This is a genomic window from Intrasporangium mesophilum (genome assembly GCF_054783095.1).
On record NZ_BAAGRF010000058.1, the window covers coordinates 337,548 to 394,104 of the forward strand.

Genomic DNA, 56,557 nt, shown 5'->3' on the forward strand with positions numbered 1-56,557 from the left:
TGCATGGACGGCCGTCCGACGGCCCAGCCCGCGGTGGCCGGGTCGAGTCGCAGGTCGACGCGGTCGAGGAACTTCGAGTTCGCCAGGAAGTCCGGAGGCGCCTGCTCGGTGGAGAGGCACTGGTCAGGAGGCGGCAGCTCGGGCGGGGCCGCCTGGCGCTGCAGCTCCAGGTCGGTGAGGTTGCCGAACGAGCCGATGGCGCGCATGCGCTCGACGCGCTCGCCGTCGGCGCCGGTCTGGTGGACCGTCATCTGCCCGGTCGAGAGCCTGCGGCCGCATCGCATCACCTCGGTCGTGACGGTGAAGGGGCCCGGCAGTGAGGCCGTCATGAAGTAGGCGCTCAGCACGACGGGGTCGTGGTGCTCGGTGGTCTCGGTCGGGTCGGCAGCGAGGTGCTGTCCCAGCGCGGTCAGGGCGGTGGCCATGACGAGCCCGCCGTTGACGGCGTTCCCGATCATCCACTCGTCGTGGAACGTGCCGCGCCGTGTCGCGGGGTCGTCGCCGGCCTCGAGCCGGATCGCGTCGTCGTACTCGCTCACGAGTCGTGTCTAACAGACCGCGGCGGCGAAGACGCATGGCGGTCACGAAGGTCACGTCTGGTCGCGAGGCAACCTTTTCCGGCGCTGGACGCGTCAGTGCAGGTGAGCCCGGTCGGGGGGCCGGGCTCACCAAGGACAGGGGGCCGACATGGGCCGAGCACTCATCAGGTCGGGCCGGATCGCCGTCGCGGTCGCCGTCGTGGCGATCGCGCCCGCAGGGGCACACGTGACGGGGCCGGGACCGTTGCAGCGGTCCGCGACGGAGATCGCGCTGGTGGCGTCGGTCGACCCGATCGCCGCAGTCATCAGGCCGGTGAGCCTCGCCGACGTCCGGTACACGTGGCGCCCCGGGTGCCCGGTCGGACCTGCGGGCCTGCGGAAGGTGGAGATGACCTACCGGACCTACGACGGCCGCCTCCGGCGCGGTGTGCTCATCGTCCGGTCGACCCAGGCCACCGCGGTCGCGGCGGTCTTCCGTGCGGCGTTCCGCAACGGCTTCCGGATCAACCGGATGGACAACCCGAACGTCTGGCGCGGCGACGACGAGGCGATGATGGCCGCCGACAACACATCAGCCTTCAACTGCCGGCGCGTGACCGGCAACCCGTCGAGGCTGTCGCCCCACTCGTACGGCACGGCCATCGATGTCAACCCGCGGCGCAACCCCTACCGCGCCGCGAACGGCCGGTGGTACCCACCCAACGGCATACGGTGGGTCAACCGGTCGCTGCGCGACCGGGGCATGCTGTTCGCCTGGTCCACGCTCACGCGCCAGATCGTGAGCCGGGGTGGCATCTGGGGCGGCTACTGGCCCAACCCCGACTACCAGCATTACGAGCTTCGCTGAAACTCCGGCGTATGCCGTGTCGGCGCGGGCCCCTGTCGGCGCCGTCTGCGACGGTTGCGCCATGGACACAACCTCGCTGCTCGTCGGGCTCGTCGCGGGTCTCGCAGTCGGAGCCCTCCTGGCCTGGCTGGGAGCCCGCTCGACGCTGCTCGCGAGGGCGTCGGCAGCGGAGGCCGAGCGCAACGTGCTGCGCGAGCGGGTCGTCGACCTCGAGTCGTCCCGCGACGACGAGGACGCGACGGTCGCGCTGCTGTCCCCGCTGCGCGACACCATCGGCCGGGTCGAGCGCCAGGTCGGAGCGCTCGAGCGCGACCGGGCCCAGCAGTTCGGCCAGCTCGGTGAGCGGCTGAGCGAGGTGAGCCGCTCGACGGAGTCGCTTCGCTCCGAGACGGCCACGCTCGCGACCGCGCTCAACGCGTCGACGGTCCGCGGTGCGTGGGGCGAGGTGCAGCTGCGTCGGGTCCTGGAGCTGTCCGGCCTCATCGCGCGCTGCGACTTCGACGAGCAGGTGACCCGGATCAGCCGGCACGGAGCGACCGTGCGACCCGATGCCGTGATCAACCTGCCGGGGTCGCGGCACGTCGTGGTCGACAGCAAGGCACCGATGGCGCACTTCCTGCAGGCCCATGGCGAGACGGTGTCCGACACGGAGCGCACCGAGCTGCTGGCCGCACATGCCACCGCCCTGCGGCGACACGTCGAGTCGCTCGCCGGCAAGGCCTACTGGTCCGCGTTCAGCCGCTCCCCCGAGGTGGTCGTGTGCTTCGTGCCGGGCGAGGCGATCCTGGCCGCGGCCCTTGCCGACGACCCAGGTCTCTACGAGCACGCGCTGTCGCGCAAGGTCGTGCTCGCATCTCCGGGCACCCTCTTCGCGGTGCTGCGCACCATCGGTGCGATCTGGCAGCAGGACTCCCTGGAGCAGAACGCACGAGAGCTGCTCGCACTCGGGCAGGACCTCTACGCCCGGCTGGCAACCCTCGGCGGGCACGTCACGACAATGGGCCAGTCGCTCGCCAGGTCCGTCGAGCAGTACAACCGCTTCGTCGGGACGCTCGAGTCCAGGGTGCTCGTCACCGCCAGGCGCATGCACGAGCTGCACCTGACGTCCGAGCGTCCTGCCACACTCGAGCCGGTCGAGGCCTCGCCGCGGACCCTCAGCGCGAGCGAGCTCACCGACGACCTGGGCCGCGAGGCCCGTGAGGCCCGTGATGACGCGTACCTGCGGGACGAGCTCGGCCGGAGTCAGGTTCGTCACGAGGGCACCGCCTGAGGGCGTGTCGAGTTGCGCCGCAGACGTCCGATATGGGAGAGAAGTGGACACCTGACGGCCGGCCACGGAGAATACCCGCCGTGAGAGTGAACAGAGCGTGACCGGTTCAGGGGGGCCAGGTCCAGAACAGCACAGCGCCACGCCGACGCGCCGAGTCGGTCCGTACGAGCAGAGCCTGCTCGACTCCCGGGACCGGATCGAGACCGAGGCGCGTCAGCGCACGAGGCGACGCCGTCGCAACCGCGCGATCGCGTCCGTAGCGGCCCTCGCGATCGTCGGTGGCGCGGCATACGGCACGTGGACCCTGCTCACCAAGCGCGAGATCGCCACCACCGTGCCCGAAACCGCCGCCCGGCCCACGTCCTGCCCCGACCCGGCGACGGTGCGCGTCGCCGTCGCACCGGTGATCGCTCCGGCGGTCGCCGCAGCGGCCCAGTCCCTGAGCACCCACTCCGACGGCCCGTGCGCGGCATACTCCATCGAGCCTGCCGAGTCCTTCGCCGTCGCCGGCTCCCTCGTCTCCGGACGCCCGGACGCCTGGATCACCGACTCGACCTACTGGCTGGGACGGGCCGCCGCCGTGTCCGGCAGCACGGTCCAGACCGACCCGGCGTTCGCGTCCAGCCCCCTCGTCGTGGCGATGCCCACCGAGACGGCCGCTGCGCTCGGGGAGAAGCGCGGGTGGGCCGACCTGTTGACCGGCAGCACGCCGCTGCGGATCCCCGACCCCAACCGCTCGATCACCGGGCGGGTGGCCATCGGGGCCGCGGCCGCCACCATGGCGGAGCCGCAGCTGCGGACGGTCCTGGCCGCGGCCGCCCCGCGAAGCGCCACGACGATCACCCTGGACGGACTCGCCCAGAGCAAGCCGGCGACCGGGGCCGTGGTGGCCGAGGCCCAGCTCATCGCCTTCAATGCCGCCCACCCCGACGAGCAGCTCGCCGCCGTGGCCCCCTCCGAGGGGTCCGCCGCCCTCGACTACTCCCTGGCCACCTTGAGCAAGGACAACGCCGTTGTTCCGCTCGTCACGGCCCTCAGCGACTACCTCAAGTCCGACGAGGCTCGAAAGGTGCTGCAGGACAATGGTTTCCGCACGCCAGGTGGCGCTGACCCGAAGCCACCGTCGCCGATGTACGGCGAGATCAAGGTGACCGACAGGCCCAAGGACGCCGTGGTCAACCACGCGGCCGGGCTGTGGAACGCCGCCGCGCCCAAGGTGCAGGCGCTGCTTGCGGTCGACGTGTCCGGCTCGATGCTCGAGCGCGGTGAGAACGGCACCCGCCTGTCGATCGTCCAGCGCTCGACCGTCCGGGCGACCGCCGCCGTCTCGCCCACGACCATCGCGGCGATGTGGATCTACTCGCTGCACGTGGGCGCCAGGGCCGACGACTACAAGCAGCTCGTCGACTACGGCGGGCTCGGCACGAGCAAGCATCTCGGCGACCTCGACCGGGCCGTCTCCGGCCTCGACAAGGCGGTCGGCGGCGGCAGCGGGCTTTACGACACGATCGCGGCGGCATACAACCGCGCGAACTCCGCCTGGAAGCCCGGCTACACGAACACCGTCATCGTCGTCGCGGACGGTCCCAACGAGGATGACTACGGCCTGTCGCTCGACCTGCTCAAGAAGCAGCTGGCACAGGCGAAGAACTCCGGGAAGCCCGTCCGGCTCGTCGTCCTCGGCATCGGCGACCGGGCCGACGCCGCCGCGATGGGGCAGATCGTCGCCATCACCGGTGGCGAGTACGTCCCGACCCGGAGCGTCGACGACCTCGGCCCAGCGCTCATCAAGGCACTGGGCGGCTGACCGCCCCGACCTCGTGGCAGCGTCCGCTGCCCTCTCCTCCTCAGTCGAGTGAGCGGCCCGTCACATGCGCCGTCGTGCGGCGGGTGGGTGTGACGGGTGGGACGAGGCGCTCAGTCGACCAGAAAAGGAGTGGGTCGGCTCAGTGCAGCGAGCCGGACTCCTCGAATGCGGCGTCGTGGCGCACCGAGCCGACCTCGGTCCCAGAGAGCCTCTTGATGTCGCGCCGCAGCTCGTTGGGCAGGGCGAACAACAGCGACTCCTCGGCTGCGATGACCGGCTCGACCGTGTCGTAGCCCCGATCTCCGAGCCACGACAGCACGTCGCGCACCAGCACCTCCGGCACGCTCGCCCCCGACGTGACCCCGACTGTCGTCACACCGTCGAGCCACGCCTCGTCGATCTCGTCGGCGTAGTCGACCAGATGCCCCGCCCCGGCGCCGTGCTCGAGCGCGACCTCGACGAGCCGGACGGAGTTCGACGAGTTGCGCGAGCCGACGACGATCATGAGGTCGGTGTCCTTGGCCATCTGCTTCACCGCGAGCTGACGGTTCTGGGTCGCGTAGCAGATGTCGTCGGACGGAGGGCTCTGCAGGGCCGGGAACTTCTCCTTGAGCCGGGCCACCGTCTCCATCGTCTCGTCGACCGACAGCGTCGTCTGCGACAGCCACACGACCTTCTCGGGGTCGCGGACGGTGACGTTCCCGACGTCGTCGGGGCCGTCGACGAGCGTGATGTGTTCCGGAGCCTCGCCCGAGGTGCCGACAACCTCCTCGTGGCCCTCGTGGCCGATGAGCAGGATGTCGAAGTCGTCGTTCGCGAACCGCACCGCCTCGCGGTGGACCTTGGTCACGAGCGGGCACGTCGCGTCGATGGTCTTGAGGCTGCGCGCCGCCGCCTCCTCGTGAACGACGGGCGCGACGCCGTGAGCCGAGAAGATGACCGTGGCGCCCTCGGGCACCTCATCGGTCTCGTCGACGAAGATCGCGCCCCGCTTCTCGAGGGTGGTCACGACATGCTTGTTGTGCACGATCTGCTTGCGCACATAGACAGGCGGCCCGTAGAGCTCGAGAGCCTTCTCGACCGTCACGACGGCGCGGTCGACGCCTGCGCAGTAGCCCCGCGGAGCTGCGAGCAGGACCCTCTTGGGCGTGGTGGACTCGGGCGTCTCGGTGGTGGCGCTCATGGGGCCATCGTACGTTCCGGATCGCCCCGACCCGCGCCGGGAAGGCCGCTCGCTCCGTCGAGCACTCGGGGCACCCCGGCGAACGGCCCGGTGAGTGGGCACTCGCTCCTGGACCCGGCCGGACGGCATACGCCTCGGCCGTGTGGCCGCCTGGCGGAACGGCTGACGGCCTATCGTTGCGCGCGTGAGCATGCCCAGCCCGCTGCCCGACAAGGCGGCCGACACGACTGCCGAGCGGCCGTGGCCGGTGCGCGTGCTCAGTCTCAAGATCAGCGACTACGTCGACCGGATGAGCCAGCTGTGGGTCGAGGGCCAGGTCGTGCAGTTCACGCCGCGCGGCGGCACGGCGTTCCTCACGCTGCGCGACCCGGACGTCGACATGTCGCTGTCGGTGTCGGTGCCGATGAACGCGGTCAACGCGATGACTGTGCCGCTCACGCAGGGCGCGCGGGTCGTGCTCCAGGCCAAGCCCACCTTCTGGACCAAGCGCGGCACGCTTCAGCTCGAGGCACGACAGATCCGGCCTGTCGGCATCGGCGACCTGCTCGCACGGATCGAGATCCTCAAGCGGACGCTCGCGTCGGAGGGTGTCTTCGATGCCGAGCGAAAGCGGCGGATCCCGTTCCTGCCGAACCGCGTCGGCCTGATCACCGGACGCAGCTCCGCAGCAGAGAAGGACGTCGTCGAGAACGCCCGGCGTCGTTGGCCCGCAGTGCGTTTCGAGATCCGCGAGGTTGCGGTCCAAGGCGCGACAGCGGTGACTGAGGTCGTCGAGGCGCTCCGTGAGCTCGATGCCGACGCAACGGTCGACGTCATCGTCATCGCGCGCGGAGGTGGCGCGCTCGAGGAGCTGCTCCCCTTCAGCAACGAGGCCATGATCCGCGCAGTGGCCGAAGCGCGCACCCCGGTGATCAGCGCGATCGGGCACGATGTCGACCAGCCGCTGCTCGACCTCGTCGCCGACTGGCGAGCCTCGACACCCACGGACGCCGGCAAGAAGGTCGTGCCTGATGCCGAGCGCGAGCGGGGGCTCGTCGACGGCGGACGCGACCGGCTCCGGCGCGCTCTCGGGCGACGGCTCGAGGCGGAGCGGTCAGGTCTGCGGTCCCTCGTGACCCGGCCCGTCCTGGCCGACCCGGTCTCGCTCGTGCGGGCGAGGCGTCAGGAGGTGTCGGCCTTGCGTTCGCGGGTGTCGTCGCGCATCGAGGCACGGCTGCACCGGGCGGCCGACGAGGCAGAGCACCTGCGCCGCCAGGTCGTGGCCCTGTCGCCGCAGTCGACCCTGGAACGCGGGTATGCCGTCGTGCAGCATCGCGACGGCCGCGTGGTCATGGACCGTGACGACGTCGGGGTCGGGGAGCTGCTGCGGGTCCGTGTGGCGCGGGGCGACTTCGGTGTGCGGCCGGTCAGCGACGGCGCGGCGGACCGGACCACTCCGACGGCGAAGCGTCCGGCCAGTGGCGCCGGTGGCGCGGTCCGTCGCCCAGCGAGTCGCGCGAAGAAGAGCGACGGTGGCACCGCCTAGGGTGTTGGCCATGGCTGACCCGACGACGCCCGACAGCGCCTCCTTCCCGGACATCGCCGAGATGGGATACGAGGACGCCCGTGAGGAGCTCATCGCGATCGTCGCCAAGCTCGAGGCCGGTCAGGCGCCGCTCGAGGACTCGATGCGCCTGTGGAGGCGTGGCGAGGCTCTCGCGGCGCACTGCGCCCGGTGGCTCGACGGCGCGCAGGCCGAGATCGAGCGAGCCACTCAGCCACAGGCTGCTGCTCCCGTCAGAGGCGGGGCTCCGGCCGCTGCCCCGCTGCACGCCGACGACGAGATCTTCGACGACGAGACCTGACCGCGCGGCAGGTCGCGAGCAGACGGCCGGCGGTCGGGGTCAGCGAGTCGGGCTGACGCGGCGGAGAGCGGCGACGAAGGCCTTGAGCTCGGCCTCGGGCGCGGTCGTGGTCGCCACGATGGTGAGATCGTCGGCGCCAGTGCCACGCACGACGTAGCTGACCTGCCCCGCGCTGTCCGAGAGGTACCGGTCGACGGTCCGGCCGGCCACGTTAGCGCTGCCGCTCGGGACGCCGTCGTTGACCGAGCGCTTGAGCCACCCGTCGGTGACCTTGACGGCCTGCTTCAGGGCGATGTCGCCGCCGCTCGGGGTGGTCCAGACGGTGGTGAACGTGGGCACCTTCTCGGTGCCGGCGGCATACGTGGCGACGGTCGGGACCCAGCCGTCGCCGAGGCCCTGGGGCAGCTCGACGGGCCACGACGTCTGCGCAGCGACCTGGCCGGCCTTGGCTGAGGCGTCGACGGCCGTGCGCTGGACCGAGCTGATCCGCGGGACGATGGCCACGAGAGCGAGGACGAGCGCCCCGATGACCAGCAGCGACCGCAGCATGTTGGGCAGCGTGCCCATCGAGTAGCGGCTGCGCGGCGGCGCCTGCTCGCCCGAGCCGTCCGCGGGCTGCTCGCCCGAGCCGTCCGCGGGCTGTTCGCCCGAGCCGTCTGCCGTGGGGACGCTCCGGCCGGCCGAACCGGACGTCGGGGACACCAGCGAGCCGGCCTCCGGGAGATCCGAGGGGCCGGGGTGGGCAGGCGATGTCGACGGCGTCGACGGGGTGGTCATAGCCCCATCGTCCCCGACTCCCGGACACGCTCCAAACCGGGGGCCGGGCCACCGATAGGCTGGCGCCGACTCGTTCAGCGCCGACGGAGGACCGCCCATGAAGCACAGCACGCCGGACCGCAACCTCGCACTCGAGCTGGTGCGGGTCACGGAGGCGGCCGCGATGGCCGGTGGCCGCTGGGTGGGCCGTGGCGACAAGAACCGCGCTGACGGCGCCGCCGTCGAGGCGATGCGCGCGATGATCTCGACGGTCAGCATGCGCGGAGTGGTCGTCATCGGCGAGGGCGAGAAGGACAACGCCCCGATGCTCTTCAACGGCGAGCTCGTCGGAGACGGCACGGGCCCCGAGGTCGACGTCGCCGTCGACCCGATCGACGGCACGACCCTCACCGCGAAGGGTATGCCGAACGCCGTGTCCGTCATGGCCGTGGCCAACCGGGGCGCCATGTACGACCCGTCCGCCGTCTTCTACATGGACAAGCTCGCGACCGGCCCCGACGCCGCCGATGTCGTCGACATCCGCCTGCCCGTGGCCGAGAACATCCGCCGGATCGCCCGGGCCAAGGGCGAGACGCCTGCCGACGTCACGGTGGTCATGCTCGACCGTCCGCGCCACAGCGACCTGGCCGACGAGGTCCGTCGCACCGGTGCCCGGATCCGCTACATCGTCGACGGCGACGTCGCCGGCGCCGTCATGGCGGCACGGCCCGACACCGGTGTCGACCTGCTCCTCGGCGTCGGCGGGACGCCCGAGGGGATCATCGCCGCCTGCGCGATCAAGTGCATCGGCGGCGTCATCCAGGGCAAGCTGTGGCCCAAGGACGACGACGAGCGGCAGAAGGCGCTCGACGCGGGGCACAACCTCGACCGGGTCCTGTCGACGGACGACCTCGTCGTGGGCGAGTGCTTCTTCGTTGCCACCGGGATCACCGACGGCGAGCTGCTCCGGGGTGTGCGCTACGGCGCCCGTTCGGCTCGCACCAACTCCCTCGTCATGCGCTCGCGCAGCGGCACCATCCGGACCATCGAGAGCCAGCACCGGTTCGACCGGCCCGGCTGGTTCGGCAGCGTCGACATGATCGACGAGTGAGCGGACGATGACGAGCACTCCCTCGGCCGCTCCCCCGGCCCGCACGCTTGTCGTGGGCGAGGCCCTCATCGACGCTGTCACCACGCCCGGCGGCGCCACCGACGAGCACGTCGGCGGGAGCCCCGCCAACGTCGCCTTCGGCCTCGCCGCGCTCGACCACCCCGTCGACCTCGCGACGTGGATCGCCACCGACGCCCGCGGCGCCCGCATCGAACAGGTATGCCGTGACCACGGGGTCGCGCTGACCGCCGGCTCGCTGGGCGCCCCCTTCACGTCGGTCGCCCACGCGACGATCGACGCCGCCGGGGCGGCGACCTACGTCTTCGACCTCGAGTGGCAGGTGGCCGCGGTTCCCGGCCTCACGGCATACGACCACGTCCACACCGGCAGCATCGCTGCGGTGCTGGAGCCGGGCGGCGGCCAGGTGCGCGAGACGCTCGTGCAGGCACGCAGCCTCGGGGCGACCGTGTCCTACGACCCGAACGCCCGCCCGTCGCTCATGGGCCGGGCCGAGGAGGCGCGGCGCGTCATCGAGAGCTCGATCGCGCTGTCGGACGTCGTCAAGGTCAGTGACGAGGACATCGCATGGCTGTGCCCGGGCGAGCTCGTCGACGACGTCCTCGCGGCGTGGGGACGGCTCGGCCCGGCGCTCGTGGTCATGACCCGGGGCGGCGCCGGCGCGGTCGTGCGGCTCAGCCGGACGGGCGAGCAGCTCACCCTCCCGGCACCCGCTGTCATCGTCGTCGACACCGTCGGGGCGGGCGACTCCTTCATGGCCGGACTCGTGTCCGGCCTGCTCGACGCGGGCCTGCTCGGCGGCCCGGAGGCACGGCAGGCGCTGCACTCCGCATCGCTCCAGGACGTGCTCCCGGCCGTCGAACGGGCCTTGTGCACAGCGGCGCTCACGGTTGGGCGCGCGGGTGCACACGCGCCCGTGCGCGCCGACCTGGCCTGAGCGCAAATCGGACATTCGACAAAGAACGGTGGGGTCAGGCACCATTCTGCGCGGATCGCCGGGTAGTTTTGGCCGGTGGTTCACCCTGACGCCCCGGTACCGGGGCGTCCTCATTGTGAGGAAACCCCGTGTCCAACCCCTCCCCTCCACAACGCCCTCCAGGCCCGTATGAGCAGAGCCTGATCGAGAGCCGGGCCTCCCGCAAGGCTCTCGAAGCCAAGATCGCCCGAGCACGACGCAACCGGATCCTCGCGGCCGTGCTCGGTGTCGTGCTGCTCGTCGGGGCCGGCGTCGGCGGGTTCAAGTGGTGGCAGGGACGCGCCGAGACACCGGTCGCCGCCGCAGCCATCCCGACCGGCAAGTCGTGCCCCGAGCGCACGCAGGTCTCGGTGTGGGTCTCCGAGGCCGCCCAGCCCGCGGTGCTCGCCCTCGCCAAGGAGTACCAGGCGGACCCGGCCTCACCATGCGTGGACTACGTCGTCAAGGGCAAGTCGCCCATCGAGTCCATGATCGGCCTCGGCCAGGGCCAGCCCGACCGACCCGACGCGTGGATCCCCGACTCCCCGCGATGGGTGGAGCGAGTCAACGAGACCGCACACCTCAACGCGAAGCCGGCCAAGGCCTTCGCCAAGAGCCCCCTCGTCATCGCGATGGACCCGACCCAGGCCAGCAAGCTCGAGGGCCAGCCCAAGTGGCTCGAGCTCGTCGCGTCCGACAACCCGATCCGGATGAGCGACCCCCGGTCGACGACGGCCGGTATGCTGACCCTCGCGTCCGCGCTGCCGCAGCTGAGTGGCGAGCAGGGACGCGTCATCATCCCGAAGCTCGCCAAGGGCGCTGCGGCGTCCATCGACGACCTCTTCGCGACGTACAACGAGACCCCCCAGGATGCCGCGGCCTTCCCGGTCTCCGAGGCCGACCTCATCGACCACAACCGGCTCTACCCCGACCACAAGATGGTCTCCGTGACGCCGACCGAGGGCACCCCCGCCTTCGAGTTCTCCCTCATCAACGTGGCCACCGACCCGGTCCGCGACCAGGCCGTCGAGCTGCTGCGCGCCTACCTCATGACGCCGGCTGCCGCCAAGCTCTTCGCGCAGTATGGAATGCGGTCCACCGCCGTGCCGGTGACGATGCCGACCCCAGCAGGCAGCGTGGGCGCGGTCGACATCGGCCCGACGCCCGACGCCGAGGCCGTGGCCGCCGCCACCGACGTGTGGCAGACCGCGACGACCGACTTCTCGATCCTGGCGGTCTTCGACGTGTCCGGCTCGATGAACGACAAGGTCGGCAACACCACCCGCGTCGCGATCACCCAGGAGGCCGCCGGCATCGCGCTGGCTGCTCTGCCGAAGACCACCAAGCTCGGCCTGTGGGTCTTCTCGATCGGGATCGGCGCGGGAGGCGCGGACTACAAGCCGATGGTGCCGATCGGCCGGCTCGACGACGACACGCACCGAGCGCAGGTCGCCACCGCGGCGGCCAACCTGGCCAAGAACGTCGGCGGGGGCACCGGCCTCTACGACACGATGTGGGCGGCATACCAGCAGGCCCAGCGCAACTACGACCCGGAGCGGGTCAACGCGGTGGTCATCCTCACCGACGGCCGCAACGACGACCCCAACGGCATCACGCTCGAGCAGCTCAAGGCCAACCTGCGCGCCGCCAGCGACCCGAAGAAGCCGATCGCGATCACGACCATCGGCATCGGGCCCGACGTGGACTCGAAGTCGATGACCGAGATCTCGAAGATGACGTACTCCGACTTCTACTCGGCGCCGTCTCCGGCCGACATGACGACCGTGCTCGCCCGGGCCCTGTTCGACCACGAGTGCAAGGACGGCCGCTGCGTCTAGCCCGTAGGCCACCGAGGCCGCCTTCGTGCGCCGCCTCGCAACCGCTCGACACGGCACACCAAGCACACCAGACACACACGTCACACGAGGAGACCCCCGGTCCGAACCGGGGGTCTCCTCGTGTTTCCAGCGTTCCCTAGGGCATTCGCGGCTCCACAGCCCAAAGGTCACGTGCAGGTCAAGTGACTAGACCGGTCCCACTACACGCGGTAGGAATGGACTACCTCACGTGACGCGCGTCACGTTGATCGGTGGGGATCAACGCACAACTCAACGACGAGGAGCGACGATGACCGGAATCCCGAAACGGGCACTCTTGGCGGCAGGAGCGGCCGCGGCGGCCGCAGCCATGCTGTCCGGGTGCCTACAGAACCCCAATGCCGCAGGCGGCGGGGGCAGTGCGGGACTGAGTGGATACGTCGACGGGGGGACGCCGGACAACGACAAGGTGGTCACCATCCTTGGCGCGTTCGGTGGAGACGAGGAGAAGAACTTCAACGCATCGCTGGCGGCCTTCGAGAAGGCCAGCGGCATCGACATCCAGTACACGTCCGACCAGGACTTCACGACGACCGTCAAGCAGAAGGTCAACTCGGGCGACTCGCCCGACATCGCGCTGTTCCCGCAGCCCGGCGGGCTCATCGAGTTCGCCAAGCAGGGCAAGGTCCAGCCGATCGACACGTACCTCGACTACGACAAGCTCCAGCAGACCCTGCTGCCCGGCTTCCTCGACGTCGCCCGGTACAAGGGCCGCGTCTACGGCGCTCCGATGCGCAACGCGGTCAAGAGCATCGTGTGGTACCCGAAGAAGGCCTACGAGTCGGCCGGGTACGACACGCACCCCGCGACGATCCAGGACCTCCAGACCAACGTCGCGGACAAGATCAAGGCGGCCGGCATCGCCCCGTGGTGCATGGGATGGGGCTCCGACCAGGCGACCGGCTGGGTCGGCACGGACTGGATCGAGGAGCTCATGCTCCGCATGTGGGGCCCGGACGTCTACGACGACTGGGTCGCGCACCGCATCCCGTTCAACGACCCGCGCGTCATCAAGGCGTTCGACTACTTCGCGACGATCGCGAAGGACCCGACCCAGGTGCTGGGCGGCTCCAAGGGCGTGCTCAACACCGCCTTCGGTGACGCGATGACGCCCGCGTTCTCCAACCCGCCGAAGTGCATGCTGCACCGCCAGGGCAACTTCGCGACCACGTTCTACCCCAAGAACGTCCAGGCGGACCTCGACAACCAGGTCGGCATCTTCGTCTACCCGCCGTTCGCGGGTGGCTACCAGGGCGTCGGCATCCTCGGTGGCGGTGACCTCGCGGCCCTCTTCAACGGCAACGACCCCGACGCCCAGAAGGTCATGCAGTTCCTCACCTCCGACAAGTTCGGCGACAAGTGGGCGCAGGCCGGTGGCTGGCTCTCACCGCACAAGACGTTCGACCTGTCGAACTACCCGAACGAGACGACCAAGAAGATCGCGGAGATCGCCAACAAGGCCAGCGTGGTGCGCTTCGACGGCTCTGACGCGATGCCGAAGGAGGTCGGCTCGGGCACCTTCTGGACCGAGATGGTGAAGTGGGAGAACGGTCAGGACACGAAGACCACGGTCGACAACATCGAGAATTCGTGGCCCAAGTGATGACTACCGACACCACCACGGCGGGCTCCGCTCCACGGACCCGCGCCCGGTCTCCCGAGGGCAACGCCGGCCTCCAGCCGGCGAAGCTCATCATCGGGATCATCGGGTTGATCGTCAGCGTCTGGCTGATGATCAACCTCCTGCTCGCCCTCGGGTACTACCCGCAGTGGTTCGCCAACAACAAGGCGCTGATCGGCCTCATCGCGATGGTCGTCGGGGTCGGCGGGGCGATGCTGATCTTCTACTTCCTCAACATGTTCGTCGAGGCACTGCCGCAGCGGCTGTCCGAGGGCTTCATCCCGTACGCCTTCCTGCTGCCGGGCCTGGCACTCGTGGGCCTGATGCTGATCTACCCGACGTTCCAGACGATCAACTACTCGTTCGCGAACGCCGACAGCACGGCCTACGTCGGGCTGCAGAACTACAAGACGATCTTCAGCGACCCGGAGTTCTGGCAGTCGATCCTCAACAACGTCCTGTGGTTGATCATCGTCCCTGCCGTCGTCGTCGCGTTCGGCGTCGCCGTCGCGGTCCTCTCCGACAAGCTGTCGTCCACCGGCGAGCGGGTCGCCAAGAGCATGGTGTTCCTGCCGATGGCGATCTCGTTCGTCGGTGCGACCGCCATCTGGGGTCTCATCTACGCCTACAACAACCCCGGCCAGTCGCAGACGGGCCTGCTCAACGCGATCTGGGTCGGGCTCGGCGGCCAGCCGCAGACCTGGCTGTCCATCGAGACCGCCAAGCTCAACTCGATCCTGCTCATGGTGATCCTCATCTGGCTGCAGGTCGGGTTCGCGATGGTGCTGCTCAGCTCGGCCATCAAGGGTGTCCCTGAGGACACCATCGAGGCCGCGCGCATCGACGGCGCCAGCGAGCTGCAGATCTTCTTCCGCGTGATCATCCCGCAGGTCAAGGGCACGATCATCACCGTCTTCGTGACGGTCTTCATCCTCGTGCTCAAGGTGTTCGACATCGTCTACGTCTCGACCAACGGTGCCTACAACACCAACGTCATCGCGAACCTCTTCTTCAACAAGCTGTTCGCGGCCAGCCAGGCGGGCCAGGCGACGGCGATCGTCGTCGTGCTGCTCGTCGCGGTGATCCCGCTGATCTGGTACCAGATCCGCCACTTCAAGAACGAGGAGGCCAACCGATGAGCCGAAAGCTCATGAAGGACGGGCGGCCTCGCAGCCCGTTCTCGATGGTCACGATGACGATCTTCGTGCTCCTGTGGACCATCCCGACGATCGGCCTGCTCGTCACGTCGTTCCGCACGCGTGACGCCGCGGCCACCTCGGGTTGGTGGACGGCGCTGTTCAACCCAGGCAGCTCCGAGTGGACGACGAGCAACTACAGCGGGGCCTGGACGGGCGCCGACCTCGGGACGGGGTTCATCAACAGCATCGTCGTGGCCATCCCGGCGACGCTGATCCCGATCATGTTCGCGGCGTTCGCGGCATACGCCTTCACGTTCATGAACTTCCCGCTGAAGGAGTTCTTCTTCCTGCTCATCATCGCCGTGCTCGTCGTGCCGATCCAGGTCGCCTTCCAGCCGATGCTCAACATCTTCGGCCCGCGTGGCCTGGGCATCTCCGGGCAGTACATCGCGGTGTGGATCCTGCATACGGGCTTCGGTATGCCGTTGTGCATCTATACCCTGCGCAACTACATGAGCACGCTGCCGCGCAGCGTGGTCGAGTCGGCGAAGATCGACGGGTGCTCGCACTTCCAGACCTTCTGGAGGCTCGTGTTCCCGATGTCGATCCCGGCCATCGCGGCCTTCGCGACGCTGCAGTTCCTCTGGGTGTGGAACGACCTGCTCATCGCCAAGCTGTTCCTCAACAGCGGCAACACGACGGTCATCGTCAAGCTGCAGCAGCTGCTCGGAACCCAAGGCCAAGGGGCTGAGCTCCTGACAGCAGGAGCGTTCATCACCATGATCGTGCCCCTGATCGTGTTCTTCGCGCTCCAGCGGTTCATGGTGCGCGGCCTCACGTCGGGCGCCGTCAAGGGCTGATCCCCGGTCGGCCCGGCACGCCGCAGACAAGCCAGGTCGACCTCCTCGTCAGTCCCCTCCCAGCCGTCACTAGGCTGGGAGGGGACTTTCGTATGCCGCCGCGTGGGCCTGGGTGCCCGGGTGAGCCCCTAGGGGCCGAGGCGGCATACGCGGGTCCGCGACAGCCTCACCCCACATGCAAGGAGACCTCCGTGGCCGAGTTCGCCTACGAGGACCTGCTGCCGGTCGGCAGCGATGAGACGCCGTACCGGCTGCTGACGACCGAGGGGGTGCGCACCGTCGAGGGCCCGGGGGGCCGCACCTTCCTCGAGGTCGAGCCGGAGGCGCTGCGGATGCTCACGGAGACGGCGATGCACGACATCGCGCACTACCTGCGGCCCGCGCACCTGCAGCAGCTGCGCAACATCCTCGACGACCCGGAGGCGAGCAACAACGACAAGTTCGTCGCGCTCGACCTGCTCAAGAACGCCAACATCGCCGCCGGCGGTGTCCTGCCGATGTGCCAGGACACCGGCACGGCGATCGTCATGGGCAAGCGTGGCCAGCAGGTGCTCACGCCGGGCACCGACGAGCGCGCGATCAGCGAGGGCGTCTACGACGCCTACACCCGGCTCAACCTGCGCTACTCGCAGATGGCGCCGCTGACGATGTGGGAAGAGCGCAACACCGGCTCCAACCTGCCCGCGCAGGTCGAGCTGTACGCCGACACCACGCCGGGCCACGAGACGGCATACAAGTTCCTCTTCATGGCCAAGGGTGGTGGCTCGGCGAACAAGAGCTACCTCTACCAGGAGACGAAGGCGATCCTCAACGAGGACGCGATGATGCGCTTCCTCGACGAGAAGCTGCGCTCCCTCGGCACGGCCGCCTGCCCGCCCTACCACCTCGCCATCGTGATCGGCGGCACGAGCGCCGAGTTCGCTTTGAAGACAGCCAAGTACGCGTCGGCGAAGTACCTGGACACGCTGCCGAAGACCGGCTCGATGACGGCGCACGCGTTCCGCGACACCGAGCTCGAGGAGAAGGTTCTGGAGCTGACCCGCCAGTTCGGCATCGGTGCGCAGTTCGGCGGGAAGTACTTCTGCCACGACGTGCGCGTCGTCCGGCTTCCCCGCCACGGCGCGTCGCTTCCGGTGGCCATCGCCGTCTCGTGCTCGGCCGATCGGCAGGCGCTCGGCAAGATCACGCCGGAGGGTGTCTTCATCGAGCAGCTCGAGACCGACCCGGCGCGCTTCCTGCCTGACGCCGGGGCCGTGGACCTCGGGGACCACGAGGAGGACGCGGTCGGGGTGTCCTCGATCAGCCGGAACGTCGTCGTCAAGGTCGACCTCACCCAGCCGATGGACGACATCCTCGCGGAGCTCTCGAAGCACCCCGTCAAGACGCGCCTGTCCCTGACCGGCCCGCTCGTCGTCGCGCGCGACATCGCGCACGCCAAGATCAAGGAGCGGCTCGACGCCGGCGAGGAGATGCCGCAGTACCTCAAGGACCACCCGGTCTACTACGCCGGCCCCGCAAAGACGCCGGAGGGTATGCCGTCCGGCTCCTTCGGGCCGACGACCGCGGGCCGCATGGACTCCTACGTCGACCAGTTCCAGGCTGCAGGCGGCTCCAAGGTCATGCTCGCCAAGGGCAACCGAAGCAAGCAGGTGACCGAGGCCTGCGCCTCGCACGGCGGCTTCTACCTCGGGTCGATCGGCGGCCCGGCGGCCCGGCTCGCCCAGGACTGCATCAGGCACGTCGAGGTGCTCGAGTACGAAGACCTCGGCATGGAGGCGGTCTGGAAGATCGACGTCGAGGACTTCCCCGCCTTCATCGTCGTCGACGACAAGGGAAACGACTTCTTCGCGGAGGTGAGCAAGCCGATGGCGTTCACGATCACCAAGCGGCCGGGGCTCCAGTGAGCGCCGGCCAGCCCGGCCAGACCGGCCAGCCCGGCCAGCCCGGCGCCGGGCGCGCTTCTGGCCCAGTGGGATTCGACGACCTCATCGCAGCAAACCGCGCGTACGCCGGTGCCTTCGACCTGTCCGGGTTCGACGGCATCGCGCAGGCGGGCGTCGCGATCGTCACCTGCATGGACTCGCGGATCGACCCGCTCAACCTCGTCGGCCTCAAGCCGGGAGACGCCAAGATCTTCCGCAACCCCGGCGCCCGCGTCGACAGCAACGCCCTCGAGGCGCTCGTGCTGGCGACGCACCTGCTCAACGTCGGTCGCATCCTCATCGTGCCGCATACGCGCTGCGCCATGGCCTCGAACACCGAGGCCGAGCTGCAGTCCCGGGTCGGTGAGAGCGCCGGTCAGGACGCCACGTGGATGGCCTTCCACGCGATCACGAACCAGGTGCAGGCGCTGCGCGAGGACTGCGCGAAGGTGCGGTCGCACCCTCTCATCGCCGACGGCACGCTGGTCGGGGGGTTCCTGTACGACGTCGACACCGGCCTGCTCGAGCCGATCGAGTAGCGCTCAGCCGGCGCGGTCCTGCGGTGCGGCGATGGCACGGACGGAGCGCGCGCCGAACCACACGTGCTCGGCCACCGCGAGCGCCATGACGACACCCATGAGCAGCACGCTCGCGCCCATCGACGGTGCCCACAGGCCGACGACGAGCAGGACGACGGCCACCACGACGCCCGGCCGCGCCACCACCGCGCGGCGCTCGCCCAGCGCGTGCATGCCGGCCAGCGCCACGACGTAGATCGCGAGCGGCACCGCCAGCGCAAGCGCGACGAACCGGACGCTCGCGTGAGCGTGATGCTGCACCACGTCGACGCCCGCCGCGAGCGCCGCCCCGCTGGCGGCGACCGAGGCGAAGACGAACAGGTGCCCGTAGGAGCACGTGAAGACGGTCCAGAACTCCCCCGCGAAGAGCTCCACCTGGTCGCGCTTGAAGTAGAGCCACCACATCGAGAAGACGATGAGCAGGCCGCCGGCGATGAGCTCGACCAGCTCGAAGGTCGTGTGGTTCAGGGCGCCCTGGACCGCCTGCATGGTGGACAGGATCACCTCGCCGAGCACGATGATCGTGAACAGGCTGTATCGCTCGGCGATGTGGTGCGGGTGGAACGGCGTGACACCCCGCCGCTCCGCGATGATCGGCACGGACATCTCCAGGGCCATCCCGACGAACCACGTCACGACGAGCGAGGTGTCGCCCGACGTGAACAGCCGGAGCACCCAGTACACCTGCACGATGCCGATGCCCACGGCATACGTCAGGGCGGTGCGGCGTCCCTCCGGATGGCTGGCGGCGGCGCGCAGCCACAGGACGACCATCGCCAGGCGCATGACGACGTAGCCCGCCACGAGCAGTTTCGAGTTCCGGGAGCCGAACATCTCGGGCACGCCGGCGGCGAGCATGAGGCTGCCCACCATGATGACGAACGTCATCACGCGGAAGACGACGTCGTCGGTGGCGTAGGCGGACGCGAACCACGTGTAGTTCATCCACGCCCACCAGATGGCGACGAAGACGATGACGAAGCTGAGCAGCTTGCTGAGGTCGCCGTCGCTGATGCCGTGGTGCCACTGCGCTGCAGCGCTCGACACCGCGACGACGAAGACGAGGTCGAAGAACAGCTCGAGCGGCGTCGCGACGCGATGCGGCTCGTGCGGGTCCCTCGGCGTCATCCGGACATGCAGCGGGACGATGTTGACGGGGCTCACAGGGCGAGTCTGCCAGCGGGTATGCCGTCAGCCGACCCTTCACACCCCGCGCGGTGTCGGGTCAGCCGAGTCCGCGGCGCCGCAGCAGGGGTTCGAGGTCGGCCTCGCGTCCGCGGAACTCCCGGTACGACTCGAGGGGGTCGGCGGAGCCGCCGATGCCGATGACGTAGGTGCGGTAGCGGTCGCCGTTCTCGCGGGTCAGGCCGCCGCTCTGCTTGAACCACTCGACCGTGTCCGCGTCGAGGACCTCGCTCCAGATGTAGGCGTAGTACGCCGCGTCATAGGAGTAGGCGAACGAATGCGCGAAGTACGGAGTCGAGTAGCGCGGTGGCACAACGGGATTCGCAAGGCCCACGCGCTCCAGCGCGGCCGCCTCGAAGGCGCCCACGTCGTCGACCGCAGCCGCCTCCTCGACCGACAGGGCATGCCAGGCCTGGTCGATGAGGCTCGCCGCGAGGTACTCGCTCGTGGCGAAGCCCTGGTTGAAGGACTCCGCTGCCAGGAGCCGGTCGACGACGTCCTGGGGCAGCGGCTCGCCGGTCTCGTGGTGCACTGCGTAGCTAGCGAGGACCTCGGGCCACAACATCCACATCTCGTTGACCTGGCTCGGGAACTCCACGAAGTCGCGGAAGACGCGAGTGCCTGCGAAGTGCGGGTAGGTGACCCTGGCGAGCAGGCCGTGCAGCGCGTGGCCGAACTCGTGGAACAGCGTCCGGGTCTGGTCGTAGGTCAGCAGGGTCGGCTCCCCAGCGGCCGGCTTGGGCACGTTGAGGTTGTTGCACACGACGGCATACGGCTGGTCGAGGAGGTCGTTCTGGTGGACGAGGCTGTTCATCCAGGCCCCGCCCTTCTTGGTGTCGCGGGTGTAGAGGTCCAGCAGGTACAGCCCGAACGGCGTGCCGTCCTGCCGGACCTCGAAGACGCGCACGTCGGGGTGGTAGCCGACGAGGTCGTGACGCTCGTGGAAGGTCAGCCCGTAGAGCCGACCGGCTGCGAGGAAGACGCCGTCGCGCAGCACCCGCTCGGCCTCGAAGTACGGCCGCATCGCCGCCAGGTCCACGTCGTAGGTCGCGGCGCGCACCTGCTCGGTCCAGAAGGCCCAGTCGTACGCCTCGATGGAGCCACCTGCCTTGGCCTCCAAGGCTTCCCGCTCGGCGTCGGCGTTGCGACGTGCCGCCGGAGCGAGCCGACCGAGCAGCTGCGCGACAGCGTCCGGGGATCCGGCGGTCGAGTCGGCCAGAGCGGCATGGGCGTGCGTCGGGAAGCCGAGCAGGCGCGCCCGCTCGGCCCGGAGCCGCACGATCTCGAGGACCAGATCGCGCGTGTCACCGTCGCCACCCCGGCCGCCGCGGGCGACCTGCGCCTCGTGGATCCGGCGGCGCAGGTCGCGGTCGGTCAGGACGGCCAGGTGCGGGTGGCCGGTCGGCAGCACCAGCGTGACGAGCCAGCTGCCCTCATGCCCGTGCTCCTTCGCCGCCTCGGCTGCGGCGGAGATCTCCCCGGCTGTCAGGCCGTCCAGCACGGCGGCGTCCTCGACCAGGACGGCCAGATCGTTCGCCTCGGCGAGCAGGCGCTTCTCGAACTCCGTGCCGAGGGAGCTGAGCCGCTCGTTGTAGTCACGCAGGCGCTGCTTGTCGTCGTCACCCAGACCGGCACCGGCGAGCGTGAACTCGGTGACGTATCGCTCGACGAGGCGGCGAGCCTGCGGGTCGAGGGTCTCGCCGCCGTCACGCACCGCGACGAGGCGGGCGAGCAGCCCTGAGTCGAGCCGGATCGCGTCGGAGTGCGCGGTGAGGCGTGGCGAGTACTCCTCATCGAGCGCCTGGACGGCCGGCGTGGCGTGGGCGGAGGTGATCCCGAAGAAGGCGACGGTCACCCGGGTGAGCAGCTGCCCGCTGCGTTCGACTGCAACCACGGTGTTCTCGAAGGTCGGCGGCTCCGGGTTGTCCACGATCGCGGCGACCTCGGCGAGCTGCTCGCTCATGCCGCGGTCGAGAGCAGGACCGTAGTGCTCCTCACGGATCCGGTCGAAGGGCGGGAGTGCGAACGGCAGGCTCGAGGGCTCGAAGAACGGGTTGTCGGACGTCGCGGGCAGTGCGCTGGTCGGCTCAGGCATGACCCCGACCCTACGCAGCCTCCGTCCCGCAAAACACCCGGAAATCGTCAACGCCCGACAGTTGCAACTGTCACGAGTTGACGATTTCCGGGTGTGTTGCGGTGTGGCGTGGGTCAGAAGGAGAGCTCGGCCTTGACGACGCCGACGAGGCGATCCGCCAGGAGCCGGGCCTGGTCGCCGTCGGCGGCCTCGACCATGACACGCACGACCGGTTCGGTGCCCGACTTGCGCAGGAGCACGCGTCCGCTCGCCCCGAGCTCGCCCTCGGCGGCCTTGACGGCGTCCGCGACGACCGCGTTGGCATCGAGGGCGGACTTGTCGACGCCCTTGACGTTGACGAGCACCTGCGGGAAGTGCGTCATGATGCCGGCGAGGTCGGCGAGGGTCCGTCGCGTCTGGGCCACCCGCGAGGCGAGCATGAGCCCGGTGAGGGTGCCGTCGCCCGTCGTGCCGTGGTCGAGCATGACGACGTGGCCGGACTGCTCGCCGCCGAGCGAGAACCCGCCGACCTTCATCGCCTCGAGGACGTAGCGGTCACCGACGGCGGTCTGGAGCACCTTGATCTCCGAGGCCCCGAGCGCCTGGATCATGCCGAGGTTGGACATCACGGTGGCCACGAGGGTGTCGCCACGCAGGACGCCCTGCTCCTTCATCGCGAGCGCGAGGATGGCCATGATCTGGTCGCCGTCGACCTCGTTGCCCGCGGCGTCAACCGCGAGGCACCGGTCCGCGTCGCCGTCGAGGGCGATGCCGAAGTCGGCCCGGGCCGCGATGACGGCCTTCTTGAGCTCGTCGATGTGTGTCGAGCCGAAGCCGTCGTTGATGTTGATGCCGTCCGGCTCGCAGCCGATGACGGTGACGCGCGCTCCGGCCTCACGGAAGGCCCGCGGGGCCACCTCGTAGGCGGCGCCGTGCGCGGCGTCGATCACGATGTGCAGACCGTCGAGACGGTGCGGCAGCACGGAGAGCAGGTGGGCGACATAGCGGTCGGCACCGTCGGCCAGCGGCACGATGCGGCCCACGTCGCCGCCGACCGGGCGCTGCCAGTCGTCCCGCAGCCGGGACTCGATCTTGTCCTCGAGCTCGTCGGCCAGCTTGTGCCCTCCGCGGGCGAAGAACTTGATGCCGTTGTCGGCCATCGGGTTGTGCGAGGCCGAGAGCATGGCCCCGAGGTCGGCGTCCTGCTCGCCGACGAGGTAGGCGATCGCGGGCGTGGGCAGCACGCCGGCGTCCCGCACGTCGACACCGGCCGACGCGAGCCCGGCCATCGTCGCGGCGGTGAGGAACTCACCGGACGCGCGCGGGTCGCGGCCGACGACCGCTACCGGGCGATGCCCGTTGAACTCCCCGACCTCGGCGAGCACGTGGGCCGCGGCGACCGAGAGGTCGAGCGCCAGCTCAGCGGTGATGTCCTGGTTCGCGAGCCCACGGACGCCGTCCGTGCCAAAGAGTCGAGCCACTTGGGTGAGAGCCTTTCTGCCTGGCACCGGCGCGTGGGAGGGAGCGCGTGCCGTCGAGGAGAACTTACTCCAGCAAAGCCGAAAGGCCCCGAGGCACTCGGGGCCTTTCGAGCGGGAGCACACCGGGCAGCATACGGACAAAAGCGTCGTATGCGGCTGGTGCGCGCTGGTCGGCTGGAGCCGAGCGACGATGCTCGGCGCCAGCCGAAGCATCAGCGGTTGTGGAGCCAAGCGATGATGCTCGGCGCCAGCCGAAGCATCAGCGCTTGGAATACTGGGGAGCCTTGCGGGCCTTCTTGAGACCGGCCTTCTTGCGCTCCGGGACGCGGGGGTCACGGGTGAGGAAGCCGGCCTTCTTGAGGGCGGGGCGGTTGAGCTCGGTGTCAACCTCGTTGAGCGAGCGGGCGACGCCGAGGCGGACCGCGCCGGCCTGGCCGGAGGGGCCGCCGCCGTGCACGCGCACGAGGACGTCGTAGGAGCCCTCGAGCTCGAGGATCGTCAGCGGCTCGCGGACGATCTGCTGGTGCACCTTGTTCGGGAAGTAGTCCTCGAGGGTGCGGCCGTTGATCTTCCACTCGCCGTTGCCCGGGACGATCCGGACGCGGGCGATGGCCTGCTTGCGGCGGCCGGTCGCCGAGCCCGGGGTCGAGACCTGGCGCGCGCGCTTGGCCTCGCCCGAGGCGGACGCGTCGGACTCGGAGGTGTACTCGGTCAGCTCCGGCTCGTCGGTGTCGAGGACGTCTTCGTTGATGATGTCAGTCACGTGTCAATTCGCTTTCTACGCAGGCCGCAGGGGCTTACTGCGCGACCTGGGAGATCTCGAAGGGGACGGGCTTCTGGGCGGCGTGCGGGTGCTCGGCGCCGCGGTAGACCTTGAGCTTGGAGAGCTGCTGGCGGGCCAGCGAGTTCTTCGGGAGCATGCCGCGGACGGCCTTCTCGATGGCCTTCTCCGGGCTCTTCGCGAGCAGCTCGGTGTAGGAGGTCGCGCGCAGGCCGCCCGGGAAGCCCGAGTGGCGGTACGCCTTCTTCTGCTCGGCCTTGGCGCCGGTCAGGGCGACCTTGTCGGCGTTGATGATGATGACGAAGTCACCGGTGTCGACGTGCGGCGCGAACTGCGGCTTGTGCTTGCCGCGGAGCAGGACCGCAGCCTGGCTGGCGAGCCGGCCGAGCACGACGTCGGTCGCGTCGATGACGTGCCACGTGCGAGTGACCTCGCCTGGCTTCGGGGTGTACGTGCGCAATGGAGTCTGCCTTCGTTGCTGTGGTTTGAGCTGCGGTATGCCGTGTGGCCGGGCCCGCGCCGACGTCCGCGTCGCTCCCGGCCCATGGTCAGGGCGAGGCGGGCGGCTGGGCGCTCGATGCCGGTACGGCGCAACAGGGACCAAGTTTACGGGGATGCGAGCCGTGGCCCAAATCGCGGCAAGGTGGCCGCAAAACCCGCTCTGACCTGCACGGACCATCGTACACACTTTTCGTGCATAACTCTTGTGCAAACAGACTGTGCAAAGGTAGTATGCACACTATGGCTGCACAGGACCCACCCAACCACCCGTCAGCAGGCGCCCCCAGCGGCCCCGCTACCCCGGGCGACGACAACGTCTGGCTCACCGCCGAGAGCGTGCGGGTGCTCGCCCACCCGCTCCGGTCCAGGCTCCTCGGGGCGCTGCGTCGCGGTGGTCCCGCCACCGCGACCGACCTGGCCGCCGAGCTCGGGACCAACTCCGGCGCGACGAGCTACCACCTGCGCAAGCTCGAGTCGGTCGGCCTGGTCCGTGACACGGGCGAGGGCGAGGGCAAGCGGCGGCTGTGGCGGGCCGCGTCGGAGTACACCGCCTGGAACCCCAGCGACTTCGCGGGCGACGAGGACGCGGAGACCGCGCTCAACTGGCTGACCCGCGACTATGCCCGGCACTTCAGCGAGCAGTACGACAAGTGGCTCGACGTCTCGACGACCTGGCCGACCTCCTGGCAGGACGTGTGCGGTTCCAACGACGGCGCCGTCCTGGTCACGGCAGAGGCCCTGGGTCAGATGCAGGACGAGATGTGGGAGCTCATCCAGAAGTACCGGCGAGTCGGGCAGGGCAACCCGCAGGCCCGCCGGATCGCGGTCTACGCCTTCGCCTTCCCGATCGACCTCGACCGCCCGCCCACAGGAGGTAGTGCCCGATGAACACCGCACGTTCCGATGTCCTGTCACCGACCGCCGCCCGGCGGGTCTTCCTCACTCTCACCTTCACCCGCTGGTTCCCGGTCGGCCTCGTCGTGGGGCTGCTCACGCTCTGGCAGCTCGAGCGCGGGCTCACCGTCGCCCAGGCCATGACCGTCACCTCGGCAGCCGGGCTCGTGGTCTTCGCGCTCGAGCTGCCGACGAGCGGCTTTGCCGACGCGTTCGGGCGCCGGCCGGTCTTCGTCGTCTCCGCGGTCGTCAACGTCCTGGCCAGCACCGTCCTGCTGCTCGCTCACTCGTTCTGGGCGTTCCTCGCGTCCGCACTGCTCATGGGCGTCTTCCGGGCACTCGACTCCGGGCCGCTCGAGGCGTGGTTCGTCGACACCGTCCACGCGACGACGCCGGACGCTGACGTGGACGGTGCTCTCGCTGCTCAGGGGACGATCGTCGGCGGCGGCATCGCGGCCGGGGCGCTGCTGTCCGGTGCGCTCATCTGGTGGCACCCGTTCACCGGGGCCTCGGCGCTGGTCCTGCCGATTGCCGTGTTCGTCCTGCTCAACGTGCTGCACCTCGTCGCGGTGCTCACGCTCCTCCGCGAGCCGCGCACGGCGGAGCACGTCGACCGGTCGGGAGCCCGCCGCGCGCTGGCCTCGGCGAAGGACGCGCCGGTCGTCGTCCGCGACGGGCTCGGCCAGCTGCGGACCAACGCAGCGCTGCGCGGCATCGTGACCGTCGAGATCTTCTGGTCGGTCGCGATGATCGTCTTCGAGACGTTCCAGCCGATCCGCCTCGCCGAGCTCGTGGGAGGCGAGGAGCGCGCGGGCGCCATCATGGGGCCGGTTGCGGCGGCCGGGTGGGCGGTGTTCGCGGTCGGTGCGGCACTCTCCGGCTGGTCGAGCCGCCGGGTCGGCGTCGCCCGCACCGCGATCCTGGCCCGGGTCCTCAACGGGCTCGGCGCGGTGGTCATGGGACTCGTGGCCGGGCCGGCAGCGCTCATCGCGGCCTACGGCGTCACCTACCTGCTGCACGGCTCGGCGGGGCCCGCCCACGCGACGCTGCTCCACCGGGAGGCCCACGCGCGCAACCGCGCCACCGTGCTCTCGATGAACTCGATGGTCGCCTCGGTCGCGTTCGGCGTCGCCGCTCCCCTGCTCGGTCTGCTTGCCGAGAGCACGAGCACCCAGATCGCGATGGTCGCGGCCGGAGCGTTCAGCATCGGCGGAGCCTGGTTCTACCGAGCGGCCCTGCGGGCCGAGCGAGCGCGCGGCACAGCGCCCGCCCCAGACGTGCAGCCCGAGCAGGCGCCCGATGGCCCCGTCGAGCAGACCGCCGACGTCAGGATCGCCTGAACCAGCGCAATCCGGCGCACTGCTCTGTGACGGAGCGCTCACTCGACCGTCCCGTGACGGAGCGCCCACTCGACCGTCCCGTGACGGAGCGCCCACTCGACCGTTGAGTGGCCGATGCGTCACATCCGTGGCGTCCGCCCCCCACGCCAACCCGCGGCGTCGAGTGGGCGCTCCGTCACAGGCGTGTGTCAGGCGGAGGGGTTCGTGGCGTCGTCGAGGTCGGCCAGGTCGTCCGCGGTCGGCTCCCACAGCCCCGCGCGGACGTTGTCGAGCACCTGCTCGGGCCGGGTCGCGCCGGCGATGACCGACGCAACGGCCGGCTGGGCGGCGAGCCCGCCGATCGCGACGTCCACCAGCGGGAGGTCGCGCTGAGCGGCATACGCCTCGAGGCGCTCGATCGTGTCCCAGTCGGCCGCGGCGAGCCGGTCGGCCATGCCGGCCAGGCGCGTGCCCTGGGGCGCTGCCTCCCCGCGGCGGTACTTGCCGGTGAGCAGGCCCGACGCGAGCGGGAAGAACGGCAGGAGCCCGACGCCGACGTGCTCGCACGCCGGGACGAGCTCGTCCTCCACGTCGCGCTCCAGCAGGGAGTACTCGTTCTGTGCCGACACGAACCGCGTCGTGCCGCTGGCCCGAGCGGTCCAGTCGGCGTCGACGACCTGCCAGCCGCTGAAGTTGCTGCTGCCGACGTAGCGCACCTTGCCCTCGCGCACGAGCTCGTCGAGCGCGGCGAGCGTCTCGTCGATCGGCGTGACCGGATCGGGCCGGTGCAGCTGGTAGAGGTCGATCCAGTCAGTGCCAAGTCGGCGCAGGCTCGCCTCGACGGCTGTTCGGATGTAGCGGCGCGACCCCCGCACACCCCAGTCGGGCCCGTTGACCCCCTGCATGTCCATGCCGAACTTCGTCGCCACGACGACGTTCTGCCGCTCGGGCCCGAGGGCGAGCCCCAGCATCTCCTCGCTCGCGCCGAGGCCGTAGATGTCGGCGGTGTCGAACAGGGTCACGCCGGAGTCGAGCGCCTGCCGCACGACCGCAGTCGTGCCCTCCTGGTCGATCCGGCGGCCGAAGTTGTTGCAGCCGAGGCCGACCGTCGAGACGGTGAGGCCACTGTCGCCGAGCTGCCGGTACGTCATGTCGGAAGTCGTCACGTCCCCAACGTAATCCGACCCCCGTATGCCGCGTGGCCGGGTTCCACGATCGCGCCCGGTTCGCGACGTCTGTGACGCAGCGGCCACTCGACAGGTGGGGCTCGGCCAGGGTGGGAAGACGCGGCCGCTCGACACGTTGGGGGGTGGGCCACGGTGGGAGGAAGCGGCCACTCGACGGGAGGGCGCCGTGACGATTTCACCTCGAGAGGCCCCGTCGTGACACCAGGTACAACCGATGTCGAGTTTTTGCGTGAGTCTTGCATTCCCTTTGCCTCCGCTTGCCGCTAGATTCAGGCTCGTGACACGACGACTGGCCGAAGTGGCCGCACGAGCAGGGGTCAGCGAGGCCACCGTCAGCCGGGTGCTCAACGGCAAGCCAGGCGTCTCCGACGAGACCCGCTCGACGGTGCTCACGGCCCTCGACGTCCTGGGCTACGAGCGGCCGTCCAAGCTGCGTGGCGAGCGGGCCCGTCTCGTCGGCCTCGTCCTGCCCGAGCTGCAGAACCCGATCTTCCCCGCGCTGGCCGATGTCCTCGGGTCGGGCCTTGCGCAGCACGGCCTCACCCCGGTGCTGTGCACGCAGACGATCGGCGGCGTCACCGAGTCCGACTACATCGACCTGCTCCTCGAGCAGCAGCAGGTCGCCGGCATCGTGTTCGCCGGCGGGCTGTACAGCCAGGCCGATGCCGACCACTCCCACTACGAGCGGCTGATCCGCCGCAACCTGCCCGTCGTGACCATCAACGCGTCCATCGACACGCTCCCCTTCGCCCGTGTCGTGTGCGATGACGGCATCGCGATGGAGCAGGCCTGGGCGCACGCAGTATCATTGGGACACAGGCGAATTGGTCTCGTCATGGGGCCAGACGACCACCTCCCGTCCAACCGGAAGATCGAGACCGCGCGCATCGTCTCGGCCAGGTCCGGCAGCCCCGTCGAGGACGAGCTCGTGGCCCACAGCGACTACTCCCAGCAGAGTGGTCAGGCCGCGGCCACGCGGCTGCTCGGCAAGGGCGCCACCGCCCTGATCTGCGCCAGCGACCCGATCGCCCTCGGCGCCATCCGCGCGGTCCGCCGGGCTCACCTCGACGTCCCGACGGACGTGTCGGTCATCGGCTACGACGACTCCGCCTTCATGGGCTCGGTCGACCCGCCCCTGACGACTGTGCGCCAGCCCATCGAGGCGATGGGCCGAGCCGCTGTCGCGGCTCTCGTGGCCCAGATCGGCGGCGCCGACGCGGTGTCCGACGAGCTGCTGTTCGAGCCCGAGCTCGTCGTCCGCCGGTCGACCGGTCCCTGCCGGGCCTGATCGCGCAAGTCGCGAAAATAACTTTCATCTGTCAAGTTCTTGCGGCGCTCTGTTCGCTTCTCTATGGTCGCTGTCGTCGGGCAACTGCCTGGCACGAACTCGACGACGAGGCGGGCCCAACACGTGAGCACCAGTCAGCTGCACCGACCGACCGAAGCCATCGCGTCGTCGGCCGACTGGTGGCGGGGTGCCGCGATCTACCAGGTCTACCCACGCAGCTTCTCCGACGGCAACGGCGACGGCACCGGTGACCTGGCGGGCGTGCGCGGGCGGCTGCCCTATCTTCGCGACCTCGGCATCGACGCGATCTGGTTCACGCCGTGGTACCCCTCCCCCATGGCCGATGGCGGCTACGACGTCGCCGACTACCGCGACATCGACCCGCTGTTCGGTGACCTCGCCGAGGCCGAGGCCCTGATCAGCGACGCGCTCGGCTACGGCATCCGCACCATCATCGACGTCGTCCCGAACCACGTGTCCTCCGCGCACCGATGGTTCCGGGCCGCCATCGCAGCCGGGCCCGGATCCTCCGAGCGCGAGCGGTTCTGGTTCCGCGACGGCCGCGGTCCCGGTGGCGACGAGCCGCCGAACAACTGGGTCTCGGAGTTCGGCGGCGTGCCCTGGTCACGCCTGGTCGCCGCCGACGGAACGCCCGAGCAGTGGTACCTGCACCTGTTCGCCTCCGGCCAGCCCGACCTCAACTGGGAGCACCCGGACGTCCGGCAGGAGCACGAAGAGGTGCTGCGGTTCTGGTTCGACCGGGGCGTCTCGGGGATCCGCATCGACTCGGCCGCCCTGGTGTCCAAGGACTCCGGACTCACCGACGTCGCCGACGGCATCGCCCCGGGCACCCACCCCTACACCGACCGGGACGAGCTGCAGGACATCTACCGCAGCTGGCGCACCATCGCCGAGTCGTACGGACCGGACCGGGCCCTCATCGGCGAGATCTGGCTGCCGGACGTGGAGCGCTTCACGCGGTACCTCCGCCCCGGGGTGCTCCACACCGCCTTCAACTTCGAGTTCATGGCCGCTCCGTGGGACGCGGCCCGGCTCCGGGACTCGATCGACCGGACCGTCTCGGCCCACGCACAGGTCGGGGCACCTCCGACGTGGGTCCTGTCGAACCACGACGTGACCAGACCAGTGACCCGCTACGGCCGCGCCGACACCGCATTCTCCTTCGACACCAAGCGGTTCGGCACCACCACCGACCTCGACCTCGGGCGCCGCCGGGCCCGGGCGGCCGTGCTTCTCGCGATGGCTCTTCCCGGCGCCTACTACCTCTACCAAGGCGACGAGCTCGGCCTGCCCGAGGTCGAGGACATCCCCCTCGAGCTGCTCCAGGACCCGATGCACTTCAGGTCCGGCGGGGTGGACCCGGGCCGCGACGGCTGCCGCGTGCCCCTGCCGTGGTCAGGCACGAGGCCGCCCTACGGCTTCAGCCCCGACGAGGTCACCACCTGGCTTCCCCAGCCGGAGACCTGGGCCGAGCTCACCGTCCAGGCGCAGTCGTCAGACCCAGCCTCGATGCTCTCCCTCCACCGCCGAGCGCTGCTCGTCCGCCGGACCCATCCCGACCTCGGTGACGGGCCGATGGAGTGGCTCGCTTCGGCACCCGACGTCCTCGCCTTCCGCCGCGGTTCCGACTTCGCCTGCGTCGTCAACCTCTCCGGTCAGGCTGTCGACCTGCCGCCTTACGCCGCCCTGTGGCTGGCGAGCGCACCCCTCGAGGACGGGCGCCTGCCCACTGACGCCACCGCCTGGCTCCGCCTCGCCCACTGAACGACACGAACCGGCATACCCAAGCACATCACGAAAACCGTTCGGCACCAGCACGATTCACCCAGCAACACCAGCGCAAGGGAGCGTTAGAAATGAACTCAGCACGATTCCGGGGCCTGGCGGCCGTCATCGCCATGGCGTCGGTGACCGCCGTCGCCGCGTGCAGCTCGTCGAACGGGTCATCGGACTCGTCCTCAGGGGGCCACACGGTGACGATCAGGGTCGAGGGTTGGCGGCCGGGCGACAAGCAGCCGACCATCGACGCCGTCAAGGCGCAGGCCGCGGCCTTCAACAAGGCCAACCCCGGGATCGTCGTCGAGCCGGTCGAGTGGGAGTGGAAGGCCGAGACCTTCGCCGCCCAGCTCGCCGGCAACCAGCTGCCGACGACCTTCCGGGTGCCGTTCACCGACACCAAGGGTCTCGCCGAGCGCAAGCAGATCGCCGACATCACCGACCTCGTCAACAAGCTGCCCTACGCGAGCACGTTCAACCCGAGCGTCCTCGCCGCGGCCAAGGGGCCGGACGGCCGGATCTACGGCATCCCCACCGAGGCCTACGGCGTCGGGCTCCACTACAACCGGGACCTGTTCAAGCAGGCCGGGCTCGACCCCGACAAGCCGCCGACGACGTGGGACGAGGTGCGTGCGGACGCCAAGCAGATCGCCGACAAGACCGGGCAGGCCGGCTACGTCCAGATGACCAAGGACAACACCGGCGGCTGGATGCTCACGACCCTCACGTACAGCCAGGGCGGCCGCATGGAGCAGGCGTCCGGTGAGCAGGTCACCGCGACGGTGAACAACCCGGGCACCAAGGCCGGCCTGGAGCTGCTCAAGGCGATGAAGTGGCAGGACAAGTCGATGGGCAACAACACCGTCTTCGACTGGGGCTCCATCAACACGGCGTTCGCCGCCGGCAAGGTCGGCATGTACATGAGTGGCTCCGACGTGTACAACGCGCTCGTGACCACGAACCAGATCAAGCCCGAGATGTACGGCCTCGCGGCGCTGCCGCTGGTGACGAGCCCGGACGCCGGCATCCTCGGTGGTGGCTCGGTGGCCGCCGTCAACGCCAAGGCGAGCGCCGCCGAGCAGCAGGCAGCGGTCAAGTGGAACGACTTCTACCGGATGCGCAAGCTGGTCGACGAGCAGGCGGCCGTCGCGGACGCGAAGGTGCTCTCCGACGCCAAGCAGCCGATCGGCACGCCCAGCCTGCCGATCTTCGACAAGGCCACGTGGGAGGAGTCGCGCACCTGGATCAAGGACTACATCAACGTCCCGGAGGCACAGATGACGTCGTTCACCGACAACGTCTTCGACCAGAACCTCATCGCCGAGCCCGCCTCGCAGACCCAGGCCCTCTACGCCTTGCTCGACTCGGTCGTGCAGAAGGTCCTCACCGACCAGAACGCCGATGTCGACGCGCTGCTCGCCTCGGCCAACGAGCAGGCCACGAAGCTGCTCTCCAAGTGAGCCGACCGCTCACTCCCCCAACCGAGCTCACCTCATGAGCGATGTGACCACACAGCCCAGCGCCGGACGCCGCGCCCCGCGGCGCCCGGCGCTGGGCGGACTCGTCTTCCTGCTGCCGATGCTCCTCGTGTTCGGCCTGTTCTCCTGGTTCCCGATCATCCGGTCGTTCGTCATGAGCCTGCAGGAGACCAACCTCGTCGAGCCGGCGACCTGGGTCGGGCTGGACAACGTCAGGGCCGTCCTCGAGGACCCGCTCCTGCCGGTCGCCCTCAAGAACACGGCATACTTCGCGCTGCTGGCGCTCGTGATCGGCTACCCCGTCCCGCTCTTGCTCGCGGTGGTCATGAGTGACCTGCGGCGCGCACGGGGCCTGTATGCCGTGCTCGCCTACCTCCCGGTCGTCATCCCACCGGCTGTTGCGGTGCTGCTGTGGCGAGTGTTCTACGACGCGAGCCCGACCGGGGTCTTCAACACGATCCTGGGCTGGTTCGGTCTGGGGCCGGTCCAGTGGCTCGAGTCGACCTCGATGGTGATGCCGTCGCTCGTCATCGAGGCGACCTGGGCGGCAGCCGGCGCCACCGTGATCATCTACCTCGCGGCCCTCGTCTCCGTGCCGCCGGAGCTCTACGACGCTGCGGAGGTCGACGGGGCGGGCGTGTGGCGCAAGGTGTGGCACGTGACGATGCCGCACGTTCGCGGAGTCATGCTCATCACGCTGATCCTGCAGATCATCGGCACGACGCAGGTCTTCCTGGAGCCATACCTGTTCACCGACGGCGGGCCGGACAACGCCTCGCTCACGGTGCTGCTGCTCGTCTACCGGTATGCGTTCGGCAACACCACCGGCGGCGCCTACGGTGAGGCAACTGCCTTGTCCCTCATGCTCGCCGCGTTCCTCGCCATCCTCTCCGCGGTCTACTTCCGCCTGACCCGGTCGTGGAGCTCGTCATGACGACTGCCACCCAGCTACCCGCGCCCACCTCTGAGCCAGCGCCGGATGACCCCGAAGGTGCCGCCGCGGGCGACAGGGGCCGGCGAGTCCGCCGGCACCGTCGCCGGCGGCAGAGCGAGGCCGAGACGCGCGGCATCACCTCCACCCAGGAACGCCGCCAGCCCCGCACGCGCACCCTCCGGGGCGCCGTCAACGTCGGGCTGCTGGCCTTCCTCGTCGTGGCAGCGCTCGGCCCGATCCTGTGGCTCGCGAAGTCGGCTGTGACACCGACCCAGGACACGCTTCGTCAGCCGCTTGCCTTGTGGCCCAACGGAATCGATCTCGAGAACCTTTCGACGGCCTGGAACGAGCTCCACCTCGACACGTACTTCGTCAACACGGTCATCATCGCCGTCGGCTCCTGGCTGGTGCAGATGGTCGTCGCAACGACTGCGGGGTACGCGCTGTCGGTGCTCCGGCCGCCCGGCCACCGGATCGTGTATGCCGCCGTGCTCGCGACGATGTTCGTCCCCGCGGTCGTGCTGCTTGTCCCGCTCTACCTGACGATCCTCGACATCCCGTTCGCGCACGTGTCGCTGGTGAACACCTGGTGGGGTGTGATCCTGCCGGCCGGCGCGAGCGCGTTCAACGTGGCTGTCGTCAAACGCTTCTTCGACAACCTTCCCCGGGAGATCATCGAGGCCGCGCGTGTCGACGGGGCGGGGGACTACCGGCTGTTCTGGAACATCGTGCTGCCGATGTCGAAGCCGGTTCTCGGGGTCGTCTCGGTCTTCGCGATCCTCGCGGCCTGGAAGGACTTCATCTGGCCCCTTATCGTGCTGCCCGACCCGAGCAAGCAGCCCCTGTCGGTTCGCCTGCCGGCGATCTCGGGATCGACCGAGCTCGACGTCTTCCTCGCCGCACTGCTGATCAGCTCGGCCGTGCCGATCGTGTTCTTCCTGCTCTTCCAGCGCGCGTTCCTCGGCGGCGGGCTCGACGGCGCCGTCAAGGGCTGATCCCCCGCTACCGCAACACACCGAGCAGTCGCAAACCTCTGCCGGTTATTACCGTCAGGGTTCGCGACTGCTCGGTGTGTTGCTGGGTCGGGCGACGCTCAGCTGGGCTGGACGAAGACAGCGACCGTCCGGGCCGGCACGGAGAACGTCGAGGTCGAGGCGTCGTATGCCGCCTGCTTGACGACACTGTCGGCCCCGGTGGCCTGGACCGGGCTCAGCTGCACCGTTCCAGCCAGTCCGGGGACCTTCTGCGACACGGCATCCGGTGATGCGTTGAACACCACGACGAGACCGCGCAGCGCCGGGTCGGCGTCGCTGCCCACCGTGTCGTCGATGCGCATCACGATGACACCGCGCTTGGCCTCGGCCGTGCCGGACACCGGGAAGCTGACCTTGGCGTTGATCGCGGCCGCGGTCCCGAGGCGGAAGAGCGGCGTGCTGAACCGGAGCCGCAGCAGGTCCTGCGCCATGGCCGAGGCCGTCTGGACGTCGGTCGCCGCCGGCTTGAGGGCCGGGTTCGCCAGCAGCGGCTTCATGAAGGTCCACTTGGACTCGTTCGACCCGGCCGGCGGCAGGCCGTGGCCGAAGCCGTTGTCCGCGCCGGTCCAGTCGAGGCGGTTGAACCAGTCACCGCTGTCGTAGGAGTTCCGGTCGAGCGACTTGCTGCGGAGCAGGTCAGCGCCCGCGTGCCAGAACGACGGGGTCTGCGCGAGGGCCGTCGTCGCGAGCGACAGCGTGTTCATCCGCACGCGGTCACGCATCGACGTGGCTACCGGCAGCTTGTACGTCAGCGAGTCGAAGAGCGTCTCGTTGTCGTGGGCGTCGACGTACGTCACCACCTCGTCCGGCTGGTCGGCATACCCGGCCGGTGAGCCGTTGTAGTCGACCTGGGTGCCGTTGACCACGTTCCCGCTCGCCTGGCTCCGGAACGAGAACGAGCGCAGGTTTCCGGCGAGCCCGAGCTGCACGAGGTCGGTGTCGTGAGCCAGGCCGGCAACAGCGTCGCCGTTGGTCGCAGCACCGTTCGGGTCGGTCGCCTCGCCGGAGCCGAAGCCCTGCTTGCGCGGGTCGTCGTCGAACGGCCCGCCGCCGCGCACCGCGTCGCGGAGCCGGTCGGAGAAGGTGCCGATGCCGGTGCCGCCGAGCTGGCCCTGGGTGGCCTGCTCGAACAACGCGTTGCCGGCCACCTCGCCGAAGTTCCAGCCCTCGCCGTAGAGGTAGATCGACGCGCCGTCGACCCCGTCCCGCGCCAGGGTCAGCCGGTTGAGGGCGTTCCGGATGGCGAGCATGTTGTCCCGGCTGGCGTGCCCCATGAGGTCGAAGCGGAAGCCGTCGACCTTGTAGTTGCGGGCCCACGAGACGACGGAGTCGACCATCATCTTCTGCGCCATCGCGTGCTCGGTCGCGATGTTCTGGCAGCAGGTCGAGGTCTCGACCGCACCAGTCGCGTTGAGCCGGTGGTAGTAGCCGGGCACGACCTGGTCGAGCACCGACTTGTCGTCCTCGCCGGACGCGGCGGTGTGGTTGAACACCTGGTCGAGCACGACGCGCAGGCCGTCCTGGTGCAGGGCGCCGACCATCGTCCGGAACTCGGCGACTCGCGTGCCGCCGTCGGCCGCCTCGGCCGTCGATGCGAAGGAGCCGTCGGGCACCGACCAGTGGTAGGGGTCGTAGCCCCAGTTGAAGGCGTCCTTGCTCGCGACCGCGCCGACGCACTTCTGCTGCTCCTGGCTGTCGGGCGCGTACGACGCGAGGTCGCACGCCGGCTGCTCCTGCTTGGCCGGGTCCTCCTCGATCGAGGCGATGTCGAAGCTGGGCAGCAGGTGGACGGTGTTGAGCCCGGCTGCGGCCAGAGCCTTGAGGTGCGATCTGCCGTCGCCGTTCTGGGCGAAGGCGAGATAGCTGCCGCGCAGGCTCGCCGGCACCTTCGCATCGGACATCGAGTAGTCGCGGATCTGCAGCTCGTAGATGGTCGAGTCCACGCCACGGGCGAGCTTGGGCGACGGCGTGGCCTTCCAGGTCGACGGCATGTATGCCGGGTCCTTGAGGTCGACGGCCACCGACCTGGTCGAGTTCAGCGTCAGCGCAACGGAGCTCGGGTCGGTGACGCGGTTCGTCTCCACCTTGCGGGTGGTCGGTGCCCACACCTTCACCTCGTAGAGGTAGCGATCCCCCTTCGCCGAGGACCCGAGCGTCGCGGACCACGATCCGTCGCTGCCCCGGGTCATGGCCGTGCGGGTCGCAGCGGACACGGGCGCGTTCGCGGCCGCATCCTTCGGCCAGGTCAGCAGGGACACCGACTGCGCGGTCGGCGCCCAGAGCGAGAACCCGACGCCACCCGAGCCGAAGGTCACACCGTACGAGCGGGAGCCCGCCGACGCGGCATACATCGTGTCGAGCGCGATCGCGGTCTGTGCCCCGGTGGCGTCGAGCAGCTTGCCGGTGGGGTCGTACATCCCGACGGCGACCTGGCCCTTGAGGATCTCGGCCATGGAGGGCTTGGTGCTCTGGTCGAGCCGCAGCGCGAGGGCGCCCTTGAGCTCCGGGTGCGCCGCGAGCAGCGCGGCCGGCAGGCCCTTCGGGTCGCGCACGAGGCTCACGACCGAGCCGCCCGTGACCGCCTCGGCGTCGAGGCCGAGCCCGCCGGTGGGCGACCAGTGCAGGCGCCAGCTCAGCGTCGCCGGGTCGACGCCGGCCGGGAGCGCGCTCGCCGGCCAGGCCACGAGGTCGGGACCGACGATGAACGCCTTGGCCTTGGTCAGGTCGGGCGTGGCTCCGGCGCGCGACGTCTTGACCGATATCTGGTGGGTCGACAGGACGTAGGTGATGGTGGTGACCACACCCGCGCCGGGCACCGAGAAGGCGACGTTCGGGCCGTCCTTCGCGCCACCAGCGCCGTAGTTCTCGGTCCACGAGAGCTTGTGGGCGATCTTGAACTCGTAGCTGCCGGCCGGGATCTCGCCGGACCACGTGTACGTGCCGTCGCCGTCGGGGTCCTGCAGCCAGGACCGCATGCAGTCGGGCGACCAGTCTCCCGGACAGCCGATCTCGCTCTGGAAGCTGCCCGGAGCCGTGATGATCGGGTCCTGTGCATCGCTGGTGACCCAGTGCGTGCGGTGGTCGTAGTAGAACTTCGTCTCGGTGCCGGGGTTCTTGTAGGCGATGTTGCCGCCGCCGCGCACGGCTCCGGCCCCGTAGTTCTCGTCCCAGCTCTTGTTGATCGCGGCCTTGTACTCGTAGTCGCCGGCCGGGATCGTGACGGCGCCCTTCCAGATGTCGTCCTTGGGATCGCGGGTCAGCTGCGCCTGGGCGCAGTCCGGCTGCCAGTCGCCGGGGCAGCCCATCTCGGAGTTGTGGCTGCCCGGGATCGAGACCGCGTCCGGCTGGACGACGGGCCCGGTGCCCCCGCCACCGCCGCCGCCACCGGCGGCCTGGGCGTCGCCGACCACACCGTAGGTCGAGGTCGCGGAGATCCGGCCCTCGATGTCCTTGGCCAGCATCCGGTACTCGACGAGCGTGCCCTTGGCCAGGCCCGTGACGTCCTGGAACACGCGGTACGGCGCGTTGTCATCGGTGCCGATCGACGTCCACGCCGTCGTGCCGACGGGGCGGTAGAGGAAGGTCACCTCCGCGAACGCGTTGCCCGGGACGGCTGCGCCGATCTCCGCGCGGCCGCCGACCGTCGCGCCCGCTGACGGGGACACCGGGTAGACGGTGGTCGCCGACTCAGGGGCGTGGAAGGCTGTCTTGCCCTTGAACACCACGACGGACAGTGGGGGGACGGTCACCGTGACCCGCCCTGCCTTGTCGGAGATCACGCCGTCGGCCGCGCCGTAGAGGCGCTGGAAGGTCGTCTGCGGCGAGTAGGTCGAGAACGTCGCGCTCTTCTCGGTCGTCGCGTTGTTTGCCACGACGAGGTACTCGCGGTGGGCAGCCTTGTCGATCCGGCTCATCGCGTAGATGCCGGCCGAGTCGGATGCGTAGCGGTGGATCTGCGCACCGTCGGCGAGCGCCGGGTTGGCGGCGCGCAGGGCGGCGAGGTCCTTGATCTCCTGGTAGAGAGGGACGTTCGTCGAGTAGTGCGAGCTCGTGCCGGCCCGCTCGGTGCTGCCGATGATGTCGTCGTCCTTGTAGATCGGCGTCTGCGTGCCGAACATGTCCTGGCGAGCGCGCTTGTCACCGATGTCGGTCGACGGCCCCGTGAAGCCCTGCTCGTCGCCGTAGTAGACGACGGGGTTGCCGCGCGAGAGGTACATCAGCGACGTGGCGAGCTCGGTGCGGGACAGCAGGTCGGCGCGCTGTGCCTGGTCCTTCCGGTCGTATGCCGCCGGCTTGAGCATCGCGCCGATGCGGCCCATGTCGTGGTTGCCGAGGAACGTCGTCAGCTCGTAGGCGTTGGAGTCGAGGTCGGTGTAGTAGTCGTCGCCCTCGAAGAGGTCGCGGACGCCGGTCGTCTCCTTGCCCTGGGCGAAGCGGAGTGCCGCGTTCTGGAAGCCGAAGTCGAGGGCCGACGGCAGCTTGCCGGTCGTCGTGAACTGGCTGACGTACGCGGGGTTGCTGTCGTAGACCTCACCGAACATGAAGAAGTCCGGCCGCCCGATCTCCTTGGCGTGGTTCAGGATTCGCGGTGCGAACGACTGCCAGAACTCCATGTTGACGTGCTTGACCGTGTCGATGCGGAAGCCGTCGATGCCGAAGTCGACCCACTGCGCGTAGATGTCGCCCATGCCCTTGGCGACGTCGGGACGCTCGGTGAACAGGTCGTCGAGCCCGACGAAGTCGCCATAGGTCGCGGACTCACCAGCGAAGGTGGAGTCGCCGCGGTTGTGGTACATCGTGGGGTCGTTGAGCCACGCCGGGACCTTGACCGTCTTGTCCGCCTCGGTGCGGAAGACCGGCTTGTACGGGAAGGACGTCGCGGCGTCGAGCTCCGGGAAGCAGGTCGGCGGCACCTGTCCGGCCGTGCACGTCGGCTTGCCCGCGACGGCGGCGTCGTCGAAGACCTTGCCGTCCTTGTCCTTGTAGGGGCTCGCCTCCTTGGTCACGTAGCCGTGGTTGCCGCCCTCGTAGTCGACGACGTCCGCGGTGTGGTTCGTGATGATGTCGAAGTAGACCTTCATGCCCTTGGCGTGCGCGGCGGCGATGAGGTCCTTCATGTCCGCGTTGGTGCCCAGGTGCGGGTCGATCTGGGTGAAGTCCGTGATCCAGTAGCCGTGGTAGCCGGCGCTGGCGTCCGAGCCGGATCCCTGGACCGGGCGGTTCTTGAAGGACGGGGTGAGCCAGATCGCCGTCGTGCCAAGGCCCTTGATGTAGTCCAGGCGCTGGGTGATGCCCTTGAGGTCGCCGCCGTGGTAGAAGCCCTCGTCCGTCGGGTCGAAGCCGGTCTCGAGCCGGCCTCCTGTGAGCCCGCCCGTGTCGTTGCTGGTGTCGCCGTTCGCGAACCGGTCGGCCATGACGAAGTAGAAGCGCTCACGCGTCGAGAGGTTGCGCAGCGAGTCGCCGGCCAGCGCGGCGTCCGCGTCGGTCGCCGGCCCGGACAGGGTCGCCGGCGCGACCGTGATCAGGTGGCTCTTGTCGTCGTACGAGAAGCGGAGCTTCGCAGGCCCCTGCAGGACGAGCGGGAGGTTGGGCCCGTTCTTGACGCCGTCCGCGCCGTAGTTCTCGTCCCACGAGTGGTTGATGGCCACCTTCAGCTCGAACTTGCCTGCGGGCAGGTCGAACTCGCGGACGTATGCCGTCGAGCCGGGTTGCGGGGTCAGCTCCGTCGCCGCGCAGTCGGGCTGCCAGTCGCCGGGGCAGCCCAGCTCGTCCTGGAGCGAGCCGACGAGGGTGGCGGTCCGCGGGTCTGCCGCCCGGGCCGTGGTTCCGGTGAGCGGCACCACGAGTCCGGCGAGGACCAGGGCCGAGATGCTGACTGCGGACAGTGCCGGACGTCGGCGCATGCGCACTCCTTCGTGCGTGACAAGGGGGGTGGTGCCGCGTCGCGCCGATGTGGCGGAGTGGCGAGTGCGGCCACGGGGAACCTAGCGCCCGAATCGCCCCGGACGGAAGAGGTTTCCTGCAACTTTTTGCAATCGGGGCGGATTTCTTGCGGCGGGCTCGGCGGTGGAGCCTGCAAGACGCTTTCACAGCCCCGCAGACCCGGCCTCTCACCGACGCGAGAGGGTCTTACTCGGCCTTCGGAAGCAGCGCGGCCACGGCCGACGAGAGGTCGGCCACCCGGCATACGTCTGCGGTCCGTCGATCCTCGACACCGGCCGGCCATCCCGGCCCACCGACGACCACGCGCGTCGGCTCGGCGACGTCGTCGAGCAGGTCCCAGAACGGCTCGGACGCGTCCCGCGCCATGGACGCCCAGAGGAAGACCGCCCGCGCTCGGGTGCGACGCGCGGTCTCGACGACCGAGCGCCCGGGCACGCGTGGACCGAGGTGGATGGCAGAGACGCCCAGCCGGGCCAGCTCGGCCTCGAGCGCAAGCAGGGGTAGGTGGTGCTGCTCGTCATCGGCAGACACGAGCAGGACGGGCGGTCCCGCCGGGTCGACCCGGTGCGCGCGAGCGACCGCACGGAGCTCGGCCTGGAGCACGTCGCTGGCCAGATGCTCGCTCTCGACTCCGAGCCGGCCCGCGGCCCACTGCTCACCGATCCGGCGCAAGGACGGGGCCAGCACGTCGCTCCAGGCGTGCTCGAAGTCGAGCCGCCGGAGCGCAGCGCGGTAAAGGTGGACGAGGCTGAGCGGGTCGAGCGCCGCCGCCGCGGACACGATGCTCTCCACCGCTTCCGCATCGACCACCCCGAGCTCGGCCGATGCGTGATCGGCCGACGCGTGCTCCTCGAGCCCGGCACGCGCGGCGCCGGCGGTAGGCCCACTGGCTTCGCCTGCAGCCGCCCTGAGCATCTCGGTCGCGGGTGCGCGGAGCCGGGCGACCACCGCGCGGTCGTCCATGCCCGCGATCGCGTCGGCGGCCGCCCGGGCGGGCACTCCTTGGGCGGTGAGGCGGGCCATCAGCCGCACCCGGAGCACGTCGGTCGGGCCATACCTGCGGTGGCCGCCGCCGGTGCGGCGGGTCGGGCCGAGGCCGTACCGGCGCTCCCAGGACCGCAGCGTCGAGGTCGACACGCCCACCTGGTCGGCCACGGTGCCGACGGGCCAGCTGAGCAGGACCGTGCTGTCGTCGGCCGGGGGCGGCAGCAGGCCCGCCGCGTCCCCCGGGTCGGTGACGCCGGAGGCGGCTCGGTCGGGCGACGGGTGGTCGTCGGTCATCTGGGCTGGTCGGAGCCTTGCTCGTCGGGGTTCGGCACGTCTCCAGCATAAACTTGTGCATTGATCTTGTGCAACGCACGAGTTGTGCGTAAGTTCGAAGAACACCATCGACCGCGGACGTCGGACCGGCGTCCACCGACTGTGGAGGACCCATGACCGTCACGCGACTCCCCCGGCCCGTCCACTCCTCCTACGCCTGGCAGGAGGAAGGCCTCTGCCGCGGGAAGGACGCCGAGCAGTTCTTCACCGACGACCCCGAGATCGGCCAGGTCGCGCGGCGTCGCCAGACCGAGGCGGCCAAGGCGATCTGCGCCTCGTGCCCGGTCGCACGCGAGTGCCTCGACCACGCCATGCGGGTGCCCGAGCCGTTCGGCATCTGGGGCGGCACGACCGCAGCCGAGCGCGCCCGGTTGCTCTGGGACGTCGCCGGCTGACCCGACGCTCCGACAGGCCGACCACCCTGCCGTCGAGCGGTCACGTCGATCCTGACCTGGCGTGTCGAGGTGACCGCTCGACTCAGCTGGGGCGGGCCAAGGGGCGAGACGGGTCGTCCGGCGGTTCCTCGCTCACGTCGATCGCGAGGTCGAGGACCTCGGCGTTCGGCAGCTCGGCGAGCGAGGCGCCGTCGAGGAGCAGCTTGGCGCGGCGCAGCCCCGCGCCGATGACGACATCGCCCGCAGCCGCCACGCCACGGTCGACGAGGATGGGCCAGTCGTCCGGCAGACCTACCGGCGTGATGCCGCCCTGCTGCATCCCGGTCAGCGCCTCAGCCTTGGCCTGGTCGGCGAACGAGATCTTGCGGGCGCCGAGGTACCGCCGCACCACGCGGTTGATGTCGGCGCGGTCCGTCGCGAGGATCATCACCGCCGCCAGCGTCGTCGTCTCGCCCCGCCGGGCCTCGACGACGACGCAGTTCGCCGAGGCCTCGGGCGCGACGTCATAGGCCGCGCAGAAGGCGGCTGTGTCGGCGAGGGTCTCGTCGATCTCGGCCACCCGCGCCCGCGGAACGAGCGGCAGCGCGTCGGCGACGGGCGGTGCGACGAGGTCCGGCCGGTCCGAGGCATCGACCCAGGTCAGGTTTCCAACGGCTGAGGGCATGTGCACACGCTAGGCGAACGCCGCACCGAAAGGGTCACACGGACGCGAGTCGCGGCCGGGTCAGACCGCCGCGGCGAGCTCGGCGACGACGGTCGAGGCCGGCACGGACCGGGCGGACTGCCAGGCTGTGCCCGCCCAGAGTGCGAGCAGGTCCGGCCGCTCTGCCTGCGCGGACGCGCGCCGCAGCGGCACCGTCAGATGGTGCACCTCCGGGTACGCCGCGGGCGCGTGGCCGTCGTGGGATCGGATGAAGTCGGTCTCGAGGCCCCGGGCGAGCCGACCGGAGTAGGCGCGGGTCACCGCGGTGCGGTCGTATGCCGGGTCGCCCAGGGCGCGCCGGTACGCCAGGCCGGTGCCGGCCTCGGGGGTCAGCAGCAGCGCGGTGCCGACCTGCACGGCGTCGGCTCCGGCCTCACGGACCTGCCGCGCCCGCTCGGCGGTCCCGATCCCGCCGCCCGCGACGATCGGCAGGTCGGTCAGGTGCCGCACCCCCGCCACCAGCTCGAGCAGGTCCGTCTCGTCGGGGACCTTGTTCTCATCGAGCGTGCCGCGATGGCCACCACCGTCGGCCCCCTGGACGCACAGCGCGTCGACGCCGACCTCGATGGCGGCCGCCGCCTCGTCGAGGTCCGTCACCGTGGCCACCGTCTCGATGCCGGCTCGCTGCAGGGCCCCGATGACGGCGCGCCCGGGCAGCCCGAAGGTGAACGACACGACCGGGACCCGTTCTCGCAGCACGAGGTCGACCTTGCGGTCCCAGTCGTCGGTGTCGCCGGGACGTGGTTCGCCCGGCCGCACGCCGAAGACGGCGCCATCGCCCTCGAGCCTCTCCCGGTATGCCGTCACCGCGGCCGCGCGGTCCGCGCGGTCGAGCGAGGGTGGCGTGGCGGCATACGTGTTGGCGGAGGCGGGGACGAAGAGGTTGACGCCGAACGGTCGCGAGGTCGCGTCCCAGACGTCGGCGATCCGCGTGGCGAGCTGCTCGGCGGTGAGATAGCCGGCCGCGAGGAACCCCAGACCGCCGGCGTCGCCGACGGCCGCGACGAGCTCGGGGGTCGTCGGTCCCCCGGCCATGGGCGCGCCGACGACGCCCGTGTCGAGCGCGCGCAGCAGCATGGCTCGACGCTACTCCAGCTCGGCAGGTCAGCGCGGACGGACGACCCGGCCCTCGTCCCAGACCGGCTCGTTCGCCTCGTAGACGCGGCCGTCGGCGCCGAACACGAGGAAACGGTCGAACCCCTTGGCGAACCACCGGTCGTGGGTCACCGCGACGACGGTGCCCTCGAAGCGGTCGAGCCCCTCCTCGAGGGCCTCGGCCGACTGCAGGTCGAGGTTGTCCGTCGGCTCGTCGAGCAGCAGCAGCGTGGCGCCCGACAGCTCGAGGAGCAGGATCTGGAAGCGGGCCTGCTGGCCCCCTGACAGTGACTCGAAGAGCTGCTCCCCCGACCGGGCCAGCTCGTAGCGGTCGAGTGCGCGAGCCGCCTCCTCTCGGGGCTTGCCCGCGCGGTGCTCGTCGCCGCGATGCAGGATCTCGAGCAGGGTCCGGCCCATCAGCGACGGGTGCTGGTGGGTCTGGGCGAACCAGCCCGGGCGCACGCGTGAGCCGAGCCGGACGACACCCGTGTGCGCGACGGGGTCTGGCTGGACGTCGCCGACGGGCCGGTGCTCACGCTCGGGGTCGGTGCCGCCGGCCGCCAGCAGGCGCAGGAAGTGCGACTTGCCCGACCCGTTCGAACCGAGCACGGCGACCCGCTCGCCGTACCAGACCTCGAGGTCGAACGGCTTCATCAGCCCGGTCAGCTCGAGCTGCGTGGCAACGATCGCCCGCTTGGCGGTCCGACCGCCCGAGAGCCGCATCTTCACCCGCTGGGTCATCGGCACTGCCTCGGGCGGTCCGGCCTCGACGAACTTCGCCAGCCGCGTCTGCGCCGCCTGGTACCGCGAGGCCATGCCGTCGTTGTAGGCCGCCTTCTGCTTGTACATCAGCACGAGGGCCTTGAGCTTCGCGTGCTCCTCGTCCCAACGGCGGCGCATCTCCTCGAGCTTGGAGTTGCGGTCGATGCGCGCCTGCGCGTACGTGGCGAAACGTCCTGGGTGCACCCACAAGGTCGCCCCCGCGGCGCCGGGCTCGAGCGTGGCGATCCGGGTGGCAACCCGGTCGAGGAGCTCGCGGTCGTGGCTGATGAACAGCACCGTCTTCGGCGAGGCGATGAGCGCCTCCTCGAGCCATCGCTTGCCGGGCACGTCGAGGTAGTTGTCCGGCTCGTCGAGGAGCAGGACCTCCTCGGGACCGCGCAGCAGCGCCTCGAGCACGAGCCGCTTCTGCTCTCCACCGGAGAGCGTGTTGACGCGGCGCCACTGCGCCGAGTCGTACGGGATGCCGATCGCCGACATGGTGCACTGGTCCCAGACGGTCTCCTGCTCGTACCCGCCGGCCTCGCCCCACTCGACGAGCGCGTGCGCGTAGGCCATCTGGTCGGCCTCCTCGTCGCGCTCCATCATGAGCAGCTCGGTGCGGTCGACCTCCTGCGCGGCCTCGCGGATGCGGGTCGGCGCCACCGACACGAGCAGGTCGCGCACGGTGGAGTCGTCGCGGACCTTGCCGATGAACTGGCGCATCACGCCGAGACCGCCGGACCGCGTCACGGCGCCGTCGTCGGCCGGCACGTCGCCGGCGATGATCCGCACGAGCGTCGTCTTGCCCGTGCCGTTGGGGCCGACAAGCGCGACCTTGGCGCCCTCGCCGACCCGCACGGAGACGTCGTTGAGCAGTGGCCTGCCGTCGGGCAGGCTGAAGAAGACAGAGTTGACGTCGACATGGCCCACGAAGGTCAAGCCTGACGTATGCCGGCGGGCGGAGTCACGCGGATAACCCTCGCCCACCGCTCGGGCCTGCGCTCGGGTCTGCGCTCGGGTCTGCGCTCGCGTCCCGGCGGACACACCAACCCATCGGTCCGGCGCTGCGCCACGCTTGCAAACCGCAGACGCAGAGGACTTGGTGCGTCGGGCGGGAGACCGTGGTCACCCCCACAGCCACGAGTCGAGCACGCCGCGGAGGACGGCAAGCGGATCGGGAGTCGCCGGTGTGTAGCTGAGCCGGACGGCATACACCTGGTCCGTGTAGACCACGACGTAGTAGACGTGCCTGAGATCGTCGGACTGGTCCACGACGATCCCCTGCGCGTGGTAGCCGGCGATGTCGCGCTCGGGGGCCGCCTTCGGTTGGAACCCCTTGGCCGCGAAGCCGGCCCGCAGCTTGTCGACGACCTCGGCGAGTGTGCGGGAGCCGGCCTTGAACGGGCGCTCCACCGCGATCACCGCCGCGGTGTCGGAGTCGTCGGGCAGCACGAGGGTGTCGGGCGGCGGGTCGACGGCTCCGCGGCCCGGACTCCACGCGACGGGAAGCGCGTAGCTGTAGTCCTCGCCCCGCACGCGGCGCTCGCTCATCGGTGCGGGCGGCAGGACCGGCAGCTGCTCGATCCGGTGACCCGAGGAGTCAGTCGTCTGCACCTTGGCGGTCGGCAGGTGCACGGTGCCGACGTCGGTTGGCTGCGGCGCGGTGGTCGGATCCGCGCCGCCGCACGCAGCCAGTACTTGGGACGCGGCGAGGGCGACCGCGGTGGTCAGCAGGAGCGGTGACCTGTGGCGCAACGGCATACGTCCTACGTCCAGACCCACGTGGACGCGAGGTCGTCGAGCTCGCTCAGGGCGTGGTCGGCGTCGTCGTGCGATGCACTGAGGGTCAGCAGGTAGATCTTGCCGTTGCGCTGGAGCGCATAGGACCGCGCCACGACGTCGATGCCCTGCTGTTTGAAGGTCGTCGTGAACCCTCGGGCCGCGGTGCCGGCCACCGTAAGGTCCGGCGCGTCGGTCACCGTGCGTCCGAGGGCCGCCATCTGCTCCCGGCCCTTGTCCAGCTCCTGCTCCAGCGCCGACTCGTCGCCGTCGATGGTGATGACGACGAGGTTGTTCGCGAAGCCTTCGACCTTGCGGGAGGACAGCAGCACGAGATCGATGTTCGCGACGTCCTTGGCCCGGTCGGTCGCCTCCGCCCAGCCTTCCGGTGGCACCACGGTGAAGCTGCCCGACCGCCCGGTGACCTCGTCCCCGGGTGCGTCGCTGCTCGTCCCCGACCCGGTCGCTGCGGTGCTGGTGGACCCGCCGGAGGTCACGACCGCAGAGCTGCCGGACGCCACGGGAGCCGAGCCCGAGCCCGAGGTGCAGCCCGTCAGCACGAACGTGCACGTGAGGACGGAGACCGCGACAAAACGGACGGGGCGGAGGGTCATGCGCTCGATCCAACCACAGGCCGTCAGTAGCATCGATTCCGATCCGTCCGGGGGAGGAACCATGGCGCAGGCTGCGACATCGCTGTTCTGGATCGCGCTCATCGCCGCGGTGGCTCCCCTCCTCGCCGGCCTGGTGCCGCGCCGGCTGCTGCCCGAGGTCGTGGTCCTGCTCGTGCTCGGCGTGGTCATCGGGCCACACGTGCTGGGGCTGGCCACCACGAGCGAGGGCGTCGACGTCCTGCGGCAGCTCGGCCTCGGCATGCTCTTCCTGCTCGCGGGCTACGAGATCGAGCTCAAGGAGCTCACCGGACGCCTCGGTCGCCGGGCCCTGGTGACCTGGCTCGTCTGTATCGCCGTCGCCCTCGGGCTGACGTTCGTCCTGCAGCCGGAGCCGACCGCACACGGCAACATCGCCATCGCGATCGCGCTGACATCGACCGCGCTCGGCACCCTCCTGCCGATCCTCAAGGACGGCGGGATGCTGTCCACTCGACTCGGTGCGACCGTGATGGCCCATGGCGCCTTCGGCGAGCTGGGCCCGGTCATCGCGATGGCGCTGCTGCTGAGCAGCCGCGGGTCCCTCGCCTCCATCGCGGTGCTCGTGGTCTTCGCCCTCGCGGCCGTGGCCATCACGTGGCTGACCCGGATGCATCGTGGGACCGAGGTGCACCGCCGGATCACGGCGGGCGCGGAGACGACCTCGCAGACGACCGTCCGGGTGGTCGTGCTGCTGCTGGTCGGCCTGATGGCGCTCGCGCAGGCCTTCGACCTCGATGTGGTGCTCGCGGCCTTCGCCGCGGGATTCATCCTTCGACGGGCCCTGCCTGAGGGCGACCGGGCGCTGGAGCACAAGCTCGACGGCATCGCGTACGGCCTGCTCATCCCGGTCTTCTTCGTCACCTCGGGAATGGCGATCGACCCTTCGGCCGTCGCCAAGCACCCCTGGACGCTCGTCGTGTTCGTGCTGCTCATCGTCGTCGTCCGAGGCGGGGCCGTCTTCGTGGCCAGCCGCCGGCAGCGTGACGAGCCGGCTGGGCCGCCGACGTTCGGCACTCGCGATGCCGTCCGTGTCGGACTCTACGGCGCCACAGGCTTGCCCATCATCGTGGCCGTGACCTCGGTGGCCGTCGACGGTGGGTACCTCACCTCGGGCGCGGCCTCGCTCCTGGTTGCCGGCGGTGCCGTCACGGTGCTGCTCCTGCCGATGACCGCGGCCCTGCTCCAGCCTCGATCGGTCGACGAGCCGGCCGCCACCGATGAACTACCTTCGGACAGAGGAGCCCCCGACGCTTGAGGACCCCGGCTCGACAGCGGCCGGCGGAGTGTCGCGCCGGGCACGAGCCGCGACGGCACGCGCGGCCAGCTCGTCGTCGGGAGGGTAGACGACCTCCTCGAGGCTGAGCCCGTGCGCCGGCATGACAAGCACTTCGGAGGCGCGGACTCCCCGCTCCTGCAAGCGAATCGGCCAGTCCGGCTCGCGGCGCCCCTCCCCCACCGGCACGACTGAGCCGACGAGCGAGCGCACCATCGAGTGGCAGAACGCGTCGGCCCGCACCGTCGCCTCGATGACACCGTCGTCGAGGCGGCGCCAGGAGAACTCGTGCAGCGTGCGGATCGTCGTGGCCCCTTCTCGCTGCTTGCAGAACGCCGCGAAGTCGCGAAGCCCGAGCAGCCCACGCGCCGCCTCGTCCATCGCCACGAGCTCGAGCGGCCTGCGCCACCAGACGGTGTCGTGCCTCCGGAGCGGATCCCGAGTCCCTTCGGGGTCGGCGATCCGGTAGCGGTATCGGCGCTCGACCGCGCCGAAGCGCGCGTCGAAACCGGTCGGTGCCTCCGCCGCTCGCCGGACCACGATGTCAGGGGGCAGTATGCCGCTCAGCCGGCTCACGAGGGCGGCGCCCGGAGCGCGGTCGGACCGTCCGGGCAGCGCCGCCCAGGCCGCGACATCGACGTCGAGATGGGCGACTTGGCCACGCGCATGGACGCCGGCGTCGGTGCGTCCCGCGACGGTGAGCTGGACCGGCTCGGTCGTACGCAGCACGGTCGTCAGTGCGGAGGTCAGCTCCCCCTGCACGGTCTTCAGTCCGGGCTGCGTGGCCCAGCCGGAGTAGCCCGTCCCGTCGTAGGCGAGGTCGAGCCGCACCCGGATGCTCGGCCCGTGCTCGCTCATGGTGCCCGAGCCTAATCTCCAGCCGCTGGACGTGGACAGCGCGGGGACCGCCGCCGGCCACGCGGACTCGTCAGCAGCGTCAACCATGGTGCGGCCTCATCCGTCATCGAGATGGACGCCGGGCAGCTGGGCCCGGCCTTCGCCCAAGGGGGCTCACCATGAGCACAACCACACGTCGCCGTCTCAGCGTCGCCGCGGCACTCGCCGCCCTTGCGATTCCTGCGGCCGTCGCCGGCACGAGCGGCTCGGCCACCGCGAGCACGGCGTCGGCGCCGTACTGCGGCATCACCTGGGGCTCGCTGCCCAAGGCGACCAGCCCGGCGATGCTCTGGACCGGCGCGGTCGCCGGTGTCCGCTCTGGTCAGCACACGTGCTTCGACCGAGTGGTCTTCGACATCGCCGCGGGCGGCGGCAAGCTCGGCTACAACGTCCGCTACGTCAGCACCGTCACGATGCCCGGGAGCGGGCTGCCCGTCGCGCTGACGGGCGGTGCCAAGATCCAGATCACGGTCAACGCACCGTCGACTCTGGGATTCGTGGCGGTGGGCTACACCGGCTGGCGCACGTTCCGGCAGCTGAAGAACCTCGGGAGCTTCGAGGGCTACACCGACTTCGGTCTGGGCGTGCGAGCTCGGCTGCCGATGCGTGTCTTCACGGTCACGAACACGGACGGCAGCAAACGCCTCGTCGTCGACGTCGCAAACGCCTGGTGACGCCCGCCCCGCTGGGCCCTCGGCCGCCGACCCCGGACGAGCGCCGCGGCCCCCACATGGTGCGGATCCAGCGCCTGGGGCACCCGGACGAGCGCCGCGGCCCTCACATGGTGCGGATCCAGCGCCATGGGGGCACTCGACGCCGAAAGGCCACGAACGCGTGGCGTTCGTGGCCTTTCGACAGGAGCAGCTCAGTCCTTGGAGCCGGCCTTCGTGAAGCCAGCGGCCTCGGCGTCCTCGGCGGACTTGAACCAGAACTCCGCGACGGTGGCGTCGTACCACTGGCCGTCCGGCTCGTGGTACAGGCCCGAGTCGGCGTTGCCCTTGACGGTGTAGCCCTCGGGGGCCGAGCCGTCCTCGGTGGCAGCGACAGCGCCCTCGGGCACCTCGACAGCCTTCGGCGCCTCGGTCGCCTCGGTCGCCTCGGCCTTCTCGGCGTCCTCCGCAGCCTTGGTCGCCGCGGCGGCCTTCTTGGCCTCGCCCTGCTTGGCGGCGCGCTTCGTGGCGGCCTCGGCCTCCTTGACCGTCGCCTTCTTGGCCGACAGCGGCTCGCGGACGAGCTCGATGACGACCATGGGGGCGTTGTCGCCCTTGCGCGGGCCGATCTTCGTGATGCGGGTGTAGCCGCCCTCGCGAGCCGCCATGTCAGGGGCGATCTCGGCGAAGAGACGGTGGACGACACCCTTGTCACGCACGACCGTCAGCACGCGGCGGCGCGCCGACAGGTCGCCACGCTTGGCGAAGGTGATGAGACGCTCGGCCAGCGGACGCAGCCGCTTGGCCTTGGCCTCGGTCGTGGTGATGCTGTCGTGCTCGAACAGCGACGTCGCCAGGTTTGCCAGGATCAGCCGCTCGTGGGCGGGGCCGCCACCGACGCGGGGACCCTTGGTGGGGGTGGGCATTTCGTTTCTCCTAGAAGGTCTGACCGAGCCTGGTGGCCTGTGGCTGACTCGTCTGCTGAGGCGACTCGGTCAACAAGCGGTTGGTCAGAGACGCTCGTCCTCGACGAATGACTGGTCGTCGTCGTCGCTGAAGTCGTCCTCGCCGTAGCCCTCGACGAGGGCGGACGGGTCGAACCCGGGCGGGCTGTCCTTGAGGGAGAGACCCATGCCGACGAGCTTGGCCTTGACCTCGTCGATCGACTTCGCACCGAAGTTGCGGATGTCGAGCAGGTCGGCCTCGCTGCGGCTCACGAGCTCACCCACGGTGTGGATGCCCTCGCGCTTCAGGCAGTTGTAGGAACGGACGGTGAGGTCGAGATCCTCGATCGGCAGCGCCAGGTCCGCGGCGAGCGCCGCGTCCGTCGGCGACGGGCCCATGTCGATGCCCTCGGCCTCGACGTTGAGCTCACGCGCCAGGCCGAACAGCTCGACGAGCGTCTTGCCGGCCGAGGCCATGGCGTCGCGCGGGGTCATCGAGTTCTTGGTCTCGACGTCGACGATGAGCTTGTCGAAGTCGGTGCGCTGCTCGACGCGGGTCGCCTCGACCTTGTAGGTGACGGCAAGCACCGGGCTGTAGATCGAGTCGACCGGGATGCGACCGATCTCCTGGTCACCGGACTTGTTCTGCTGCGCCGACACGTAGCCGCGGCCACGCTCGACGGTCAGCTCCATCTCGAGCTTGCCCTTGTCGTTGAGGGTCGCGATGTGCAGGTCGGGGTTGTGCACCTCGACACCGGCGGGCGGGGTGATGTCGGCCGCGGTGACCGCGCCGGGGCCCTGCTTGCGCAGGTACATCACGACCGGCTCGTCGTGCTCCGAGGAGACGACCAGACCCTTGATGTTGAGGATGACCTCGGTGACGTCCTCCTTGACACCCGGCACGGTCGTGAACTCGTGGAGCACGCCGTCGATGCGGATGGAGGTGACCGACGCGCCCGGGATGCTCGAGAGCAGGGTGCGACGGAGGGAGTTGCCGAGCGTGTAGCCGAAGCCAGGCTCGAGCGGCTCGATCGTGAAGCGGCTGCGGTTGTCCACAACAACTTCTTCGGAGAGCACGGGACGCTGTGCGATGAGCACTCTTCATTCCTTCCCACGGGCGACCGCCATATGACGCCGCGTGAAACTGCCCGGTCGTGATCCGGGCGGGCCGGCCCGGCTCTGTCTGCGAGCCGGCCCCTAGGACTCCCGCCTGTATGCCGCTGGGCTGGCCCAGCGGCATACAGGCAGTGAGTGGTTCGTCAGTTCTTCGAGTAGAGCTCGACGATCAGCTGCTCGGTGAGCTGCGAGTCGATCTGCGCGCGCACCGGGAGCTGGTGGATGAGGATCTGCAGCGAGCCCGGGACGACCTGCATCCAGGCCGGGACGGGACGCTCGCCGTACGTCTGGCGGGCCAGCTCGAACGGGAAGGACTCGACGGACTGCTTGCGGACCGTGATGATGTCGTAGGCCTCGACGCGGTACGAGGGCACGTCGACGCGAACGCCGTTGACCTCGAAGTGGCCGTGCGTCACGAGCTGACGAGCGTGACGACGCGTGCGGGCCAGGCCCGCGCGGTAGACCACGTTGTCGAGGCGCGACTCGAGGATGGTGAGCAGGTTCTCACCGGTCTTGCCGGGGCGGCGAGCCGCCTCCTGGTAGTACCGGACGAACTGCTTCTCCATGACGCCGTAGGTGAAGCGAGCGCGCTGCTTCTCCTGAAGCTGGGTGAGGTACTCCTTCTCCTGGATCCGGCGACGGCCGTGCTGGCCGGGCGGGAACGGACGGAGCTCGAAGTTCTTGTCGCCGCCGACGAGGTCCATCTTGAGACGACGCGACTTCTTGGTGATCGGGCCGGTGTAACGAGCCATGGTTCTTACCTAATCCTTCGCTCAGGCCTGATCAAACGCGACGGCGCTTGGGCGGACGGACACCGTTGTGCGGCGTGGGCGTGACGTCGCTGATCGCGCCGACCTCGAGGCCGGTTGCGGTCAGCGAGCGGATCGCCGTCTCGCGGCCCGAGCCCGGGCCCTTGACGAAGACGTCGACCTTGCGCATGCCGTGCTCCATGGCGCGGCGGGCAGCAGCCTCGGCCGCCATCTGGGCAGCGAACGGGGTGGACTTGCGCGAGCCCTTGAAGCCGACCTGGCCGGCAGAGGCCCACGAGATCACGGCGCCGTTGGGGTCCGTGATCGAGATGATCGTGTTGTTGAACGTGCTCTTGATGTGAGCGTGCCCGTGGGCGACGTTCTTCTTCTCCTTGCGACGAACCTTCGTCACTCGAGCCTTGGGAGGCAATGTTTCTCCTACGTCAGAACTGATGAGTCGGTGAGACGCGACGCCACAGGGCGTTCAGCGTCACTTGGCCTTCTTCTTGCCGGCCACGGTGCGCTTCGGGCCCTTGCGGGTGCGCGCGTTGGTCTTCGTGCGCTGTCCGCGCACGGGCAGACCACGACGGTGACGAAGACCCTCGTAGGAGCCGATCTCGACCTTGCGGCGGATGTCGGCCTGAACCTCGCGGCGAAGGTCACCCTCGAGGCGGTAGTTGCCCTCGAGGAAGTCACGAAGCGCAACGAGCTCGGTCTCACCGAGATCCTTGACGCGGGTGTCCGGGTTGACGCCGGTCGCTGCCAGCGCCTCCTTGCTACGGGTGCGACCCACACCGAAGATGTAGGTCAGTGCGACCTCGACGCGCTTCTCGCGCGGAAGGTCAACTCCAACAAGACGAGCCATGTTGGGTGTTCTCCTGTTTTCTGTTTCGCGGAGGTCTGGAGCAGCGCCGATCCGGTTCTGGTCCGCCACGCAGAAGGGCGGTCCACCGGTCCCCGGCCTCCGAGCCGGGGGTGACATCCTGCGCCGACTCGACGGTCGGTCATCAGGGGCCGGGTGCTGCTGTCATTCACTGGTGTTGCGTGCTGTCGAAGTCTGTCGACGGCGAGGTGGTGGCTGCTCAGCCCTGGCGCTGCTTGTGGCGCAGGTTCTCGCAGATCACCATGACCCGCCCGTTACGGCGGATCACCTTGCACTTGTCGCAGATCTTCTTGACGCTGGGCTGAACCTTCATCTGCCTGCTGTCTTCAGATCGTGCGCCTGCCGGTGCGCGCCCGGAGGGCTCGCCACGACGAGGTGCTGTGTTGTCGGGGTGGTGGTGCAGTTGGTGCTTCGCACGTGTTCCGGCTGGGCGGGCGCGCTGGTGCGCGCCCCGTCAGCCGACCCAGGTGCTCAGCGGTATCGGAAGACGATCCGACCGCGGGTCAGGTCATAAGGCGAGAGCTCCACCACGACCCGGTCCTCGGGAAGGATCCGGATGTAGTGCTGGCGCATCTTCCCCGAGATGTGTGCGAGCACCTTGTGACCGTTGGAGAGCTCCACCCGGAACATCGCGTTCGGGAGAGCCTCGACGATCGTGCCCTCGATCTCGATGACACCGTCCTTCTTGGCCATATCCTCCGTCAATCTGTTGGTGGCCGACCCGGAGTGGAGCGGCCTTGGGCGTGCCTAGGATGCCTGTGCGTAGGCACAGGCGTTATCCGAGCGTCGAGGCACACGACACCCAACGCACAAGACTACGCCACCTTGCCCGTTTCCCTGAAATCGTGGCGGTCGGCCACAGGTCGTCGCGATGGCCTCTTCCACGGTCTTTCCCACGGTCGGTCCCAGGGTCGATCCCGGCACCGCACCCGTGGCTCCCGTGCGCCGCTCCCGCCGAGCGGGCGCCGGCTCCTCCCCCGGGAGGATCACGGATGCCGTCCGGTTGGGTAGCGTGCTCGCGTGACCGCCTGGCCCGACTCCTCGGACCCCGCCACGCCGACCGGCGGCCGGGCACCGCGAGCCCCGCAGCCTGCGGCCCCACCCCGGCCCCTCGTCGACCGCGTCGGGGCGATCATCGCACTGCTCTACTTCGTCGGGTCGATCACCGTGGCGGCCGTCATGGGTTTCGGCGTCTGGTGGGTCAACGTCAGGGAGCAGCCCGCGGTCCTCAGCTACCTCGGCATCGGCCTCGGCGCGGTGGCGCTGCTGTTCCTCCCCCGGTTCCCGCGCACCACCTTCCTCGCCTGCGGCGGGCTGGCGTACCTGCTCTATGCGGTCGGCATCATGCTGGGCCTCCCGACGGTGATCATGGCTCTCATCGCCCTGTTCGGCGTGACCCTGTGGACCGATCGTCGCAACGGGCTCTGGGCCCTCTCCGCGGCCCTGGGATCGCTCGGCCTCGCCACCGTCCTGCTGTTCGTGCGCTACGGGTACTACCTCCCGCCTCTCCAGACCTTCCTCACCGACCGGGTCGCCATCTTCCTGTTCAACAGCGGTGCGGTCGTCGTGCTCACGTGGGCCGTCGCCGACCAGGTCAGGGCCGCTCGGGAGCGGCGCGCGCTCCAGCGGGAGTCCGAGTCGCACGCGGCCGACGCCGCCGCCCACCAGCAGGCCGAACGGGCGGCGGTGAGCAGGGCCGACGCCCTCGCCGACCGGCAGCGGATCGCCCGCGAGATGCACGACGTCGTGGCCCACGGCCTGTCGGTCATGATCGTCCAGGCCGACGGGGCCCGCTTCGCCGCCGCCACCGACCCCGACGCGGCGACCGCGGCGCTCGCGACGATCGCCGCGACGGGGCGCTCCTCGCTCGCCGAGATGCGCCGGCTCCTCGGCGTGCTGCGCGACGACGAGTCGGCCAGCCCCGATGCCCCTCAGCCGGGCCTGGCCGACATCGAGACGCTCGTGGCGGGGCTCACCGCGGGCGGGCGGACGGTGCACCTGCGGGTCGATGGCGAGCTGCCGTCGGGAGCCGGGAGCGAGGAGGGCTCGGCGACGGGCCTGACGGCATACCGGATCGTCCAGGAGGCACTGACGAACGTCATGAAGCACGCCGGTGACGAAGCGACCGCGTGGGTCACGGTCTCGGTCCACCCGTCGCGCGTCGTCGTGGAGGTCGTCGACGACGGCCTCGGCGGCCCGGTGGACGCGGGCGCCCCGGGGCACGGGCTGCGCGGCATGGCCGAGCGGGTCGACATGCTGGGGGGCTCGCTCGTCACCGGGCCCGACCCGCGCGGCGGCTTCCGGGTCGTGGCGACCCTGCCCCGGCTCGCTCCCGAGACGACTCGGCCGATCGAGGCCATCTCGTGATCCGGGTGATGATCGTCGACGACCAGGCGCTGGTCCGCGCCGGCTTCGCCATGCTCGTGCGCTCGCAGCCCGACCTCACCGTCGTCGCGGAGTGCGCCGACGGCCAGAAGTGCCTCGACACCCTCAGGACTGTCCCGGCCGACGTCGTGCTCATGGACGTCCGTATGCCGCGGATGGACGGTATCGAGGCCACCCGCCTCATCGTCGAACGCGACTGTGCCACCAGGGTGCTCGTGCTCACGACGTTCGACCTCGACGAGTACGCCTTCACCGCGCTGCGGGCGGGCGCGTCTGGCTTCCTGCTCAAGGACGCGCCGCCCGAGGACCTCCTGGCCGCCATCAGGACCGTGCATGCCGGAGACGCCGTCATCGCGCCCTCGACCACCCGGCGGCTCGTGGAGACGTACGTCCGCAGCGCGCCAGTGGCCCGTGCCCTCGTGGACCGCACCACTGCTCTGACCGACCGCGAACGCGAGGTCTGGGTCGCTATCGCGAACGGCCTGACCAACTCCGAGATCGCCGAGGCGCTGTTCGTCTCCGAGACGACGGTCAAGACCCACGTCGGGCACATCCTGGCCAAGACCGGCGTGCGGGACCGCGTCGCTCTCGTGGTCCTGGCCTACCAGACGGGCGCCGTCGCCCTGCCCTGAGTCAGTGCGACGAGGAGGCCACTCGACACTCGAGTGGCCCCGCAACCCCACCCCCTACGCCCGCCCCTAGTGACCACCAGGCCACTCGACACTCGAGT

49 protein-coding genes (1 of these 49 running past the window's edge) are annotated in these 56,557 nt (G+C 70.0%); 25 read left to right on the forward strand and 24 right to left on the reverse strand.

What is annotated here, in order from left to right:
• Positions 1-539 carry the 5' portion of a thioesterase family protein gene (locus tag ACYVLP_RS26875; RefSeq protein ID WP_460630326.1) on the reverse strand. 301 nt of this gene lie to the left of the window's left edge, so the window shows 539 of its 840 coding nt (coding positions 1-539); its start codon is at positions 537-539; its stop codon lies beyond the left edge, outside the window.
• A gap of 148 nt (positions 540-687) precedes the next feature.
• On the opposite strand from ACYVLP_RS26875, the gene ACYVLP_RS26880 reads away from it, so the two are divergent.
• The 3 genes from ACYVLP_RS26880 to ACYVLP_RS26890 all read left to right on the forward strand — a co-directional run bounded on the left by ACYVLP_RS26880 (position 688) and on the right by ACYVLP_RS26890 (position 4,463).
• On the forward strand, positions 688-1,386 hold the full coding sequence (locus ACYVLP_RS26880; protein ID WP_460630327.1) for a M15 family metallopeptidase: 699 nt from the start codon (positions 688-690) through the stop codon (positions 1,384-1,386).
• Between the two features lie 61 nt (positions 1,387-1,447).
• Entirely contained in the window at positions 1,448-2,656 is a 1,209-nt protein-coding gene (locus ACYVLP_RS26885; protein ID WP_460630328.1) for a DNA recombination protein RmuC, read from the forward strand.
• 97 nt (positions 2,657-2,753) lie between these two features.
• Positions 2,754-4,463: a substrate-binding domain-containing protein gene (locus tag ACYVLP_RS26890; RefSeq protein WP_460630329.1), complete on the forward strand. Its 1,710-nt coding sequence runs from the start codon at positions 2,754-2,756 to the stop codon at positions 4,461-4,463.
• A 139-nt stretch (positions 4,464-4,602) separates the two neighbouring features.
• Here ACYVLP_RS26890 and ACYVLP_RS26895 read toward each other — a convergent pair whose 3' ends face one another.
• Positions 4,603-5,646: a 4-hydroxy-3-methylbut-2-enyl diphosphate reductase gene (locus ACYVLP_RS26895; RefSeq protein ID WP_460630330.1), complete on the reverse strand. Its 1,044-nt coding sequence runs from the start codon at positions 5,644-5,646 to the stop codon at positions 4,603-4,605.
• A gap of 190 nt (positions 5,647-5,836) precedes the next feature.
• Here ACYVLP_RS26895 and xseA point away from each other — a divergent pair, with 190 nt between their 5' ends.
• Positions 5,837-7,171, forward strand: a complete 1,335-nt coding sequence (xseA, locus tag ACYVLP_RS26900; RefSeq protein WP_460630372.1) for an exodeoxyribonuclease VII large subunit — start codon at positions 5,837-5,839, stop codon at positions 7,169-7,171.
• 10 nt (positions 7,172-7,181) lie between these two features.
• Positions 7,182-7,490: an exodeoxyribonuclease VII small subunit gene (locus ACYVLP_RS26905; protein ID WP_460630331.1), complete on the forward strand. Its 309-nt coding sequence runs from the start codon at positions 7,182-7,184 to the stop codon at positions 7,488-7,490.
• Between the two features lie 39 nt (positions 7,491-7,529).
• Here ACYVLP_RS26905 and ACYVLP_RS26910 read toward each other — a convergent pair whose 3' ends face one another.
• On the reverse strand, positions 7,530-8,267 hold the full coding sequence (locus tag ACYVLP_RS26910) for a DUF4245 domain-containing protein (RefSeq protein WP_460630332.1): 738 nt from the start codon (positions 8,265-8,267) through the stop codon (positions 7,530-7,532).
• Positions 8,268-8,364: 97 nt separating this feature from the next.
• On the opposite strand from ACYVLP_RS26910, the gene glpX reads away from it, so the two are divergent.
• The 8 genes from glpX to ACYVLP_RS26950 all read left to right on the forward strand — a co-directional run bounded on the left by glpX (position 8,365) and on the right by ACYVLP_RS26950 (position 18,288).
• On the forward strand, positions 8,365-9,357 hold the full coding sequence (gene glpX, locus ACYVLP_RS26915; RefSeq protein ID WP_452269246.1) for a class II fructose-bisphosphatase: 993 nt from the start codon (positions 8,365-8,367) through the stop codon (positions 9,355-9,357).
• A 7-nt stretch (positions 9,358-9,364) separates the two neighbouring features.
• Positions 9,365-10,312 (forward strand): PfkB family carbohydrate kinase, encoded by a 948-nt coding sequence (locus ACYVLP_RS26920; protein ID WP_460630333.1) that lies wholly within the window; start codon positions 9,365-9,367, stop codon positions 10,310-10,312.
• A gap of 128 nt (positions 10,313-10,440) precedes the next feature.
• Entirely contained in the window at positions 10,441-12,168 is a 1,728-nt protein-coding gene (locus tag ACYVLP_RS26925; RefSeq protein ID WP_460630334.1) for a substrate-binding domain-containing protein, read from the forward strand.
• Between the two features lie 289 nt (positions 12,169-12,457).
• Positions 12,458-13,810, forward strand: a complete 1,353-nt coding sequence (locus ACYVLP_RS26930; protein WP_460630335.1) for an ABC transporter substrate-binding protein — start codon at positions 12,458-12,460, stop codon at positions 13,808-13,810.
• Complete coding sequence (locus tag ACYVLP_RS26935; protein WP_460630336.1) at positions 13,810-14,967, forward strand: carbohydrate ABC transporter permease; 1,158 nt, start codon at positions 13,810-13,812, stop codon at positions 14,965-14,967. Before ACYVLP_RS26930 ends, ACYVLP_RS26935 begins: the two co-directional genes overlap by 1 nt.
• On the forward strand, positions 14,964-15,827 hold the full coding sequence (locus ACYVLP_RS26940; RefSeq protein WP_460630337.1) for a carbohydrate ABC transporter permease: 864 nt from the start codon (positions 14,964-14,966) through the stop codon (positions 15,825-15,827). Before ACYVLP_RS26935 ends, ACYVLP_RS26940 begins: the two co-directional genes overlap by 4 nt.
• 191 nt (positions 15,828-16,018) lie before the next feature.
• Positions 16,019-17,731, forward strand: coding sequence for a fumarate hydratase (locus ACYVLP_RS26945; RefSeq protein WP_460630338.1), 1,713 nt, complete (start codon positions 16,019-16,021; stop codon positions 17,729-17,731).
• A 65-nt stretch (positions 17,732-17,796) separates the two neighbouring features.
• A complete protein-coding gene (locus ACYVLP_RS26950) occupies positions 17,797-18,288 on the forward strand; it encodes a beta-class carbonic anhydrase (protein WP_460630373.1) in 492 nt (163 codons plus the stop codon).
• Positions 18,289-18,291: 3 nt separating this feature from the next.
• Here ACYVLP_RS26950 and ACYVLP_RS26955 read toward each other — a convergent pair whose 3' ends face one another.
• The 5 genes from ACYVLP_RS26955 to rplM form a co-directional block, all read right to left on the reverse strand.
• Positions 18,292-19,491 (reverse strand): low temperature requirement protein A, encoded by a 1,200-nt coding sequence (locus ACYVLP_RS26955; RefSeq protein ID WP_460630339.1) that lies wholly within the window; start codon positions 19,489-19,491, stop codon positions 18,292-18,294.
• Positions 19,492-19,552: 61 nt separating this feature from the next.
• Entirely contained in the window at positions 19,553-21,607 is a 2,055-nt protein-coding gene (locus ACYVLP_RS26960; RefSeq protein WP_460630340.1) for a M3 family metallopeptidase, read from the reverse strand.
• 113 nt (positions 21,608-21,720) lie between these two features.
• Complete coding sequence (gene glmM, locus ACYVLP_RS26965) at positions 21,721-23,067, reverse strand: phosphoglucosamine mutase (protein WP_460630341.1); 1,347 nt, start codon at positions 23,065-23,067, stop codon at positions 21,721-21,723.
• A 259-nt stretch (positions 23,068-23,326) separates the two neighbouring features.
• A complete protein-coding gene (rpsI, locus tag ACYVLP_RS26970) occupies positions 23,327-23,830 on the reverse strand; it encodes a 30S ribosomal protein S9 (RefSeq protein WP_460630342.1) in 504 nt (167 codons plus the stop codon).
• A gap of 34 nt (positions 23,831-23,864) precedes the next feature.
• Positions 23,865-24,308, reverse strand: a complete 444-nt coding sequence (gene rplM, locus ACYVLP_RS26975) for a 50S ribosomal protein L13 (RefSeq protein ID WP_452269235.1) — start codon at positions 24,306-24,308, stop codon at positions 23,865-23,867.
• A gap of 281 nt (positions 24,309-24,589) precedes the next feature.
• On the opposite strand from rplM, the gene ACYVLP_RS26980 reads away from it, so the two are divergent.
• Both ACYVLP_RS26980 and ACYVLP_RS26985 read left to right on the forward strand, forming a co-directional pair.
• Entirely contained in the window at positions 24,590-25,237 is a 648-nt protein-coding gene (locus ACYVLP_RS26980) for a winged helix-turn-helix domain-containing protein (RefSeq protein ID WP_460630343.1), read from the forward strand.
• Positions 25,234-26,583 (forward strand): MFS transporter, encoded by a 1,350-nt coding sequence (locus ACYVLP_RS26985; RefSeq protein WP_460630344.1) that lies wholly within the window; start codon positions 25,234-25,236, stop codon positions 26,581-26,583. The genes ACYVLP_RS26980 and ACYVLP_RS26985 overlap by 4 nt, the downstream gene beginning before the upstream one ends.
• 188 nt (positions 26,584-26,771) lie before the next feature.
• On the opposite strand, the gene ACYVLP_RS26990 is transcribed toward ACYVLP_RS26985, so the two are convergent.
• Entirely contained in the window at positions 26,772-27,713 is a 942-nt protein-coding gene (locus tag ACYVLP_RS26990) for an aldo/keto reductase (RefSeq protein ID WP_460630374.1), read from the reverse strand.
• A gap of 313 nt (positions 27,714-28,026) precedes the next feature.
• On the opposite strand from ACYVLP_RS26990, the gene ACYVLP_RS26995 reads away from it, so the two are divergent.
• The 5 genes from ACYVLP_RS26995 (at position 28,027) to ACYVLP_RS27015 (ending at position 34,241) form a co-directional block, all read left to right on the forward strand.
• Positions 28,027-29,037: a LacI family DNA-binding transcriptional regulator gene (locus ACYVLP_RS26995; protein ID WP_460630345.1), complete on the forward strand. Its 1,011-nt coding sequence runs from the start codon at positions 28,027-28,029 to the stop codon at positions 29,035-29,037.
• Positions 29,038-29,100: 63 nt separating this feature from the next.
• Positions 29,101-30,822, forward strand: coding sequence for a glycoside hydrolase family 13 protein (locus tag ACYVLP_RS27000; RefSeq protein WP_460630346.1), 1,722 nt, complete (start codon positions 29,101-29,103; stop codon positions 30,820-30,822).
• Between the two features lie 92 nt (positions 30,823-30,914).
• Positions 30,915-32,294, forward strand: coding sequence for an ABC transporter substrate-binding protein (locus ACYVLP_RS27005; RefSeq protein ID WP_460630347.1), 1,380 nt, complete (start codon positions 30,915-30,917; stop codon positions 32,292-32,294).
• Positions 32,295-32,328: 34 nt separating this feature from the next.
• Positions 32,329-33,246, forward strand: coding sequence for a carbohydrate ABC transporter permease (locus ACYVLP_RS27010; protein WP_460630348.1), 918 nt, complete (start codon positions 32,329-32,331; stop codon positions 33,244-33,246).
• Positions 33,243-34,241 (forward strand): carbohydrate ABC transporter permease, encoded by a 999-nt coding sequence (locus tag ACYVLP_RS27015; RefSeq protein ID WP_460630349.1) that lies wholly within the window; start codon positions 33,243-33,245, stop codon positions 34,239-34,241. The genes ACYVLP_RS27010 and ACYVLP_RS27015 overlap by 4 nt, the downstream gene beginning before the upstream one ends.
• 98 nt (positions 34,242-34,339) lie before the next feature.
• Here ACYVLP_RS27015 and pulA read toward each other — a convergent pair whose 3' ends face one another.
• Both pulA and ACYVLP_RS27025 read right to left on the reverse strand, forming a co-directional pair.
• Entirely contained in the window at positions 34,340-40,183 is a 5,844-nt protein-coding gene (gene pulA, locus ACYVLP_RS27020; protein WP_460630350.1) for a pullulanase-type alpha-1,6-glucosidase, read from the reverse strand.
• A gap of 226 nt (positions 40,184-40,409) precedes the next feature.
• Positions 40,410-41,504: a MerR family transcriptional regulator gene (locus ACYVLP_RS27025; RefSeq protein ID WP_460630351.1), complete on the reverse strand. Its 1,095-nt coding sequence runs from the start codon at positions 41,502-41,504 to the stop codon at positions 40,410-40,412.
• 152 nt (positions 41,505-41,656) lie between these two features.
• On the opposite strand from ACYVLP_RS27025, the gene ACYVLP_RS27030 reads away from it, so the two are divergent.
• A complete protein-coding gene (locus ACYVLP_RS27030) occupies positions 41,657-41,938 on the forward strand; it encodes a WhiB family transcriptional regulator (protein WP_452269225.1) in 282 nt (93 codons plus the stop codon).
• A gap of 82 nt (positions 41,939-42,020) precedes the next feature.
• Here ACYVLP_RS27030 and ACYVLP_RS27035 read toward each other — a convergent pair whose 3' ends face one another.
• The 5 genes from ACYVLP_RS27035 to ACYVLP_RS27055 form a co-directional block, all read right to left on the reverse strand.
• Positions 42,021-42,602, reverse strand: coding sequence for a YbaK/EbsC family protein (locus ACYVLP_RS27035; protein WP_460630352.1), 582 nt, complete (start codon positions 42,600-42,602; stop codon positions 42,021-42,023).
• Between the two features lie 60 nt (positions 42,603-42,662).
• Positions 42,663-43,718: an NAD(P)H-dependent flavin oxidoreductase gene (locus ACYVLP_RS27040; protein WP_460630353.1), complete on the reverse strand. Its 1,056-nt coding sequence runs from the start codon at positions 43,716-43,718 to the stop codon at positions 42,663-42,665.
• Between the two features lie 27 nt (positions 43,719-43,745).
• Positions 43,746-45,428 carry an ABC-F family ATP-binding cassette domain-containing protein gene (locus tag ACYVLP_RS27045; RefSeq protein ID WP_460630375.1) on the reverse strand — a complete coding sequence of 561 codons (1,683 nt, stop codon included), beginning with the start codon at positions 45,426-45,428 and terminating at the stop codon, positions 43,746-43,748.
• A gap of 195 nt (positions 45,429-45,623) precedes the next feature.
• Entirely contained in the window at positions 45,624-46,259 is a 636-nt protein-coding gene (locus ACYVLP_RS27050; protein WP_460630354.1) for a hypothetical protein, read from the reverse strand.
• A 5-nt stretch (positions 46,260-46,264) separates the two neighbouring features.
• Positions 46,265-46,891 (reverse strand): hypothetical protein, encoded by a 627-nt coding sequence (locus ACYVLP_RS27055; RefSeq protein ID WP_460630355.1) that lies wholly within the window; start codon positions 46,889-46,891, stop codon positions 46,265-46,267.
• Between the two features lie 61 nt (positions 46,892-46,952).
• Between ACYVLP_RS27055 and ACYVLP_RS27060 the strand changes: the two genes are divergently transcribed.
• Complete coding sequence (locus tag ACYVLP_RS27060) at positions 46,953-48,185, forward strand: cation:proton antiporter (RefSeq protein WP_460630356.1); 1,233 nt, start codon at positions 46,953-46,955, stop codon at positions 48,183-48,185.
• Here ACYVLP_RS27060 and truA read toward each other — a convergent pair.
• A complete protein-coding gene (gene truA, locus ACYVLP_RS27065) occupies positions 48,153-49,061 on the reverse strand; it encodes a tRNA pseudouridine(38-40) synthase TruA (RefSeq protein ID WP_460630357.1) in 909 nt (302 codons plus the stop codon). The two genes, ACYVLP_RS27060 and truA, sit on opposite strands and share 33 nt — an antisense overlap.
• A 158-nt stretch (positions 49,062-49,219) precedes the next feature.
• Between truA and ACYVLP_RS27070 the strand changes: the two genes are divergently transcribed.
• Positions 49,220-49,774 (forward strand): AMIN-like domain-containing (lipo)protein, encoded by a 555-nt coding sequence (locus ACYVLP_RS27070; RefSeq protein WP_460630358.1) that lies wholly within the window; start codon positions 49,220-49,222, stop codon positions 49,772-49,774.
• Positions 49,775-49,965: 191 nt separating this feature from the next.
• Here ACYVLP_RS27070 and rplQ read toward each other — a convergent pair whose 3' ends face one another.
• The 7 genes from rplQ to infA all read right to left on the reverse strand — a co-directional run bounded on the left by rplQ (position 49,966) and on the right by infA (position 54,135).
• Entirely contained in the window at positions 49,966-50,676 is a 711-nt protein-coding gene (rplQ, locus tag ACYVLP_RS27075; RefSeq protein WP_460630359.1) for a 50S ribosomal protein L17, sunset domain variant, read from the reverse strand.
• Positions 50,677-50,760: 84 nt separating this feature from the next.
• Complete coding sequence (locus ACYVLP_RS27080) at positions 50,761-51,792, reverse strand: DNA-directed RNA polymerase subunit alpha (protein WP_452269215.1); 1,032 nt, start codon at positions 51,790-51,792, stop codon at positions 50,761-50,763.
• A 161-nt stretch (positions 51,793-51,953) separates the two neighbouring features.
• Positions 51,954-52,562, reverse strand: a complete 609-nt coding sequence (gene rpsD, locus ACYVLP_RS27085) for a 30S ribosomal protein S4 (protein WP_460630360.1) — start codon at positions 52,560-52,562, stop codon at positions 51,954-51,956.
• A 31-nt stretch (positions 52,563-52,593) separates the two neighbouring features.
• Complete coding sequence (gene rpsK / locus ACYVLP_RS27090; RefSeq protein WP_460630361.1) at positions 52,594-52,989, reverse strand: 30S ribosomal protein S11; 396 nt, start codon at positions 52,987-52,989, stop codon at positions 52,594-52,596.
• 60 nt (positions 52,990-53,049) lie between these two features.
• Entirely contained in the window at positions 53,050-53,424 is a 375-nt protein-coding gene (gene rpsM, locus ACYVLP_RS27095; RefSeq protein ID WP_452269213.1) for a 30S ribosomal protein S13, read from the reverse strand.
• Positions 53,425-53,641: 217 nt separating this feature from the next.
• The gene (gene rpmJ, locus ACYVLP_RS27100; RefSeq protein ID WP_006592630.1) at positions 53,642-53,755 is read right to left on the reverse strand and encodes a 50S ribosomal protein L36; all 114 of its coding nucleotides are present in this window, start codon (positions 53,753-53,755) and stop codon (positions 53,642-53,644) included.
• A 158-nt stretch (positions 53,756-53,913) separates the two neighbouring features.
• Positions 53,914-54,135, reverse strand: coding sequence for a translation initiation factor IF-1 (gene infA, locus ACYVLP_RS27105; RefSeq protein ID WP_013493543.1), 222 nt, complete (start codon positions 54,133-54,135; stop codon positions 53,914-53,916).
• Between the two features lie 327 nt (positions 54,136-54,462).
• On the opposite strand from infA, the gene ACYVLP_RS27110 reads away from it, so the two are divergent.
• Positions 54,463-55,809 carry an ATP-binding protein gene (locus ACYVLP_RS27110; protein ID WP_460630362.1) on the forward strand — a complete coding sequence of 449 codons (1,347 nt, stop codon included), beginning with the start codon at positions 54,463-54,465 and terminating at the stop codon, positions 55,807-55,809.
• Between the two features lie 8 nt (positions 55,810-55,817).
• Positions 55,818-56,459 carry a response regulator transcription factor gene (locus ACYVLP_RS27115; protein WP_460630376.1) on the forward strand — a complete coding sequence of 214 codons (642 nt, stop codon included), beginning with the start codon at positions 55,818-55,820 and terminating at the stop codon, positions 56,457-56,459.
• The last annotated feature ends 98 nt before the right edge of the window (positions 56,460-56,557 follow it).

Bases quoted from the DNA above. Each gene is read 5' to 3' on its own strand.
- xseA (WP_460630372.1), top strand. From the start codon at position 5,837: ATGCCCAGCCCGCTGCCCGACAAGGCGGCCGACACGACTGCCGAGCGG.
- glpX (WP_452269246.1), top strand. From the start codon at position 8,365: ATGAAGCACAGCACGCCGGACCGCAACCTCGCACTCGAGCTGGTGCGG.
- pulA (WP_460630350.1), bottom strand. From the start codon at position 40,183: ATGCGCCGACGTCCGGCACTGTCCGCAGTCAGCATCTCGGCCCTGGTC.
- ACYVLP_RS27040 (WP_460630353.1), bottom strand. From the start codon at position 43,718: ATGCTGCTGCGCGCGCTCGACACGGGCGTCGTCGGCGCGCCCATGGCC.
- ACYVLP_RS27055 (WP_460630355.1), bottom strand. From the start codon at position 46,891: ATGACCCTCCGCCCCGTCCGTTTTGTCGCGGTCTCCGTCCTCACGTGC.
- ACYVLP_RS26880 (WP_460630327.1), top strand. From the start codon at position 688: ATGGGCCGAGCACTCATCAGGTCGGGCCGGATCGCCGTCGCGGTCGCC.
- rpmJ (WP_006592630.1), bottom strand. From the start codon at position 53,755: ATGAAGGTTCAGCCCAGCGTCAAGAAGATCTGCGACAAGTGCAAGGTG.
- ACYVLP_RS27050 (WP_460630354.1), bottom strand. From the start codon at position 46,259: ATGCCGTTGCGCCACAGGTCACCGCTCCTGCTGACCACCGCGGTCGCC.
- ACYVLP_RS27070 (WP_460630358.1), top strand. From the start codon at position 49,220: ATGAGCACAACCACACGTCGCCGTCTCAGCGTCGCCGCGGCACTCGCC.
- ACYVLP_RS27030 (WP_452269225.1), top strand. From the start codon at position 41,657: ATGACCGTCACGCGACTCCCCCGGCCCGTCCACTCCTCCTACGCCTGG.
- ACYVLP_RS27000 (WP_460630346.1), top strand. From the start codon at position 29,101: ATGGTCGCTGTCGTCGGGCAACTGCCTGGCACGAACTCGACGACGAGG.
- truA (WP_460630357.1), bottom strand. From the start codon at position 49,061: ATGAGCGAGCACGGGCCGAGCATCCGGGTGCGGCTCGACCTCGCCTAC.
- ACYVLP_RS27035 (WP_460630352.1), bottom strand. From the start codon at position 42,602: ATGCCCTCAGCCGTTGGAAACCTGACCTGGGTCGATGCCTCGGACCGG.
- ACYVLP_RS27005 (WP_460630347.1), top strand. From the start codon at position 30,915: ATGAACTCAGCACGATTCCGGGGCCTGGCGGCCGTCATCGCCATGGCG.
- rpsM (WP_452269213.1), bottom strand. From the start codon at position 53,424: ATGGCTCGTCTTGTTGGAGTTGACCTTCCGCGCGAGAAGCGCGTCGAG.
- rplQ (WP_460630359.1), bottom strand. From the start codon at position 50,676: ATGCCCACCCCCACCAAGGGTCCCCGCGTCGGTGGCGGCCCCGCCCAC.
- ACYVLP_RS26885 (WP_460630328.1), top strand. From the start codon at position 1,448: ATGGACACAACCTCGCTGCTCGTCGGGCTCGTCGCGGGTCTCGCAGTC.
- ACYVLP_RS27010 (WP_460630348.1), top strand. From the start codon at position 32,329: ATGAGCGATGTGACCACACAGCCCAGCGCCGGACGCCGCGCCCCGCGG.
- ACYVLP_RS26980 (WP_460630343.1), top strand. From the start codon at position 24,590: ATGGCTGCACAGGACCCACCCAACCACCCGTCAGCAGGCGCCCCCAGC.
- ACYVLP_RS27060 (WP_460630356.1), top strand. From the start codon at position 46,953: ATGGCGCAGGCTGCGACATCGCTGTTCTGGATCGCGCTCATCGCCGCG.
- ACYVLP_RS27025 (WP_460630351.1), bottom strand. From the start codon at position 41,504: ATGACCGACGACCACCCGTCGCCCGACCGAGCCGCCTCCGGCGTCACC.
- ACYVLP_RS26920 (WP_460630333.1), top strand. From the start codon at position 9,365: ATGACGAGCACTCCCTCGGCCGCTCCCCCGGCCCGCACGCTTGTCGTG.
- ACYVLP_RS26940 (WP_460630337.1), top strand. From the start codon at position 14,964: ATGAGCCGAAAGCTCATGAAGGACGGGCGGCCTCGCAGCCCGTTCTCG.
- rpsD (WP_460630360.1), bottom strand. From the start codon at position 52,562: ATGGCTCGTTACACCGGCCCGATCACCAAGAAGTCGCGTCGTCTCAAG.
- ACYVLP_RS26930 (WP_460630335.1), top strand. From the start codon at position 12,458: ATGACCGGAATCCCGAAACGGGCACTCTTGGCGGCAGGAGCGGCCGCG.
- ACYVLP_RS26935 (WP_460630336.1), top strand. From the start codon at position 13,810: ATGACTACCGACACCACCACGGCGGGCTCCGCTCCACGGACCCGCGCC.
- ACYVLP_RS26985 (WP_460630344.1), top strand. From the start codon at position 25,234: ATGAACACCGCACGTTCCGATGTCCTGTCACCGACCGCCGCCCGGCGG.
- ACYVLP_RS27015 (WP_460630349.1), top strand. From the start codon at position 33,243: ATGACGACTGCCACCCAGCTACCCGCGCCCACCTCTGAGCCAGCGCCG.
- ACYVLP_RS26960 (WP_460630340.1), bottom strand. From the start codon at position 21,607: ATGCCTGAGCCGACCAGCGCACTGCCCGCGACGTCCGACAACCCGTTC.
- ACYVLP_RS27115 (WP_460630376.1), top strand. From the start codon at position 55,818: ATGATCGTCGACGACCAGGCGCTGGTCCGCGCCGGCTTCGCCATGCTC.
- ACYVLP_RS26895 (WP_460630330.1), bottom strand. From the start codon at position 5,646: ATGAGCGCCACCACCGAGACGCCCGAGTCCACCACGCCCAAGAGGGTC.
- ACYVLP_RS26905 (WP_460630331.1), top strand. From the start codon at position 7,182: ATGGCTGACCCGACGACGCCCGACAGCGCCTCCTTCCCGGACATCGCC.
- infA (WP_013493543.1), bottom strand. From the start codon at position 54,135: ATGGCCAAGAAGGACGGTGTCATCGAGATCGAGGGCACGATCGTCGAG.
- ACYVLP_RS26990 (WP_460630374.1), bottom strand. From the start codon at position 27,713: ATGACGTACCGGCAGCTCGGCGACAGTGGCCTCACCGTCTCGACGGTC.
- ACYVLP_RS26910 (WP_460630332.1), bottom strand. From the start codon at position 8,267: ATGACCACCCCGTCGACGCCGTCGACATCGCCTGCCCACCCCGGCCCC.